Below are 56,034 nucleotides of genomic sequence, written 5' to 3'. Positions count from 1 at the left end.
GAGTTGTCCGTCATCCGGCCACACCATGACGAACCGCCCACAAGGCCGCCTGGGTGCGGTCCGCCAGGTCGAGTTTCATCAGGATGTTCGAGACATGCGTCTTGACCGTCTTCTCGGACAGCACCAGGGCACGGGCTATCTCCCGGTTCGACCGGCCGTCCGCGATCAGAGTCAGCACCTCCCGTTCCCGCTCGGTGAGCGAGCCGCCCCTCCCCTGGCCCGAGTGCGTCTCCTCCTGGGCCAGCAGCGCGTCGGCGACCTCGGGCTGGAGCAGGATGTGTCCGGCGTGGACGGAGCGGATGGCACCGGCGAGGGCGTCCGGGTCGATGTCCTTGTAGACGTAACCGGCGGCGCCCGCGCGCAGGGCCGGGACCACCGTGCGCTGCTCGGTGAAGCTCGTGACGATCAGCACGCGCGCGGGGTTGTCCAGTTCGCGGAGCTTGCGCAGGGCCTCGACGCCGTCCATGCCGGGCATCTTGACGTCCATGAGGACGATGTCGGGTTTCAGTTCCTGTGCGCGGCCGACTCCCTCGGCGCCGTCCGACGCCTCGCCCACGACCTCGATGTCGTCCTGCACTTCGAGGAACGTACGCAGGCCCCGACGGACCACCTGGTGGTCGTCGACGAGCAGCACCCTGATTGCGTCAGCCACCGGGGACCTCCATCTCGATCGTGGTGCCCTTTCCGGGCGCCGATTCCACGTCCAGCCGGCCGCCGACCCCACTCGCCCGGTCCCGCATGGAGACCAGGCCGAGATGGCGTCCGGCGCTGCGCACCGCCGTCGGGTCGAAGCCCCTGCCGTCGTCGGTGACGCACAGGGCGGCTCCCGGACCGCGCTTCGTCAGGGTCACCTCCACCAGGGCCGCCCCGGAGTGCCGCAGGGCGTTGTGCAGGGCTTCCTGGGCGACCCGCAGCAGCGCCTCCTCCTGGGCCGCCGGCAGGGCGCGCACTCCACGGCTGTCGAAGGTCACGCGCGCGGAGTGCGCGCGGTCGAGGACCCGGACGTGGGAGCGGAGCGTGGCGATCAGGCCGTCCTCGTCCAGGCCCGTGGGGCGCAGCTCCACGACCGCCGCGCGCAGTTCGTCGGCCGCCTCCGCCGCGAGCGCCGCCACCTGGTGCAGCTCGCCCTTGGCGCGGGCGGGGTCGCGGTCCACCAGGGTGGCGGCGGCCTGGGCCGTCAGGCGCAGGGAGAACAGTTTCTGGCTGACCGCGTCGTGGAGTTCGTGGGCGAGACGGGAGCGTTCCTCGGCGATGGTCAGTTCGCGGCTGCGTTCGTAGAGGCGGGCGTTGGTCAGGGCGATCGCCGCGTGCTGGGCCAGGATGGCGAGGAGGTCCTCGTCGTCTTCCGTGAAGCCGCAGTCGCCGGCCGGCTTCACGCAGTTCTTGTTGGCCAGGAAGAGTGCGCCCAGCACTTCCTCGCCGTCCCGGATCGGCAGGCCCAGGAAGTCGGACATGTCGGGGTGTGCGGAGGGCCAGCCCTCGAAGCGCGGGTCCTTGCGGACGTCGGCCAGCCGCTCGGGACGGGCCGTGTGCAGCATCGCGGCGAGGATGCCGTGCTGGCGCGGGAGCGGGCCGATGGCCTTCCACTGGGCGTCGCTGACGCCGTCCACCACGAACTGGGCGAAGCCGCCGTGGTCGTCGGGGACCCCCAGCGCCGCGTACTGCGCGTCGAGCAGCTCTCTGGCGGAGGTGACGATCGTCTTGAGGACGTCGCGCACCTCCAGGTGCCTGCTCATGGCCAGCAGCGCGGCGCTCACCGCGGCCAGGCCGGACCGTGGTCCTTGACTCATGTCCTCACGGTACCGGCGGGGTGTGACAGCGCGTATCCGACCTGTGGCGGCCCCCGCCTCGGGCGAAGGGACTAGGGCGAAGGGCCCCGCCGTATTGCGGCCCCCGGACGAGGCGGCCGGGACGGTCCCGTTCCTACGTTGGGTGTGCTGCCGATCACCGGCAGCCGAGGACGAGGGGACGCGTGTCATGTCAGTAGCGGTCATCACGGGGGCGTCCAAGGGGCTCGGGCGGGCGCTGGCCTCGGCGCTCGCGCAACGCGGCTGGGATCTCGTACTGGACGCCAGGACCCCGGAGGTCCTGCACGCCACCGCTGAGGCGCTCTCGGCGTACGGAGGGAGGGTGGAGGCCCTGCCCGGGGATGTCACGGACGCCGGTCACCGGGAAGGGCTGGTGGCGGCCGCGTGGAAGCTGGGTGGCCTCGACCTCCTGGTGAGCAACGCGAGCGCGTTGGGCGCCGAACCTCTCGTACGGCTGGAGGCGCTGTCCCTGGAGGGGCTGCGGCGGGCGCTGGAGGTGAATGTGGTGGCCGCGCTGGGTCTGGTCCAGGAGGCGTTGCCGCTGCTCAGGGCGTCCGCGGCCGGAACGGTGATCGCTGTGAGTTCGGACGCGGCGGCCGAGGCGTACGAGACGTGGGGCGGCTACGGGGCGTCCAAGGCGGCGCTGGATCAGCTGGCGGCGGTGCTCGGGGAGGAGGAACCGGGGGTACGCGTCTGGGCGGTCGATCCCGGTGACATGGGGACGGACCTGTACGCGGCGGCCGTACCGGACGACGCCGACCCGCGGCCGGCGCCCGGCAGCGTCGTACCCGCCTTTCTGCGGCTGCTGGACGTGCGGCCGGCGAGTGGCCGGTACTCGGCGCCGTTCCTGCTGGAGGGGCGATGACACTGGCCGTACAGGTGCCGGAGGAGTTGTCGGCGCGGGTGCCGGCCGAGCAGCGGGGGCCGGGGCTGGACCGGGACGCCGTACGGCTGCTGGTGTCGCGGGGGACCGCGGTGTCGCATCACGCGTTCGTCGAGTTGCCCGGGCAGTTGCGGGCGGGGGATCTGCTCGTCGTCAACACGTCGTCGACGCTGGCCGCCGCTGTGGACGGGAGAGTCGGGTACGCGCGCGTGGTGGTGCATTTCTCGACGCTCGGGGACGACGGGCGGTGGGCCGTCGAGCTGCGGGATCCCGACGGAAGGGGCACCACACGCGTGCGTGCGGGCGGGGTCGCGGGGACGAGGGTGCGGTTGCCCGGGGGCGCGGGGCTGGTCCTGGAGGAGCCGCTGACGGTGGGCGGGCCCCGGTTGTGGTGGGCGCGGGTGGAGGGGCGGGTGCCGGCTCTTCTGCGGGAGTACGGGCGGCCCATCCGTTACGCCTATACGGAGCGCGATCAGCCGTTGTCCGTCTATCAGACGGTGTTCGCGCTGCCGTCCCGCGACGGGGCGGGCAGCGCGGAGATGCCGAGTGCCTCTCGGCCCTTCACCGCGCGGCTGGTGGCGGAGCTGGTGAGCCGGGGTGTGCAGTTCGCGCCGGTCATGCTGCACACCGGGGTGGCGTCCGCGGAGGCGCACGAGCCGCCGTATCCGGAGCGGTTCGCGGTGCCGGAGGCCTCGGCGCGGCTGATCAACGCCGTGCGGGCCGGGGGCGGGCGGGTCGTGGCGGTCGGTACGACGGCTGTGCGGGCCGTGGAGTCCGCGGCCGGGCCGGACGGTGTGGTCCGGGCGGCCGGCGGGTGGACCGACCTGGTGGTGACGCCCGCGCGCGGGGTGCGGGTCGTCGACGGGCTGCTGACGGGGCTGCACGAGCCGGAGGCCTCGCATCTGCTGATGCTGGAGGCGGTAGCGGGGCGGGCGGCGATCGACCGGGGGTACGGGGAGGCGCTGCGGGAGCGGTACCTGTGGCACGAGTTCGGGGACGTGCATCTCCTCCTTCCGGGCGGGTCCGAAACAGAGCCTCACACTGAGCATTGCTCTCGCAACTAGCAGTGAGACGGTCGCCCGCCCCCTGTGACCCCGCACATAGGGTCCACATCACTTACTAGGGGTGATAGGAGACAAACGTCCACGGGGTGAGCGGGAAAGACGCTCCGGTCTGTCCTATTTTGCCCCACCCGGGTCCACTACCCCCCGTAGTACGTCACACCTTTGCCACACCATTTTGCGGCCGCTAAGAATGGCTGTCGTCGCTCAGCGCCGCGGGTTCCGCCCGCGGCGTTTGTGCAGGAAGCACCCCCGTCCCGCCGGGACGCCGAGCGACCTCCGCGCTATTCGAAGAGGTCCTACCCCCATGCCCAAGAACACCACCGCTCCTGGCCGTAGTCGTATGTCGGCCAGGACCCGCAGGCTCGCGATCGCCGGTGCCGCCACGCTCAGCGCCGCCGTCCTCGCGTTCACCCTCGCGCCGAGCGGCGACGCGCAGACCTCCTCCGAGGCCTTCTCCGCCGCTCCTGTGGTGTTCGACCAGACGCAGCTCAAGGACGTGAAGGCGAGCATCACCGACCAGCTGGCCGGTGCGACCGTGAAGGCCGACGCCCTCGCGGCGAAGAAGAAGGCCGCCGACGCCGCAGCGAAGAAGGCCGCAGCGGAGAAGGCGGCAGCGAAGAAGGCGGCGATGAAGGCCGCGAAGAAGAAGGCCGCGGCGAAGGCGGCTGCGGTGAAGGCGCGCAAGGCGAGGGAGGCCGCGAGCCGGTCCGCCAAGCGTGCCGCGCTCAGGAAGGCCGCCGCCAAGTCGTACCCGAACAACCTCGACGGCTGGATCCGCGAGTCCCTCGCCATCATGGGGAAGAAGGGCATCCCGGGCTCGTACAACGGCCTGTACCGCAACATCATGCGGGAGTCCTCGGGCAACCCGTACGCGATCAACAACTGGGACATCAACGCCATCAACGGCATCCCGTCGAAGGGCCTGCTCCAGGTCATCCCGCCGACCTTCGACGCGTACCACGTCTCCGGTACGTCGACGAACATCTACAACCCGGTCGCCAACATCACGGCCGCCGCCAACTACGCGGCCGACAAGTACGGCTCGATCGACAACGTCGACAGCGCGTACTGAGGCCTGCGCGGACCTCTGACTCGTACAAGGCGAAAGGGCGGCACCCCCACCGGGGTGCCGCCCTTCACCGTCGTACGGCCGTGGTCACTTACGCATGACCTCGGGCTCGTGGCGCCGCAGGAAGCGGGCCACGAAGAAGCCGCAGATCACGCCGAGGGCGATCAGGGCGGCCATGTCGATGCCCCAGGCGGTGGCGGTGTGGTCCCAGAGCGGGTCCGTGCTGCCGGGGTCGTCGACATTCGGGCTGATCTTGTTGAAGTCCAGCGTGGCGCCGGCGGCGGCGACCGCCCAGCGGGACGGCATCAGATACGAGAACTCGTTGACGCCGATGTTGCCGTGCAGGATGAACAGGCAGCCGGTGAACACGACCTGGATGATCGCGAACATGACGAGCAGCGGCATGGTCTTCTCCGAGGTCTTCACCAGGGAGGAGATGACCAGGCCGAACATCATCGACGCGAAGCCGAGCGCCATGATCGGGATGGAGAGTTCGAGCAGCACGAGCTTGCCGAAGATCAGGCCCTCGTCAGGGATCGTGCGGTTGGCGAAGCCGATCGCGCCGACCATGAGCCCCTGCAGCACCGTGATGAAGCCGAGGACGATCACCTTGGACATCAGATACGCGGAGCGCGACAGGCCGGTCGCGCGCTCCCGTTCGTAGATGACCCGTTCCTTGATCAGCTCGCGCACGGAGTTGGCCGCGCCGGCGAAGCAGGCGCCGACCGCGAGGATGAGGAGAACGGTGGTGGCCGTGCCGTTCGGGATGTTGAGACCGCTTCTGCCGATCTTGCCCGGCAGCAGGGTCTTGTCCGGGTCGATGAGCAGGCTCACCGCGCCGAGCACCGCGGGCAGGATCACCGTGAGCGCCAGGAAGCCCTTGTCGGAGACGATGACGGCCGTGTAGCGCCGGATCAGGGTCATCAGCTGTGAGCCCCAGCCCTGCGGCTTCGGCGGGCGCATGGCCTGTGCGGGTGGCATGTCTACGGACTGCGGGGCGACGGCGTCGATGTCCGCGGCGTACATCTGGTAGTGCTGCGAGCCCTTCCAGCGCCCGGCCCAGTCGTAGTCGCGGTAGTTCTCGAAGGCGGAGAAGACATCGGCCCAGGTGTCGTAGCCGAAGAAGTTCAGGGCCTCCTCGGGCGGGCCGAAGTACGCCACCGCGCCGCCCGGCGCCATCACCAGGAGCTTGTCGCACAGCGCCAGTTCGGCCACGGAGTGCGTGACGACCAGGACCGTACGCCCGTCGTCGGCGAGGCCGCGCAGCAGCTGCATGACGTCACGGTCCATGCCCGGGTCGAGGCCGGAGGTCGGCTCGTCCAGGAAGATCAGCGACGGTTTGGTGAGGAGCTCCAGGGCCACCGACACGCGCTTGCGCTGGCCGCCGGAGAGGGAGGTGACCTTCTTCTCCTTGTGGATGTCGAGCTTCAGCTCGCGCAGCACCTCGTCAATGCGGTGCTCGCGCTCCTGAGTCGTGGTGTCGGCGGGGAAGCGCAGTTTGGCCGCGTACTTGAGGGCCTTCTTGACGGTCAGTTCCTTGTGCAGGATGTCGTCCTGCGGGACCAGACCGATGCGCTGGCGCAGCTCGGCGAACTGCTTGTACAGGTTGCGGTTGTCGTAGAGGACGTCGCCCTGGTTGGCCGGCCGGTAGCCCGTGAGCGCCTTCAGGAGCGTCGACTTGCCGGAGCCCGACGGGCCGATGACCGCGATCAGCGACTTCTCCGGGACGCCGAAGGAGACGTCCTTGAGGATCTGCTTGCCGCCGTCCACCGTGACCGTCAGATGGCGGGCCGAGAAGGAGATCTCGCCGGTGTCGACGAACTCCTCCAGACGGTCGCCGACCAGGCGGTACGTGGAGTGGCCGACGCCGACGATGTCGCCCTGGCCGAGCAGCGCCGTGCCGCCCTTGGTCATCGGCATGCCGTTGACGTACGTGCCGTTGTGCGAGCCCAGGTCGCGGATCTCGAAGCGGCCGTCGGGCGTCGCGTGGAACTCGGCGTGGTGGCGGGAGACCTGGAGGTCGGAGACGACCAGTTCGTTCTCCAGGGCGCGGCCGATGCGCATCACCCGGCCGAGGAGCAGCTGGTGGAAGGTGGTCGGGCTGCGGTCGCCGTACACCGGCGCCGCCCCTGCCCCCGCCCCCGCGCCGGGGCCGTGCTGCTGCGGGATCGCGGCGGCGTGCTGCTGTGGTTCTGGCTGCGGCCAGCTCTGTTCCGGCGTCTGCTGCTGGGGCTGCTGAGCCCAGCCGGGGCCGGCGCCCTGGGCCGCGAACGGCTGCTGCGCCTGGGCCACTTGCGGTGTCGCGGCCGAGGCGACGCCGCTGGAGAGGCTCAGACGCGGGCCGTCGGTCGCGTTGCCGAGATGGACGGCCGAGCCCGGACCCACCTCCATCTGGTGGATGCGCTGCCCCTGCACAAAGGTGCCGTTGGTGCTGCCGTGGTCCTCAATGACCCAACTCCGGCCGCCCCAGCTGATCGTGGCGTGCCGCCAGGAAACCCTGGCGTCATCGAGCACGATGTCACCCTGCGGATCGCGTCCGAGGGTGTAAGGCCTGGACGATTCGAGCGTCCAGGTCCGTCCGTTCAATTCGAGTACGAGTTCCGGCACTCCATGCCCCACTGAGTTGTCCCCCGAAATTTGCCCCAACACGGGGAGTCTAGGGATGTCGAACATCGTGGGGAACTATTCCAGGCTCAGTCCCCTGACCGAAAGTCGGGTCTTGCGGAAGGGGCGTGGAAGCGGACAGCGACGCGCCGTTGACGGGGTGGAGACAGGCCCGGAGAGTGGTAATCCCACGCGAGGGGGGACACGTGCGGTGGACGCCGCCGCGCGGATCGGGGGGCCGACGATGAACATCGGGACATCCGAGCAGGGGCACAGGCTGCCCTGGGGAGAAGTGGCGCTCTCCGCGATCGTCGCCGTGAGCTGGGCGTTGATCGGGATGACGGGAACGGCGGCGCTCGGACTGCATCTGCTGGAGGCGGACTCCACGGCCTCGCTGGGGCCGATGACCGCGGCGGTCGTGGCACTTGGGGCGGGTGGTTCGGTCACACCGTCCGGCGACGTGTCGGCCTTCGGCCTGCAAGGGGCGGAGGCGGCGACCGCCATCGAGATCGCGCCACTGGGCGTCGGCCTCGCGGGTGCGGTGCTTTTGTCCTGGTTCTTCTTACGGTCCCTGCGCAGGGCGGGAGCGGTGGTGTCTCCGTCCGAGCTCCTCGCGCGCGCGGGCACGACAGTCGCCTTTTTCGTGGCGATCCTGGGCGGACTCGCCTGGGCGGGACACGACGTCATCACGATCGACGGCGGCGGCCTGGGCCTCGATGATCTGCCGGGTACGGGCGGCGGAAGCGGGGGGCTCGAGATCCCCGGGGTCGGCGACATCGGCGGTCTGCTGCCCGACCGGGTCGGCGACCTGATCGACGCGAAGGCGGCCGTCGGCTTCACCGTCGACACCCTCCCCACTCTGCTCGGCGGCCTGGTCTGGGCGGCCGCGGTCCTGGCGATCGCCCTCCTGGCGTCCCGTCGCACTCCCGTGCCGCGCGGCTGGGAAACGGTCCACCGCGTCGTACGTCCGGCGGTGTCCGCCCTCGTCACCGTGGCGCTGGTGGCGGTGGCGGCGGGGCTCGCGGCGGCGTCGTACGCGGCGATCGGCGACGCCCACCCCCGGCGCATCGCGGGCGCGGCCCTGCTCGGCGCCCCCAACGGGGTCTGGCTGGGTATCCCGATCGGCCTGTTCGTCCCGTTCGACGGCAGCGCGTCCGGAGTGCTGGTGAACTTCCTGCCGGACCCCCTGGACCGGCTCCTCAGCTCGCCGGACGACCAGTCGGTCAGCCTCGACAGACTGGCCGAACTGGACAGCCGGGTGTGGCTACTGGGGGTCGCGGCGGCCTTGCTGATGCTGCTCGCGGGCATCCTCGCGGCGGCACGGACGCCGCTGGCACGCGGTGTCGGCCCCGACGCCATCGACAGGCGAGTGCCTCCCGCCGTACGGGATCCGGGTGCCCTGCGTTTCGCCGGCCGCTGCGCGCTGCGGCTGGGCGCGGTGACCGCGGTGGCGTTGCCGCTGCTCGCCTGGCTGGCGGAGGTGTCCGTGGACGCGTCGATCTCGGTGCTGGGCTTCGACGCGTTCGGCGCCGGAATCGAACTGCACGGGCAACTGATCGCGGCCCTGCTGCTGGGCGCGCTGTGGGGCGCGGGCGCGGGAGCCGTGGGTGCGCTGCTGGCGTACGCGAGCGGGGCGGCGGGGTGGCGGGCGGTGCCGTTGGCACTGGGTGACGCGTGGGGCCGGGCGGCGGGACCGGGTGGGGCGGAGGCGGCAGTGGGAGCTGGCGGGGTGTCGGGGGCGGTGGCCTTGGAAGCGCGGTTCGGCGGTCGCCCGGAGCAGGCCGGCGGCCCCGGTGCGCACCCCGGCCCGTACGCGCCCGGCTCGCCCTACCGGCCGCCGAACCGCGACACCAATCCGTACCTACGACGCCCCGAGGAGCTTGCGGAACCCGAGGACGCGCGGCCGGCCGAGACGTGGCGGCCCTACGGGGGCGGGCAGGGGGCCGGGGCAGGGGGCGGAGCCGGGCCGCCGCCTGGGAGCGGCTGGGGCCCGGACAGCGGGCGTCCGTACGAGGGCGGGTGGACGCCCGATGCTCCGCGGACGGGGGCGTGGTCGCCCGACCGGAGCAGTGCGCCCGAGCGGGCCGGTTCCGACGGGGGGAACGGTCCGGGAGAGCATCGGGGGCCGGGCGCGGACAGCGGCTCGGGTGCTGGCCCTGATTCAGGGGAAGGCGGCGGTTCGGGTGAGGAAGAGCTGCCGCCCGAGAGCATGTACGGCCTGCCCACCATGGCCAGGCCGATCTCGCCGCCCCCACGACGGCCCGGATGGCGCGGCGGCGGCTCCTCGGGATCCGTGCCGGAGAAGCGGACTCCTCCCCCACCGCCGCCTCCGCCACCGCCGCCGCCCGGCACGCCCAAGGGGCGGCGCTGACCTACTCGTAAGGTCGTCGCCACCTCCGCGCAACGTACTGTTCCCTGTCCGTCAGGCGGACCGCGTGCGCGGTAGGCACTGGGTGCCGGATACGGTGGAAACACCATGAACGCTTCGCAGACTGCTGACGTCCCCACCCTTCTCGTCAAAATCTTCGGCAAGGACAGGCCGGGCATCACCGCCGGTCTGTTCGAGACACTGGCCACCTACTCCGTGGACGTGGTCGACATCGAGCAGGTCGTCACGCGTGGCCGCATGGTGCTGTGCGCGCTCGTGACCCACCCCTCTGCCGGGCTCGAAGGCGATCTGCGGGCCACCGTCCACAGCTGGGCGGAGTCCATGAAGATGCAGGCGGAGATCATCTCCGGGCTCGGTGACAACCGGCCGCGCGGGCTCGGGCGCTCGGTCGTCACCGTGCTCGGGCATCCGCTGACCGCCGAGTCGACCGCCGCGATCGCCGCGCGGATCACCAGGACCGGCGGCAACATCGACCGCATCTTCCGGCTCGCCAAGTACCCCGTGACGGCGGTCGAGTTCGCCGTCTCCGGTGTCGCGACCGAACTGCTGCGCACCGCTCTGGTCACCGACGCGGCGGCACTCGGTGTCGACATCGCGGTCGTCGCGGCAGGGCTGCATCGGCGGGCACAGCGGCTGGTCGTCATGGATGTGGACTCGACGCTCATCCAGGACGAGGTGATCGAGCTTTTCGCCGCGCACGCGGGCTGCGAGGACGAGGTCGCCAAGGTGACCGCCGCCGCGATGCGCGGGGAGCTGGACTTCGAGCAGTCGCTGCACGCGCGGGTGGCCCTGCTCAAGGGGCTCGACGCGTCGGTGGTGGACAAGGTGCGCAGCGAGGTCCGGCTCACGCCGGGGGCGCGCACGCTGATCCGTACGCTGAAGCGGCTCGGCTTCGAGGTCGGTGTCGTCTCGGGTGGGTTCACTCAGGTCACGGACGATCTGAAGGAGCGGCTCGGGCTGGACTTCGCCCAGGCCAACACGTTGGAGATCATCGACGGGAAGCTGACGGGCAAGGTCGTCGGCGAGATCGTGGACCGGGCGGGCAAGGCTCGGCTGCTGCGGCGGTTCGCGGCGGAGGCCGGGGTGCCGCTGGATCAGACGGTGGCGATCGGTGACGGGGCGAACGATCTGGACATGCTGAACGCGGCGGGACTCGGTGTCGCCTTCAACGCCAAGCCCGTCGTGCGGGAGGCCGCGCACACCGCGGTGAACTTCCCCTTCCTGGACACCGTGCTGTACCTGCTGGGGGTCACCCGGGAAGAGGTCGAGGCGGCAGACACCCACGAGTAGCCCGCTGGGAGTTTCGGCGTTCCGCGGGGCCCAGCCGTTCTTCGATGGGGGCCTGGCTCGCGCCGACTGCGGGTCGCAGGCCCCCACGCTTCACTCTGTCGGTGCCCAGAAGTCGACCAGTGTCGCCGTCCCCGGCTCCAGGCCCTTCCAGGAGCCGGTGAAGGACAGGGTCGCGAAGGCCGCTGCCGGGAAGCCTCGGCTGGTCAGCTTGGTGCGGGTGTCGTTCTCGGAATCTTCGGCCAGGATCTCTGCGAGGGCCTGCACCCCTGGGTTGTGGCCGACCAGGACCACGTTCTGGATGTCGTCCGGCGTTTCGTTGAGCAGGGCGATGAGCTCGCCCGGTGAGGCCTCGTAGATCCGCTCCTCATAGACCGTCTTCGGCCGTTGCGGGAGTTCATGGACCGCGAGTTTCCAGGTCTCGCGGGTCCGGGTGGCGGTGGAGCAGAGGGCCAGGCCGAAGGGGATGCCGGTGTCGGCCAGCTTGCGCCCGGCGACAGCGGCGTCCTTGCGGCCCCGGTCAGCGAGCGGCCGCTCGTGATCGGTCACCTGGGGCCAGTCTGCCTTCGCGTGCCGGAAGAGGACGATCCTGCGGGGTTCTACGACGCTCATGACACCCAGCTTCGCATGAAACAGGCCACGGGGCGCAGGGAGTTGACGGGCGGCTCCGCAGGTGGGAATGGGGTGTTCACGACGCTCAACGCGTCACCAGCTCCCGCGCCCGCTCAAGGAGGTGGGCGATCATCGGGTCGCCGGTCGCGGCCTGCGCGTCGGTCGGGTTCAGGATCAGTGCGAGGAGCGCGACGAACGCGACCGTCGGCAGCGCCAGGGCCCACCACGGCAGCCGTATGTCGACGGCACGCTTGGTCGCCGGAAGGGGCCGGGAGTGCGTGTGGGCCGACATGGTGCCTCCGTGGGTCTACGAGCTGTCCGTGGCCCGCCTCTCGCGGCCACACCTCGAAGTTACGGAACCCGCGGCCCTCAACCCATCCGGTGATCCACCCACTTGACCCTGAGACCCGCCCCCTAGGGGTTGGTGGGGGTACCCCCACCAAGGGCCGTCACGGTGAGGCGATCGTCGCGATGACGGCGATGATCACGAAGATGGCGAGGAACGAGCCGAAGACGATCAGCATCTTCTTCTGGCCGTTCTGGGGATTCGGGTCGAGCACTGGCATGCGGCCAGTCTCGCACCTGTACCCCCGGCGCGTACCTCCGGGGTGCTCGCACCCGGGAGGGTGAGGTCAGCGGGCCGCAGCCTCCGTTCGCGTGCCGGCTCAGGGCGTCCGCTTCTGGTGGCTGACCCACACCGAGCGGACTTCCTTCCAGCAGCGGCCGGTGAGTCGTACGGTCTCTGCGGGCCCGGCCTCGACGGGGGTGCCGTCGCTGTCGAGGTCCCACCAGCGGTCGCATTCGATGTGCAGACGCACGCGGTCGACGGCCACGTAGGGGTTGTGGCAGTAGGCGGTCACCTCGGAGCCGGTGACGCGGGTGTAGCAGCCGGCACCGAAGGGCTCGGGCCGTTCCGGCTGTCCTGCCTCCACGCGCGCGTGGGGCACGGCCTCGTCCGGAACAGTGGCTATGAGCGCGACGGCGACGAGCAGCGGGGCGAAGCTGCGGGACAAGCGCACAAGGGGGACCTCCTCGGCTGTGCTGGGGAGGAAACGCGAGGTGATCGCGTAATCCAGCGTGCCCAGTCACCCCTCTCCCCCGCCCGATCGGATAAGCCGAACGGGTGACGCCGCAGAGACGCGCCGAGGGCCCGCGCCGGAAAGGAACGCGGGCCCTCGAATGTCAGCCGTGCCTATGCGGCGGCAGTGCTCACGCGCCGATCGCGTGCAGCCCGCCGTCGACGTGGATGATCTCGCCGGTGGTCTTCGGGAACCAGTCGCTCAGCAGTGCCACGATGGCGCGGCCGGTCGGCTCCGGGTCCTTGAGGTCCCACTCCAGGGGCGAGCGGGCGTCCCACACCGAGGCCAGGTCGCCGAAGCCCGGGATGGACTTGGCGGCCATGGAGGCGAGGGGGCCGGCGGAGATGAGGTTGCAGCGGATGTTCTGCTTGCCCAGGTCGCGGGCGACGTAACGGCTGGTGGCCTCCAGGGCGGCCTTGGCCGGGCCCATCCAGTCGTACTGCGGCCAGGCGAACTTCGCGTCGAAGGTGAGGCCGACGACCGAGCCGCCGTTCTGCATCAGCGGCAGGCAGGCCATGGTGAGCGACTTCAGGGAGTACGCCGAGACATGCATGGCGGTGGCCACGGACTCGAACGGGGTGTTGAGGAAGTTGCCGCCCAGGGCGTCCTGCGGGGCGAAGCCGATGGAGTGGACGACGCCGTCGAGGCCGCCGAGCTCCTCGCCGACGATGTCGGCCAGGCGGCCCAGGTGCTCGTCGTTGGTGACGTCGAGCTCGATGACCTTGGTGGGCTTGGGCAGCTTCTTGGCGATGCGCTCGGTCAGCGTCGGCCGCGGGAACGCGGTCAGGATGATCTCGGCGCCCTGTTCCTGGGCCAGCTTCGCGGCGTGGAACGCGATGGAGGACTCCATCAGCACACCGGTGATCAGGACACGCTTGCCCTCGAGAATTCCGCTCATGGTGATCAGTGACCCATTCCCAGTCCGCCGTCAACGGGAATGACGGCTCCAGTGATGTACGAGGCGTCGTCCGAGGCGAGGAACCGCACCGTTGCGGCGATCTCCTCCGGCTGCGCGTACCGGCCGAGCGGCACCTGCGAGACGATGCCCGCGCGCTGCTCGTCGGTGAGGATCTTGGTCATGTCGGTGTCGACGAAGCCGGGCGCGACCACGTTGAAGGTGATGTTGCGCGAGCCCAGCTCACGGGCGAGGGAGCGGGCGAACCCGACCAGGCCGGCCTTGGAGGCGGCGTAGTTGGCCTGCCCCGCCGAGCCGAGCAGCCCGACGACCGACGAGATCAGTACGACGCGGCCCTTCCTGGCGCGCAGCATGGCGCGGTTGGCGCGCTTGACGACGCGGAAGGTGCCCGTGAGGTTGGTGTCGAGGACGGACGCGAAGTCCTCCTCGGACATCCGCATCAGCAGCTGGTCCTTGGTGACGCCGGCGTTGGCGATGAGGACCTCGACCGGGCCGTGCTCGGCCTCGATCTCCTTGTAGGCCTGCTCCACCTGTTCGGAGTCGGTGATGTCGCACTTGACGGCCAGGCAGCCCAGATCTGTCAGGGTGGCCGGCGGCTCGCCGGAACGGTATGTGATGGCGACCTTGTCGCCGGCCTCGGCGAACGCGCGGGCGATGGCGAGGCCGATGCCCCTGTTGCCTCCGGTGACGAGAACCGAGCGGCTCAACGGATCACCCTTTCGTTAGCGGTTCAACACCTGTCCGAACAGCAGGGTTGACAGGCTGCTTCTCCGAAAACCTATCGGTCCGCCCACACCGGCGGACATTCGGGCACCGACAGTGGCTCACCCCTTGTCCTGTCGGGTCCCTACAGTCGGCGCACTGCCCGCGACCGTGCTCAGCGCTGTCCGGATCCAGGCGAATCCGTTGGAAGCCGTGATGTCAGACCTGCATGATTCACTGCGAGACAGACGCATCACCCTGCGCATCACACTCACCGTGACAAGGAGAGGCCGCTCATGGCCCATGAGGTCGATCAGTCATTCCTGGCACTGCCCCTACGTGCCCTGGCCGACGCCGCCCTCGCACGCGCGCGTGCGCTCGGGGCCGAGCACGCGGACTTCCGGTTCGAGCGGGTGCGCAGCGCGTCCTGGCGGCTGCGGGACGCCAAGCCGTCCGGATCGTCGGACACCACGGACCTGGGGTACGCGGTGCGGGTGGTGCACGGCGGTACGTGGGGATTCGCGTCGGGTGTGGATCTGAGCATGGACGCCGCCGCGAAGGTCGCCTCGCAGGCCGTGGCCATGGCCAAGCTGTCCGCGCAGGTGATCAAGGCGGCGGGTTCCGACGAGCGGGTGGAGCTGGCCGGTGAGCCGGTGCACGCCGACCGGACGTGGGTCTCGTCGTACGAGATCGACCCGTTCACCGTGCCCGACGAGGAGAAAGCGGGTCTGCTGGCCGAGTGGAGCGCCCGGCTGCTCGCGGCGAACGGGGTCAACCACGTCGACGCCTCGCTGCTCACGGTGCACGAGAACAAGTTCTACGCGGACACGGCGGGCACCGTCACCACCCAGCAGCGGGTGCGGCTGCACCCGCAGTTCACGGCCGTCTCCGTTGACGAGTCGAGCGGCGAGTTCGACTCGATGCGGACCATCGCGCCGCCCGTCGGGCGCGGCTGGGAGTACCTCACGGGCAGGGGATGGGACTGGGATTCCGAGCTCGAACAGATCCCTGAGCTGCTGGCCGAGAAGATGCGGGCGCCGAGTGTCGAGGCGGGGCTGTACGACCTGGTCGTCGACCCGTCCAACCTGTGGCTGACCATCCACGAGTCCATCGGCCACGCCACCGAGCTGGACCGGGCCCTCGGCTACGAGGCGGCGTACGCGGGCACGTCGTTCGCGACCTTCGACCAGCTCGGCAAGCTCAGGTACGGCTCGGAGCTGATGAACGTCACCGGCGACCGGACCGCCGAACACGGCCTGGCGACCATCGGGTACGACGACGAGGGCGTCGCCGGTCAGTCGTGGGACCTGGTGAAGGACGGCACCCTCGTGGGGTACCAGCTGGACCGGCGGATCGCGAAGCTGACCGGGTTCGAGCGGTCCAACGGGTGCGCGTACGCCGACTCTCCTGGGCATGTGCCCGTGCAGCGCATGGCCAACGTGTCGTTGCAGCCGGATCCGGGCGGGCTGGCGACCGAGGACCTCATCGGCGGGGTCGACCGCGGGATCTACGTGGTCGGGGACCGGTCGTGGTCCATCGACATGCAGCGCTACAACTTCCAGTTCACCGGGCAGCGGTTCTTCAGGATCGAGAACGGCCGGATCACCGGGCAGCTGAGGGACGTGGCCTACCAGGCGACGACCACCGACTTCTGGGGCTCCATGGCGGCCGTCGGCGGGCCGCAGACGTACGTCCTGGGCGGTGCCTTCAATTGCGGCAAGGCCCAGCCGGGACAGGTCGCGGCCGTGTCCCACGGGTGCCCGTCGGCCCTCTTCAAGGGCGTCAACATTCTGAACACCACGCAGGAGGCCGGTCGATGAGCGCCCGTATGAACAAGCCGCACGAAATCGTCGAGCGGGCCCTCGAGCTGTCCCGGGCCGACGGGTGCGTCGTCATCGCCGACGAGGAGTCGACGGCCAACCTGCGCTGGGCGGGCAACGCCCTCACCACCAACGGGGTCACGCGCGGGCGCACGCTCACCGTCGTCGCCACCGTCGCCGGCAAGCAGGGCACGGCCTCCGGGGTCGTCTCCCGCGCGGCCGTCACCGCCGACGAGCTGGAACCGCTCGTGCGGGCCGCCGAGGCCGCCGCGCGTGGCGCCGGGCCCGCGGAGGACGCCCAGGCGCTGGTCGCGGGAGTACCGGAGTCCCCCGACTTCAAGGACGCGCCCGCCGAGACCTCGTCCGCGGTGTTCGCCGACTTCGCCCCGGCGCTCGGCGAGGCGTTCGCACGCGCGCGTGCGGGCGGCCGGGAGCTGTACGGCTTCGCCAACCACGAGCTGGTGTCGAGCTACATGGGTACGTCGACGGGGCTGCGTCTGCGCCATGACCAGCCCAACGGGACGCTGGAGCTGAACGCCAAGTCCCCGGACCGTACGCGGTCGGCGTGGGCCGGGCGGTCGACGCGGGACTTCAAGGACGTCGACCCGGCCACCCTCGACGCCGAACTCGCCGTACGGCTCGGCTGGGCCCAGCGGCGGATCGAGCTGCCGGCCGGGCGGTACGAGACGCTGCTGCCGCCGACCGCGGTCGCCGACCTGCTGATCTACCAGATGTGGTCGGCGTCGGCGCGGGACGCCGCCGAGGGGCGCACGGTGTTCTCCAAGCCGGGCGGCGGGACGCGTATCGGCGAGAAGCTCTCCGAGCTGCCGCTGACGCTGCGCAGCGACCCGAACGAGCCCGGTCTCGAGGCCTCGCCCTTCCTGCTCGCCCACTCCTCGGGCGACGATCAGTCGGTGTTCGACAACGGGCTGCCTCTGAGCGCCACGGAGTGGATCCGCGAAGGCGAGCTGAACCGGCTGATCACCTCCCGGCACACCGCCGGGCTGACAGGCCTGCCCGTGTCCCCGGCGATCGGGAACATCGTGCTGGACGGGGGCGAGGACAGGTCCCTGGAGGAGATGGTCGCGAACACCGAGCGCGGGCTGTTGCTGACCTGCCTCTGGTACATCCGCGAGGTCGACCCGGCCACCCTGCTGCTGACCGGCCTGACCCGCGACGGGGTGTACCTCGTGGAGAACGGCGAGGTCAGCGGGGAGGTCAACAACTTCCGGTTCAACGAGTCGCCGGTGAGTCTGCTCGGGCGGGCCGTCGAGGCGGGGCGTACGGAGAAGACGCTGCCTCGGGAGTGGAGCGACTGGTTCACCCGGGCCGCGATGCCCGCGCTGCGGGTGCCCGACTTCAATATGAGCTCTGTCAGTCAGGGCGTATAACCTCGTTGCCGGTAGTCCCCGGCTGCCGTAGAACTGCAAGAAGACCCACTCAAGGAGATACGAGAACCGTGACGGACATCGTCGACGAGCTGAAGTGGCGTGGGCTGTTCGCCCAGTCCACTGACGAGGACGCATTGCGCAAGGCGCTCGCGGACGGTCCCGTCACGTTCTATTGCGGTTTCGACCCGACGGCGGCCAGTCTGCACGTCGGTCACCTGGTCCAGGTGCTCACCATGCGCCGCCTCCAGCAGGCGGGCCTGCGTCCGCTGGCCCTGGTCGGCGGGGCGACCGGCCAGATCGGCGACCCGCGTCCCACCGCGGAGCGCACGCTGAACGACCCGCAGACGGTCGCGAACTGGGTGAACCGGCTCCGCGCGCAGATCGAGCCGTTCCTGTCCTTCGAGGGCGAGAACGCCGCGGTGATGGTGAACAACCTGGACTGGACGGCCGGCATGTCGGCCATCGAGTTCCTCCGGGACATCGGCAAGCACTTCCGCGTCAACAAGATGCTGACGAAGGACTCGGTCGCCCGGCGTCTGGAGTCCGACCAGGGCATCAGCTACACGGAGTTCAGCTACCAGCTCCTCCAGGGCATGGACTTCCTGGAGCTGTACCGGAGGTACGGCTGCACTCTCCAGCAGGGCGGCAGCGACCAGTGGGGCAACCTCACCGCCGGTCTCGACCTGATCCACCGCCTGGAGCCGGACGCCTCCGCGCACGCGCTGGCGACGCCGCTGATGACGAAGGCGGACGGCACCAAGTTCGGGAAGACCGAGGGCGGCGCCATCTGGCTCGACCCGGAGATGACGACGCCGTACGCGTTCTACCAGTTCTGGCTGAACGTGGACGACCGGGACATCTCGGCGTACATGCGCATCCTCTCCTTCCAGTCGCCGGAGGAGCTGGAGGCGATGGAGGCGCAGACCGCGGAGCGTCCGCAGGCGCGGGCCGCACAGCGCGCGCTCGCCGAGGAGCTGACGACGCTGGTGCACGGCGCCGAGCAGACGGCCGCCGTGATCGCCGCGTCCAAGGCCCTCTTCGGCCAGGGCGAGCTGGGCGAGCTGGACGAGCAGACGCTGAGCGCGGCGCTCTCCGAGGTGCCGCACATCCAGGTCGCCGAGGCGGGGCTGGTCGTCGACCTGTTCACCGAGGTCGGGCTGGTGGCCAGTAAGTCGGCCGCGCGGCGCACGGTGAAGGAGGGCGGCGCCTACGTGAACAACGCGAAGGTCACCGCCGAGGACGCCGTTCCCGCGAAGGAGGACCTGCTGCACGGGCGGTGGCTGGTCCTGCGCCGGGGCAAGAAGAACCTGGCGGCGGTGGAGGTCACCGGCTGATCAGCCGTACGCGTCACGCGCGTGCACATGTGAGGGGGGCGGCCCTTGTTCGTCGGGCCGCCCCCCTCACATGTGCCAATACCGCCGCTACGCCCGGCGTCTCTTGCCGCGCATCGACGAGTACGCCATGTCGCCCAGGAACACGATCACGACGGCTGCCGCGAGCTGGAGCGCGTGGCGGCCCCAGTCGATGCCGCTCGTCGCCTCGATGCCGAGGCCTCGCGCGATCGCGTTGCCGATGACGGCTCCGAGGATGCCGAAGATGGTCGTCAGCCAGAGCGGACTGTGCTGCTTGCCCGGGATGATCGCCTTGGCCAGCAGGCCCAGCACGAACCCGACGATGATCGCCCACAACCAGCCCATTGCTGCCTCCTCGTACGGCTCTGGTGAGCATTGCGCCCAGTGTCCGCCCGTTCGCGCTACGGCGCATGTCGGGGGCCTCGGTACGCGGTACGGCGCAGGCCGCTCACCTCGCGGGAAGGCGCCCCGGTCTCGTAGGCGGCGCAGGCGCGGCGTAACGTGGAAAGCGTCCGGACCTGGTTCCCCGATCTGGTTCCGTGCGGGTACGGGCCGGGGCGTGTCCGATTCGGGTGGATGGTGGAATGTGATGCGGAAGCAGAGCAACGGTGGCGGCGCCCAGGTCTTTCGGATCACCGGAGCCCGGCAGGGGCTCGCGGACGATGTCCGCGCCAGACAGCGCCGGTACGTCATCTCCATGTCCGTGCGCACGGTGGCGGTGATCCTCGCGGCGGTGCTCTGGAACGTCGAACGGCACGTCGCGTTCGTGGCACTTGTCCTCGGCATGGTCCTCCCCTACATCTCCGTGGTGATCGCCAACGCGGGCCGGGAAAACGCGCCGGGCCTCCCCTCGACGTTCGTGAGGGCTCCCATGCGGCCGATGATCGCGCAGCCGCCACCGCAAGAGGACTTCGCGGAGCCCGCGGCGGAAGACGCGAAAGGCGATCAGGGAGCCGATGTACGGGGCGATTCGCACGAGCGTGCCTGACCAGAAGTCAGTGCGAAAGACGTCGCCAAGCTCAAGAAAAGCTCAGATCAATCATGGAGTTCCAGTGCCGGGCGGACGGGTACCCGTGACATACTTCGTACGCGCTCCGCATCCCCCGTCGGAGCGACAGACCGACGCCGGGCAGCTCCCCCCGTGGCTGCTCGGCGTCGCCTTTTTGAGCGCGGTTTCCGCCGGGTTAAGGTCGGAAAATGATCGGCTCTGACCCTGACTCCCCCATCTGTTCCGCCAAGGCATGCCGGGCGGACGCCGTGTGGGTGCTCGCCTGGAACAACCCGAAGCTGCACACTCCCGAGCGGCGCAAGACGTGGCTGGCGTGCGAGGAGCATCGCGAGCACTTGTCCCAGTTCCTGGGGGTGCGCGGATTCCTGAAGGACGTCGTGAGCCTGGAGACGTGGGAGTCCGCGGACAGCTGAGGCCGCTTCAGCCCCCGATCGCAGACATCGGCCTGTCCGGCTGGATGAACGAGGGGTCGTCCAGGCCCGCGCCCGCCTTCTTGCCCCACATCGCCTCGCGCCAGATGCGGGCTATCTCCTCGTCCGGGGCGTCGGAGCGCAGGGCCGTGCGGAGGTCGGTCTCCTCGCGGGCGAAGAGGCAGTTGCGGATCTGGCCGTCGGCCGTCAGGCGGGTTCGGTCGCAGGCCGCGCAGAACGGGCGGGTGACGGAGGCGATGACGCCGACGCGCTGCGGTCCGCCGTCCACCAGCCAGCGTTCGGCGGGGGCCGAGCCGCGTTCGCCGGTGCCCTCGGGGGTGAGGTCGAATCGGGTGCGGAGGGAGGCGAGGATGTCGCCGGCTGTGACCATGCCATCGCGCTTCCAGCCGTGCTGGGCGTCCAGCGGCATCTGCTCGATGAAGCGCAGCTCGTAGTCGTGCTCGACCGCCCAGGCCAGGAGGTCCGGGGCCTCGTCCTCGTTGAGCCCCGGCATCAGAACCGAGTTGACCTTCACCGGGGTCAGGCCCGCGTCCCGGGCCGCTTCCAGGCCCGCGATGACGTCCTTGTGGCGGTCGCGGCGGGTGAGCGTCTTGAAGACGTCCGGGCGGAGGGTGTCCAGGGAGACGTTGACGCGGTCCAGGCCCGCCGCCTTCAGCGCCGTCGCCGTACGGCCCAGTCCGATGCCGTTCGTCGTCAGGGACATCTGGGGGCGGGGGGCCAGGGCCGCGACCCGCTCCACTATGCCGACCAGGCCCGGGCGCAGCAGCGGTTCGCCGCCCGTGAAGCGGACCTCATCGATACCGAGGGAGGTGACCGCGATGTCGATCAGGCGGACGATCTCGTCGTCCGTGAGCAGGTCGGGCTTGGCCAGCCACTGCAGGCCCTCCTCGGGCATGCAGTACGTGCACCGCAGGTTGCAGCGGTCGGTCAGGGAGACGCGCAGGTCGGTGGCCACTCGGCCGAAGGTGTCGATGAGCACGTGGGCCCCCTCCCTCGTAGTGGATCGCGTGTCGGGTCTGGTGCGGTCAGAGTTTCTCCTGCACCTGCGAGCCTACGTGACTCCACTGACAACAAGGCAGGCCCGATGGCACAGGATGCGGCGCGGGGCCGCCGTAGCTTGCTACGGCGGCCCCGCGCCACGACCCTTCGCGGTGGAAACGGCTTCTAGTGCGCTCCGGTTCCCGTGAGGGACCGCACCTCCAGCTCCGCGTACTTGCCGGTGTCGGGCTCCTCCTTGGAGAGCATGGTGCCGAGCCAGCCCATGAAGAACCCGAACGGGATGGAGATGATGCCGGGGTTCTTCAGCGGGAACCAGTGGAAGTCGACGCCGGGGAACATCGCCTTCGGGTCACCGGAGACCACCGGCGAGAACAGCACCAGGCCGACGGCCACGATCAGGCCGCCGTAGATCGACCACAGGGCGCCCTGGGTGGTGAACCTCTTCCAGAACAGGCTGTAGAGGATCGTGGGCAGGTTGGCGGACGCGGCGACCGCGAACGCCAGTGCGACCAGGCCGGCCACGTTGAGGTCGCGGGCGAGGGCGCCGAGCGCGATGGAGACGATGCCGATGAAGAGGGTGGACCAGCGGGCCGCCTTCATCTCCTCCTTCTCGGTGGCCTTCCCCTTGCGGATGACGTTGGCGTAGATGTCGTGCGCGAAGGACGACGACGAGGCCAGCGTCAGGCCGGCGACCACGGCGAGGATCGTCGCGAAGGCGACCGCCGAGATCGTTGCGAGCAGCACCGCGCCCCAGGCGGAGTCGACGCCGCCGATGTGCAGGGCGAGCAGTGGCGCCGCCGTGTTGCCCGACGGGTTGGAGTCGGTGATCTCCTTCGGGTCGATCAGTGCGGCGGCGCCGAAGCCGAGCGCGATCGTCATCAGGTAGAAGCCGCCGATGATGCCGATGGCCCAGTTCACGGACTTGCGGGCGGCCTTGGCCGTGGGCACCGTGTAGAAGCGGATCAGGATGTGCGGCAGACCCGCGGTGCCGAGGACCAGGGCAAGGCCCAGGGAGAGGAAGTCCAGCTTGGTGGTGCCGGTGGCGCCGTACTGGAGGCCGGGCTCCAGGAAGGCGTCGCCCTTGCCGCTGCGTTCGGCGGCGGTGCCGAGCAGATCGGAGATGTTGAAGTTGAACTTCAGCAGCACCAGGAACGTAATGAGGATCGTGCCGCTGATGAGCAGCACGGCCTTGACCATCTGGACCCAGGTGGTGCCCTTCATGCCGCCGATGGAGACGTACACGATCATCAGGACGCCGACGAGGGCGACGATGGCGATCTTGCCCGCGTCCGAGGTGATGCCGAGGAGGAGCGAGACGAGAACGCCCGCGCCGGCCATCTGGGCCAGCAGGTAGAAGATCGAGACGACGATCGTCGACGTACCGGCCGCCGTGCGGACCGGGCGCTGACGCATGCGGTACGCGAGGACGTCACCCATGGTGTAGCGGCCGGAGTTGCGCAGCGGTTCGGCCACCAGGAGCAGGGCGACCAGCCAGGCGACGAGGAAGCCGATGGAGTACAGGAAGCCGTCGTACCCGAAGAGGGCGATCGCGCCCGCGATGCCGAGGAACGACGCGGCGGACATGTAGTCGCCGGAGACCGCGAGGCCGTTCTGGAAAGCGGTGAACTGGCGTCCGCCGGCGTAGAAGTCGGCGGCGCTCTTGGTCTGGCGGCCCGCCCAGACGGTGATGACGAGGGTCGCGACGACGAACACCGCGAACAGGGAGATGATCAGTGGCCGGTGTTCGCCGGCCTCGCCCGCGGCGAGAACACTCTGCTGTACGGGGCTCATGCGCCGCCCTCCATCCGGGACTTGATCGCCTCACCCTTGGGGTCGAGGTTGGCGGCGGCGTGCCGCGAGTACCACCAGGCGATGAGGAACGTGGTGACGAACTGGGCGATGCCGAGGACGAAGGCGACGTTGATGTGGCCGACGAGCTTGGTGCCCATGAAGCCGCCCGCGTAGTTCGACAGCAGGACGTACAGCAGGTACCAGGTGATGAAGCCGAGGGTCAGCGGGAAGGCGAAGGAGCGGTGGGCGCGGCGCAGTTCGCCGAACTCAGCGCTCTGCTGCACCTCGATGAACTCCTCCGTGGAGGGGAAGTGGCGTTCTGCCTTCGAGGGGGGCGGTGCGTCGACAGCCACGGAGTCTCCTCGCGTTGCGGGTGCGGTCACGACAGTGGACGGCGGTGGGTGGTCCTTCGGGGACGGGGTGGGGCTCGGTACGGACATGGCTCTTCTCTGACCTCGCGGTGATCTGGATCACGGTGGCCGGCTCGCGATGGTAGGGCCCCCACGCGTGATCCGACAGAGGGCTCGATGGCGCTCGTGTCCTCTGTCCAAGGTCACGGCGCCATGCGAGGACCGGTTCAACTCGCCCTGCTTCTTTCCGAACTGGTCTCCGGAAGTCGTTGCTGGCCAGCGGCGACGCGGGATAGCTTCGCCCTGTAGTACCCGTCATGTACCTGCAGAATCGTGGTGCGGGCCATGCGCCCGCGCCCGCCTTTTCGCGCGTACGTATTTGTTGTCCGTCCCTGCTACGCGCTTGCCCGGCGACCATCCTTGTCCGGGCGGGCTGCGCTTCCGGATGATGTGGAGAACCCATGGCCCATCTGCGCTCCCGACGTCGGCTCGCTCTCGCGGTGCCGGTCGTGCTGTCTCTGACCGCCTCCCTCGGCTTCCTGCCTGTGGCCGCGTCGGCCGCCGAGCCGACCGTCTCCGCGGCCCCGGCGGCGGACGATCCGAACCTCGCGTATGTCGTCAACACCAAGAGCACCGACCGTCACACGATCGGGGCCGTGACGAAGGCGATCTCCAAGGCCGGCGGCACCGTCGTGATCACGTACGGCAAGCTCGGTGTGATCGTCGTCCACTCGGCGAATCCCTCCTTCGGGGCGCAGATCCGCGCGGCGCACGGGGTGAGGTCCGCAGGGGCCACCCGGACCACACCGCTGGTCGCCGCCGGGACGACCGACGAGGGCGCCGCGGACTATCTGACGGCCGCGGAGGCTGCCAAGGTCGAGGCCGCGTCGGTGAAGACCCCCGACAGCGAGCCCCTCGAAGCCGACCAGTGGGACCTGCGGTCGATCGGCGCCGACAAGGCAGCGAAGATCAACCCGGGCAGCCGCAACGTCACCGTCGCCGTGATCGACACCGGCGTCGACGACACCCACCCCGACCTCGCCCCGAACTTCTCCGCGGCCCAGTCGGCGAACTGCGTCGGCGGCGTCGCGGACACCAGCCCCGGAGCGTGGCGCCCGTACAAGGCCGAGGACTACCACGGCACGCATGTGGCCGGTGAGATAGCCGCCGCCCGCAACGGCATCGGCGTGGCGGGCGTCGCGCCCGGTGTGATGGTCTCCGGCATCAAGGTGAGCGACCCGAACAACGGGCTCTTCTACCCGGAGAGCGTCGTCTGCGCCTTCGTGTTCGCCGCCGACCACGGCGTCGAGATCACGAACAACAGTTACTACGTTGATCCGTGGCTGTACAACTGCATGGACGACCCCGACCAGCGGGCCATTGTTGACGCGGTCAACAGGGCCCAGCTGTACGCACAGAGGAAGGGCACACTCAACCTGGCGTCGGCGGGCAACTCCAGCCACGACCTGGCCTCCGACGCGATCGTCGACGACACCAGCCCCGACGACTCGCCGCCGGTCCCGCGCACGATCGACCCGCACGAGTGCTTCGACGTACCGACCATGCTCCCGGGCGTCGTCACGGTGAGCGCCACGGGCGTCGACAACGTCAAGTCGTACTACTCCACCTACGGCGACGGCGTCATCGACATCGCGGCCCCCGGCGGCGACCGCAAGTACCAGATACCGGACACGCCGTCGAAGAACGGCCGCATCCTGTCGACCATGCCGAACGGTGAGTACGGCTTCCTTCAGGGCACCTCGATGGCCTCGCCGCACGCCGCGGGCGTCGCCGCGCTGCTGAAGTCGAAGCACCCGTGGGCGACCCCGGCCCAGCTGCAGGCACTGCTCAAGGTCCAGGCGAACAACCCCGGCTGTCCCGTGTCGTACGACCAGGACGGTGACGGCACGCAGGACGCGGTGTGCGAGGGCGGCAAACGGGTCAACGGATTCTTCGGGTTCGGGATCGTCGACGCGCTGCGCGCGGTCAAGTGATCCGCACGTTCTCCGAACTTTTCGCACGGTCCGCACGTCCCACGAACGAACGAACTGGAGAGCCTGTATGACAGCGCCTCGCTCACGCTCCCGTCGCGCCATGGCGATACCCGTCGGCATGGTCATGGCGTCGGCGTTCGCCTTCCTGCCGAACATCCAGGCCGTCGCGGCCGACGCCGAGGTCACCACCGGTGCCGCCGCCGTCGCGGCCGACGCGCCCTCGCTGAGCTATGTCGTCAACGTGTTCCCGGGGTTCGGCCCCTCCGCGTACGTGAAGAAGGCCATCACCAAGGCCGGCGGCACGATCGTCATGTCGTACGACCGGATCGGGGTGGTCGTCGTCCACTCCGCGAACCCCGACTTCGCCAAGATCATCCGCAAGGTGCCCGGCGTGCAGTCGGCCGGCAACACACGCAACGCGCCGCTGCCCGCGCAGTCGACCACCGACGAGGGCGCCCCGAAGGTGCTCTCCGCGGCGGAGATGGCGAGCGCCACCGCCGACGCCACCGCGGCCCAGGACCCGCTGGAGCCGTTGCAGTGGGACCTGCCCGCCATCAAGGCGGACAAGGCGCACGAGAAGACGCTCGGCAGCCGCAAGGTCACCGTCGCCGTGATCGACACCGGCGTCGACGACACCCACCCCGACATCGCGCCGAACTTCGACCGCGCCGCCTCCGTCAACTGCGTGACGGGCAAGCCCGACACGACCGACGGGGCCTGGCGGCCGACCACGGGCGAGAGCCCGCACGGCACGCACGTGGCCGGTGAGATCGCCGCCGCCAAGAACGGTGTCGGTGTCACGGGCGTCGCGCCGGGCGTGAAGGTGTCCGGCATCAAGGTGTCGACCACGGCCGGGTTCTTCTACACGGAGGCCGTCGTCTGCGGCTTCGTGTGGGCGGCCGAGCACGGCGTCGACGTCACGAACAACAGCTACTACACCGACCCGTGGTACTTCAACTGCAAGAGCGACCCGGACCAGAAGGCCCTGGTCGACGCCATCACCCGGGCCTCGCGGTACGCGGAGCACAAGGGTGTCGTCAACGTCGCCGCGGCCGGCAACGAGAACTACGACCTCGCGGCCGACGAGATCACCGACCCGGTCTCCCCCAACGACGCGACGCCCTCGGACCGGGTCGTCGACCCGTCCAAGTGCTACGACATCCCGACCCAGCTCCCGGGCGTGGTGACGGTCTCCTCGACCGGCGCCAAGGGCATCAAGTCGTCCTTCTCCAACCACGGCCTGGGCGTCATCGACATCGCCGCCCCCGGCGGCGACTCGACCCGGCTCCAGACCCCGGCCCCGCCGGCCACCAGCGGTCTCATCCTCGGCCCGCTGCCCGGCGGCACCTGGGGCTACATGGCCGGTACGTCGATGGCGACCCCGCATGTCGCGGGCGTGGCCGCCCTGATCAAGTCGACGCACCCGCACGCCCCGGCCGCCCTGGTGAAGGCGCTCCTGTACGCCGAGGCGGACGCCACGCCGTGCGGGGACCCCTACGACATCGACGGCGACGGCAAGGTCGACGCGGTGTGCGAGGGCCCGAAGAACTACAACGGCTTCTACGGCCACGGCATCGCGGACGCCCTGGACGCGGTGACGAATTGACGCCCTCTCCTGCCCGAGGGCAGGAGATTCCGGTCCGCACCGCTACGCGGTACCACCTCGGGTTCCTGCTTCACTGGCCCTTGCCGGTCTCCGGGGAGCTCGGTCTTACAGGGGGCCTCCACAGGCGTCACTTCCCGCCCGTCCGGCGGTAGATCCGACAACTTCGTCGTCGGATGAGGCGATCTCAGCCATGCCGCTGCGGCCCTCCGGGCCGCAATGGACAGGGGTGCCCTTCACCTCCACCCGGAAGGATGGAGCACTGAGCAAGTGTTCGGTAGCTCCTCCTTAGGTAGGGATCTTCTTTCGGTGGGCCGGGCAGTTCACGCTGCCCGGCCCATCGTGTTGATCCAGTACATATGTTGATACCCAGTGCGGGAAAAGCGGCATTGGGGTGGACTTGATACGACCGACTGACGGGGCGTCCGGCGAGGACGGCACCGCGAGAACACCTGACGGCCGACGCCCCGCCACCGCACGGGCCGTCGCCGCGCTCGTGCTGGTGGCCCTGGCCGCGCTGATACCGCTGCTCGGACCGTCCGTCACGCTGGACGGCACCGGGGAGGCCGCCGCGCCCGGCGTGGACGGGATCGGTCTGCTGCGGGCCCTGCTGTTCGGCGCGCTGTGCGTTCCGGTGGGCGAGCTGTTCGTGCGCCGGCTGGCCGACAGGCTGCCCGGCGCGCGGCCGGAGCGGGCGCGCTCCTGGGGGCCGTACGCGGCCGGTGTCGGTTTCGTCGCCGCGTTGGGGCTCGCCTCGGTGGTGGCGACCGGCAACCTCGTACCGCACAGCCTGGCCGCGATCGATGTCGGCGGCCTGTACGCGTCCCGTGACGGCAAGCTCGCCCTGCTGGAGGTCAACGGGTTCGCCGCGGCGGGCCTGTGCGCTCTCTCGGCCCGCCCGGCCACGCAGATCTGGCCGTTGGCCGCGGTGGCCGTCGCGGAGGCGCTGCGGGCCCATCCGGCGCCGGAGCTCGATCCGCTGACCGGCTCGGCGCTGACCTTCGTCCATCTCACGTGCGCGGCGCTGTGGGTGGGCGGACTGCTGTACGTACTGCGGACGTTGTCCCTCTGGGGGGCGGCCCGTGACGCGGGCGTGGCGTTGTTGGGTCTCTACGCGCGCGTGGCGGCCGTTCTGCTCGCCCTGATCACCGCGACCGGCATCTGGAGCACCCTGCGCCGGATGCCGCCGGACACGGTCCTGGACCAGCTGGCGTCGACGGCGTACGGCCGCACGCTGCTCGCCAAGGTGATCCTGGTGGCCGCCGTCGCCGTACTCGCCCTGTGGGCGCGGCTGCGGCTGCGCCGGGCGGCCGACCCGCTGACGGCCTGCTCCCCCGCGCGCGCGGAGGTCGTCGCGCTGGGGCTGGTGGTCGCGGTGTCAGGTCTGCTCACGGTGTTGCCGATGCCGATCCGCTGGACCTGACGGACCGACGAACGGCGACTCGCACGGCGGCTCTGGCCGCGCCTTCGGCCGGCGACCACTGTGCGGCGAGGTACGTAAGCAGGTTCCGCCGGGCACGCGCGCGTGGGGCGCGGCTCCCGTCAATGTACGTCCTCAAGTTGTACGGCCTGAAGAGGCGACCCGCGCGCTCACGCCAACTGTCCGACGTCTTGATGTCGTTGACGATCGCGACGTACTCATGAGTGGCGACCTTGACCGGGTTGAACGTGTGGAACGGCCAGCCGGTCAGTGTGGTGCAGGGCTGCGGTCCACCACGGGACGGGGACGCGGAGCGGGGTCAGGTGGTGGGTGCGCGACGGACTGTCAGTCGCGGCCCGTATTCTCTGGGACCATGCTCGAAGACCTGACGCCCACGCCGTCCCCCGCCCCGTGGCCGACCGCATATCCCCAGGGATACGCGGTCGTTGACGTCGAGACGACCGGTCTGTCCCGGGATGACCGGATAATCTCCGCCGCCGTCTACCGGCTCGACGCGCGCGGCGAGGTCGAGGACCACTGGTACACAACGGTCAATCCGGAACGGGATCCTGGGCCGGTGTGGATCCACGGGCTGACGAGCGACGCCCTCGAGGGCGCGCCCCTCTTCGCCGACATCGCCGAGGAGTTCGCGTCCCGGCTCGCCGACCGTGTCCTCGTCGCGCACAACGCCGTCTTCGACTGGTCGATGATCGCCCGGGAGTACGCGCGCGCGGAGCGCGAGGCGCCGGTGCGGCAGCGGCTGTGCACCATCGCCCTGTCCAAGGAACTGGGGCTGCCGCTGCCCAACCACAAGCTGGAGACACTCGCCGCGCACTACGGGGTCGTCCAGCAGCGGGCCCACCACGCGCTGGACGACGCGCGCGTGCTCGCCGAGGCGTTCCGGCCCAGCCTGCACGCGGCGGCCCGGGGAGGCGTACGGCTGCCGCTGCTGGAGTGCCGGCCGCTGACGGAGTGGTCGGGGTCCGTGGCGACGAGCGGCTCGGCGCGCCCGCAGATCGGGCGGCAGGCGTCCGGGGGCTACGGGGGCTATCAGCCGACCAGTTGGCGGGCGTCACGCAAGCGGCCCGCGTGCCCGTACCCCAACCCGGGGCGGTACGAGGACGGCAAGCCGCTCATGCAGGGCATGCGGGTGGCGTTCTCGGGGGACACCTCGGTCGAGCGCGATCTGCTGGAGGACCGGGCCGTCGAGGCGGGCCTGCATGTGGCGACGAGCCTGTCCCGGCTGACCAGCCTGCTCGTCACCAACGACCCCGACTCCATGACCTCGAAGGTCGTCAAGGCCCGCCAGTTCGACACGCCGGTCGTCGACGAGGCGGCCTTCGGGCAGCTGCTGCGGGACGTGGCACCCGCGGCGCGGGGATGACCGTACGGACGGGTGATTGCCGTACGACTCGCCCGGCGCCGTCTCGCTCGCACGGCACCGACGGCCCACCCTGTGGCGCATGGCGACCTGTGAAGTATGCGGCAACAGTTACGGCATGACCTTCGAGGTGCACGCGCAGGGTGCGGTGCACGTCTTCGACTGTTTCTCCTGCGCGATCCACCGCATGGCACCCATCTGCGAGCACTGCCGGGTCCAGATCATCGGGCAGGGCGTGGAGGCCGAGGGCCACTGGTACTGCGGGGCGCACTGCGCCCGCGCGGAGGGAAAGGTGGGGATCATCGACAGGGTCTGAGCTTGCGCTATGTCCCCGCCCCCCCGGCCCGTGAGCGTTCTTGGATGCTCTCGGGCCGTTCGACGGCCTGGCCGGGAAGTGGGGTCACAGGCTGTGGGCGACGGGGTGCAGCGGTTCGTACAGCGGGAGTTCGGCGCCGCTGGGGAGTCGGATCGCCGTGAGTCTGCCCCAGCGCTGTCCGCTGACCGGGCGGGTGATCTCGACGCCCTTGGCGCGGAACTCGGCGAGCTGGGAGTCGAGGTCGTCGCACATCAAGTAGAACTCGTGCTGGGGCGGGCCATCGGTCGGGTGCACGGCGACTTCGGCCGGGGGCAGCTTGAAGACGAGCCAGCCGCCGCCCGCGTCGACGCCGGGAAAGTCGAGGACGTCCCGGATGAAGGCACGGTCCGCCTCGGCGTCCTGGCTGTAGAGGATGACATGCGCACCGCTGATCATGGCTGGCTCCTGCCCATCGACGTGCCGGCGGTCGTGTGCCCGGCATCCTGGCATGGATCCCTCATCGAAGTGTCGGAGCGCTTCACTTGATCACTCGAGTTGCAGTGGCACCTCGGCTGACGGGCCGGCCCCCGGTCCCACCCCCCTGAAAGCACCCCACGGGCGAGTTGTACCGTCAGTGGGGTGTACCGCTTCCTCTTGTCCCGGCAGTGGGTGATCCTCACGCTGGTCGCCCTCCTCCTCATCCCCACGATGATCAGGCTGGGCATCTGGCAGATGCACCGCTACGAAGAGCGCACCGCCCGCAACCAGCTCGTCGCCGACGCGCTGTCCGCCGAGCCGGTGCCCGTGGAGAAGCTGACCTCGCCCGGACACACCGTCACCACCGGCGAGCGATACCACACCGTCAGCGCGAAGGGCCGCTTCGACACCGACCGCGAGGTCGTCGTCCGCCGCCGCACCAACTCCGACGACGAGGTCGGCTACCACGTCCTGACCCCCTTCGTCCTGGACGACGGCAAGGTCCTGCTGGTCAACCGGGGCTGGATCCCCGCGGACGGTCCGAGCCAGACCGCGTTCCCCGCGATCCCGGCGCCCCCCAAGGGCGAGATCACCGTCTCCGGGCGGCTGATGCCCGCCGAGACGACCGCGGCGAGCGGCATCAAGGACCTCAAGGGGCTGCCGGACCGGCAGGTCATGCTGATCAACAGCGAGCAGGAGGCCCGGCGGCTCGGGGCCGAGGTGCTCGGCGGCTACATCGTGCTGACGACGCCCGCACCGAAGGGCGACGCCCCGGAGCCGCTGGGCAAGCCCGGCAACGAGAACGCCGCCCTGAACTACGCCTACGCCATCCAGTGGTGGCTGTTCTCCGCCGGCGTTCCCCTGGGCTGGGTGATCCTCGTGCGCCGGGAACGCCGGGACCGGGCGGAGGCCGAGGCGGCGGCGCGTGAAGCGCGGGACACGGCCGACGCCGAGCCCGCCGCCGTGTGACCCACCCCCGTTCGGCGTGACCGGCCGTGTGACCCAACCGGAGATCTCGGCGTGTGACAGGACGGCTTCGCCCGAATGCCGAGGCCCCACACCGGGAACCCGCCCTAAGTGCACCCCCACCAGAATCACCGCATCCCCCGTATCGAGGACTACGCCCTCGTCGGCGACCACCAGACCGCCGCGCTCGTCGGCATGGACGGCAGCGTCGACTGGCTCTGTCTGCCCCGCTTCGACTCGGCCGCCTGTTTCGCGGCCCTGCTCGGCGACGAGAGCAACGGGCACTGGCGGATCGCCCCCGAAGGCGCCGACCGCTGCGTCCGGCGCGCCTACCGGCCCGGCACCCTCGTCCTCGACACCGAGTGGGAGACCGAGGACGGCGCGGTACGTGTCACCGACCTGATGCCGCAGCGCGACCGCGCCCCCGATCTCGTACGGATCGTCGAAGGCGTACGCGGCGAGGTCACCGTCCGCAGCACCCTGCGGCTGCGCTTCGACTACGGGGCGATCGTGCCCTGGATGCGCCGGGCGAACGGACACCGGGTGGCCGTCGCTGGGCCGGACGCCGTGTGGCTGCGCACCGACGACGGAGTGCGCACCTGGGGCCGGGACTTCAGCACGTACTCGGAGGTCACCGTCGCCGAGGGCGAGCGGGTCGCGTTCGTGTTGACCTGGCATCCCTCGCAGGAACCGCACCCGCCGTTCGTCGACCCGTACGAGGCGCTGGAGACGGCCGTCTCGGACTGGAAGGACTGGTCGGCGCGCTGTACGTACGACGGACCGCACCGGGACGCCGTCGTGCGGTCGCTGATCACCCTCAAGGCGCTGACGTACGCGCCGACCGGCGGCATCGTGGCCGCCCCCACCACCTCGCTCCCCGAGGAACTGGGCGGCGTACGCAACTGGGACTACCGGTACTGCTGGCTGCGCGACTCCACACTCACCCTGAACGCGCTGCTGTCGGCGGGATATCACGAGGAGGCCGAGTCCTGGCGTGACTGGCTGCTGCGGGCGGTGGCCGGCGATCCGGCGGACCTCCAGATCATGTACGGGCTCGCCGGTGAGCGCCGGCTGCCCGAGTTCGAGCTGGACTGGCTGCCCGGATTCGGCGGCTCGACCCCGGTGCGGATCGGCAACGCGGCCGTACGGCAGCTCCAGCTCGACGTGTACGGCGAGGTGATCGACTCGCTGGCGCTGGCCCGGCGTTCGGGGCTGCCGTCGAAGCCGCACATGTGGCGGGTGCAGTGCGCGCTCATGGAGTTCCTGAAGACGGCGTGGCGCCTGCCCGACGAGGGGCTGTGGGAGGTGCGCGGCCCCCGCCGGCACTTCGTGCACTCGAAGGTGATGGCCTGGGTGGCCGCCGACCGCGCGGTGCGTCAGCTCGAGCTCAACCCGAAGCTGAACGGCGGCGACCTGGAGGGCTGGCGGGCCATGCGCGACGAGGTGCACCAGGAGGTGTGCGAACGCGGCTACGACCCGCAGCGCAACACGTTCACGCAGTTCTACGGCTCCCGCGAACTCGACGCCGCCGTGCTGCTCCTGCCCCGCGTCGGCTTCCTGCCGCCGGACGACCCGAGGATCGTCGGCACCATCGACGCGATCAGGGACGAGCTGGGGCACGGTGGATTCGTCCGCCGCTACAGCACGGACGGTCCCGTGGTCGACGGACTGCCAGGTGACGAAGGGGTGTTCCTGGCCTGCTCGTTCTGGCTGGCGGACGCCCTGCACATGATCGGGCGTACGGACGAGGCCCGCGCCCTGTTCGAGCGTCTGGTCGGCCTCACCAACGACGTGGGGCTGCTGGCGGAGGAGTACGACCCGGTCGGCGACCGTCAGCTCGGCAACTTCCCCCAGGCGTTCAGCCACATCGGCCTCGTCAACACCGCCCTCGCCCTGTACGGCGAGGACCAGGCAGGATAGGGACCATGGATCTTGGACTGAAGGACCGGGTGTACGTCGTCACCGGAGCCACCCGCGGCCTGGGCAACGCCGCCGCGCGCGAGCTCGTCGCCGACGGCGCGAAGGTGGTCATCACGGGGCGGGACGAGAAGACGGTCACGGAGGCGGCGGCAGCCCTCGGCCCGGGGGCGGTGGGTGTGGCCGCGGACAACTCCGATCCGGAGGTCGCGCAGCGGCTCGTCGCGGCGGCCCGCGAACACTTCGGGCGCTTCGACGGCATCCTCGTCAGCGTGGGCGGGCCGGCGCCCGGGTTCGTCGCGGACAACACGGACGAGCAGTGGCTGGCCGCGTTCGAATCGGTGTTCCTGGGGGCGGTACGGCTGGCCCGTACGGCGGTGGCGGAGCTGCAGGCGGGCGGGGTCGTCGGATTCGTGCTCTCCGGCTCGGTGCACGAGCCGATTCCGGGGCTGACGATCTCCAACGGCCTGCGGCCGGGGCTCGCCGGGTTCGCCAAGTCCCTCGCGGACGAGGTGGGGCCGCGCGGGATCCGGGTGGTGGGGTTGTTGCCGGCGCGCATCGACACGGATCGCGTGCGCGAGCTGGACGGGTTGTCGGCCGACCCGGCGGCGACCCGGGTCGCCAATGAGTCGCGGATTCCGTTGCGGCGGTATGGGCGGCCGGAGGAGTTCGGGCGTACGGCGGCGTTTCTGCTGTCGCCCGCTGCGAGCTATCTGACGGGGGTCATGGTGCCTGTCGACGGGGGGATGAGGCATGGGTTCTGAGCAGCGTTTTTGACTGCGGGTCCGTGGGGGCTTGTTGACCTGGCCCCCTGATTGCTAGTTGACCCTTTCCGCGCTGTGCTTGACCGCCCTCAGATCCACCTCTGCCGGGAGGGACTTGAGGCCTGCCGAGTCGCGGGCGTTCGTCAACGCCTCCGCCGTCAGGCGGCGTACCGCTTCCTCCGGGGCCGCGTGGGGCTGGAGGAGGAGTTGGACTCGGGCCTCCGGGGACGTGCGGCGGCCCGTCAGTGTCACGTGGGCTCGTTCCACGCCCTCCAGACGGGCCGCCTCTCCCGCGACGGCGTTCTCCATGGCCCGGCCGCGCAGCAGGGCTCCCTCGCCGTCGCCCGTGTCGACCAGGACCTCGGTGAGGCGGCGTCGGCGGAGTACCGCGGCCAGCCACCACAGGGACAGCAGGACCAGGGCGGCCAGGACCGCGAGGACGGTCGGCCACCACCAGCCGGCGTCCCGGTAGTGGGTGCGTTCGGCGTCGCTCAGCAGTACGTCGTGGCGGTCGTCGTGGATCCACCACGTCGGCCATCGGCCACCGAGGCCCACGGCCAGTACCGAGCCGCCGACGACGATCAGGGCCAGGCCGATGAGACCGAGCAGTACGCGGTTGACGATGCGCTGCATCCGTCCTCACCCCTTCCGGCCGGGCCGGACGACACGCACCGACAGGGCGGGCGGCCTGGACAGCCCGAGGCTCCTGATCGCGCCGGCGAGCACATCGTCCAGGTCTGCCCGTACGTCGTCGAGTTCGCGGAAGTGGGAGACGGCGCGAACGTCAGCCCTGCCGCGGGTCATGCGGACCCGGACCGACTGGACGCCGGACACCTCGACGGCCCAGTCGCGCAGCACCATCGCGGCGGCGGCCCGGTGCAGGCCCGGCCGGACGTCGGTGTGGGGGCGCCGCATCGGCAGGACCCCGCGCAGACCGGGCGTCACGGCGAGGACAAGCAGCCAGGCGCCGAGGGCCACGGTGACGCCGGCGCCGACCAGGACCCAGGTGTCGTCGAGGGGACGCTCCGCCAGTTGCCGGGCCAGCGATTTCCGCCAGTTCATGGCCTCGCGGTGGGCTCGTACCGCGGTGATGTCGTAGAGGAAGGCGCCCGCGACGACAAGCAGCATCAGCGCGAGGAGGCCCGCGGGGACCCGGCGCGCCGACCAGAAGCGGCCGTTCTTCTCCTGCCCGTCACTGAGGGTGGGCAGGGCGTCGTAGGCGGCGGTGGACGAGGACTGCCCCGCTCCGGTGGTGGTGTCGGCCGTGGCGTAGTCCGGTTTCTCCAGTACGGGCAGCCGCCGGGTGTTCTCGTACCCGTCCGAGCCCTCTGAGCCCTGGGGCTCGCTCATCGCGTCCTCCCCTGTGCCTTGCCTGGTGCCGCACCGTGCGGCGGTGCCAGGTGCAGCCGCTCGATCTCGACGGCGACCTCCGGCACGTCCATTCCCGCCAGGGCGTGTACCCGCGAAGCGACCCGATGACGCACCGTCGCGCACTGGCCCCCGATATCGGACGGGTACGGGAGTTCGAGGCTCACGCGGACGCGGGCCCGATCGTGGTGGACGACGACCGTGGCGTGTGGCGGTACCGCGTCCGGGGGCAGTTCGGCCAGCGCCTCGCGGGCCGCCTGGGAGGCGATCTTCACGAGGACCCGGTCGGCGATCCGGGTGGCGCCGCGTTCACCCGGCGGCACGGTCGTCGTGGCCCTGCCAGGCGTACGGATCTGCTCCGGCGGCCCCTCACCGGGCTGCTCCTCGGTCACGGGACGTCACCGCCGTCGGTTGTCGCGGGTGCGGAAGAAGTCGCCCGGATCCAGGTCGCCCTCCAGGAACCGGCCGATCACGAAGCCGAGGGCGCCCAGGGCGGCCACCAGTAGAAACGCACCGAAGCCACCGAAGTACCCGGCGAATCCCAGCGCCATTCCGGCGATCATGCCGATGACGGCGATGCTCATGCTGCCCTGCCTTCCCGGTACCTTGCCGATACCCCGTATCTCCTATTGCAGGCGGGGCTCGGGTTCCTCTTCCTCTTCGTCGGGCAGCTTGACGTCCGTCACCGCGATGTTGACCTCGACGACCTCCAGGCCGGTCATGCGTTCCACGGCCGCGACGACGTTCTCGCGGACGGCGCGGGCGACCTCGCCGATCGAGACGCCGTACTCGATGACGATCTCCAGGTCGAGGGCCGTCTGCACCTCACCGACCTCGGCCTTCACCCCACGGGTGGCGGATTTCGAGGCGCCGCCGGGCACCCGGTCGCGGACCGCGCCGAAGGTCCGCGAGAAACCGCTGCCCATGGTGTGCACGCCGAGGACGTCACGGGCGGCGAGCCCGGCGATCTTCTCGACGACTCCGTCCGCGATCGTGGTGCGCCCCCGGTCGGCCGGGTCACCGCCGCCGCGCCTGGTGACGTTCGGCTTACGGAGCTGGGTGGACCGCGGGTCCTCGCCCTCGCTCCCGGGCTGCACCGGCTGGCTCTGCCGGGTCATGTCGCTCATCGCCGCACATCCCTTCCGGTCGTCCCCCACGACCCACAGTAGGCGGGGTCGGCCGGACGCGCGCCGGGGAAGTGGCAGGCAGGCGACGCGCCGGCCGCGCCACTCGTCGGAGGTGCGCTCCCGGCCACGCGGACACGTGTGCGAGGCCGCTGCCGGTGGGCAACGGCCCCGCACAGGTGAGGAGGGAGCCGGTCAGTCGCCGATGCCCGCCAGATCGCGCAGTCGGCGGGCCTGGGCCGCGCGCTCGGCGGTGCGCTGTTCGTCGTACGTCCGGCCCTGGACGCCGCGCAGCAGCGCCTTCGTCTCGACGAGGGCGTCACGGGGCGCCGCGAGCAGCGCGGCCGACAGTTCGCGTACGGCGTCGTCGAGTCGCTCGGCCGGTACGGCGATGTTGGCGAGACCCGTGTTCACGGCCTCCTCGGCCTGGACGAAGCGGCCGGTGGCGCAGATCTCCAGCGCGCGGGCGTAGCCGACCAGCCCGACGAGCGGATGGGTGCCCGTCAGGTCGGGGACGAGGCCCAGGCTGGTCTCGCGCATGGCGAACTGCACGTCGTCGGCGACGACGCGGAGGTCACAGGCCAGGGCGAGCTGGAAGCCCGCGCCGACGGCATGCCCCTGGACGGCGGCGATGGACACGACATCGCTGCGCCGCCACCAGGTGAAGCCCTCCTGGTACGCGGCGATGGTCGCGTCCAGCGTGGCGTCGTCACTGCGCGCGAGCTCGATGAACGACGGCTCGCCGTCGAACCCCTCGGGCGTGAACGCCTGCCGGTCGAGCCCGGCCGAGAACGACTGGCCCTCGGCGCGCAGCACGACGACACGCACGGTGCCCGGCAGCAGCCGGCCCGCCTCGGCCAGCGCCCGCCACAGAGCGGGGCTCTGCGCGTTGCGCTTGGCCGGGTTGGTCAGCGTCACCGTGGCGACCGCGTCGTCGACGGTGAGCCGTACGCCGTCCTTGTCGAGTACGGAAACTTCGGGACCTTGGCCAACAACGTCATGGTCGAGCGAAGCCATGGGGCGCCTCCGATGAGTGCGGTCGGATCAGGTGCGTGCCCCATGCGGGACGCACCTAAGTGACTGCACAGTAACCACCCAGCCGGTCAGTTGACCGACCGGGTGGTCACCATCGAAGCCGACGAGTCGCCGGGAGTCAGGCCGAAGCGGCCTTCTTGCCCCTGGTCGCCCCGCCCCGTCCACGGAGCGTGACGCCCGACTCGCTGAGCATCCGGTGTACGAAGCCATACGAGCGACCGGTTTCTTCGGCCAGCGCTCGAATGCTCGCACCGGAGTCGTACTTCTTCTTCAGGTCTGCCGCGAGCTTGTCGCGCGCGGCGCCGGTTACCCGGCTGCCCTTCTTCAGAGTCTCGGCCACCCGTGCCTCCTCGTGGGAAGTGCGCTCTGGTCCTCTCATGATCACCCCTCAAGCGCCTCATGGCCACCCATTCGGCAAGGTCCGTAAGACAAGGTTTTGACGACAGGAGCTCATCCCCACAAGCGGAATGTGTAACTCCGTAGTCGGCTGTCCGTACGGCCGAACGAGTTGTTCTGCGAAATGCCTGGTCAGGAACGCGCGACGGCCGGGCCCTGATCGATGAAGGGCCCGGCCGTGAAATGGATGTAGGACACACCTCGGTATGAGGAGATCTCACACAGATGATGGATCACGGATCGGCCGAATGATCCATAGCGAGTGGATCAGCGATTCGATCACGTGACCGCGACCGTCAGGCGAGGGCCACCAGGTCCGCGTAGTCGGCTCCCCACAGGTCCTCGACACCGTCCGGCAGCAGGATGATCCGCTCCGGCTGGAGCGCCTCGACGGCGCCCTCGTCGTGGGTGACGAGGACGACGGCGCCCTTGTATGTGCGCAGCGCGCCGAGGATCTCCTCGCGGCTGGCCGGGTCGAGGTTGTTCGTCGGCTCGTCGAGGAGCAGCACGTTCGCGGAGGAGACCACGAGGGTCGCGAGCGCGAGGCGGGTCTTCTCGCCACCGGAGAGGACGCCGGCGGGCTTGTCGACGTCGTCGCCGGAGAACAGGAACGAACCGAGCGTCTTACGGACCTCGACGAGGTCGAGGTCAGGGTTGGCGGAGCGCATGTTCTCGAGGACCGTGCGCTCGGGGTCGAGGGTCTCGTGCTCCTGCGCGTAGTAGCCGAGCTTGAGCCCGTGGCCCTCGATGACCTCGCCGGTGTCGGGCTTCTCGGCGCCGCCGAGAAGGCGCAGGAGGGTCGTCTTGCCCGCTCCGTTCAGACCGAGGATGACGACGCGCGAGCCCTTGTCGATGGCCAGGTCGACATCGGTGAAGATCTCCAGCGATCCGTACGACTTCGACAGTCCCTCGGCCATCAGCGGGGTCTTGCCGCAGGCCGCGGGCTCCGGGAAGCGCAGCTTGGCGACCTTGTCGGAGACCCGGACCGCGTCGAGCCCGGCGAGCAGCCGGTCCGCGCGCTTGGCCATGTTCTGCGCGGCGACCGTCTTGGTGGCCTTGGCGCGCATCTTGTCGGCCTGCGCGTTCAGCGCGGCGGCCTTCTTCTCCGCGTTCTGGCGCTCGCGCTTGCGGCGCTTCTCGTCGGCCTCGCGCTGCTGCTGGTAGAGCTTCCAGCCCATGTTGTAGACGTCGATCTGGGCGCGGTTGGCGTCCAGGTAGAACACCTTGTTGACGACCGTCTCGACCAGGTCGACATCGTGGGAGATCACGATGAAGCCGCCGCGGTAGGACTTCAGGTAGTCGCGCAGCCAGACGATGGAGTCCGCGTCGAGGTGGTTGGTCGGCTCGTCGAGCAGCAGGGTGTCCGCGTCCGAGAACAGGATGCGGGCCAGCTCGATACGGCGGCGCTGACCACCGGAGAGCGTGTGCAGGGGCTGGCCGAGCACCCGGTCGGGCAGGTTGAGCGCGGCGGCGATGGTGGCGGCCTCGGCCTCCGCGGAGTAGCCGCCCTTGGTGAGGAACTCCGTCTCCTGGCGCTCGTACTGCCGCATGGCCTTCTCGCGGGTGGCGCCCGATCCGTTGGCGATGCGCTGCTCGTTCTCGCGCATCTTGCGGATCAGGGAGTCCAGGCCGCGCGCGGAGAGGATGCGGTCGCTCGCCAGCACGTCGAGGTCACCGGTGCGGGGGTCCTGGGGGAGGTAGCCGACCTCGCCGGAGCGGGCGACCTGGCCTGCGGCGGGGACGCCCTCGCCCGCGAGGACCTTGGTGAGGGTCGTCTTGCCGGCGCCGTTACGGCCGACCAGGCCGATGCGGTCGCCCTTGGTGATACGGAAGGTGGCGGACTCGATGAGGACACGGGCGCCGGCGCGCAGCTCGATACCGGAGGCGGAGATCACGGACAAGACTCCAGGGCGGGGAGGTTGGCGGGGTGGGCGGCTGAGGACGTTCCCGCCGTCTAATGCGCGAGGAGAATGGCCATGGGCCAAGTCTAACGGGGTCGTGCAAGCACTTTTCCTGCGTGCAGGTGTTCGAGAGAGGGCTCCCCGGTCGGACCGTCCTCCGGCGCCGCAGCTCAGAGGGGGCTTTGTCAGTGGTCGGTGCCAGACTGGGCGCAGGCCATTTCTTTTTGCGGTCTGCCGGTCTCCCGGCAGCGGGCCCCGAGGGAGTGATGGGTATGGCAGGCACCGGCGGCGGGCGTCCCAGCATCTGTCCGACGCTGCTGTACGCGGACGCGAAAGCGGCGATCCGGCAGCTCACGGAGGCGTTCGGCTTCACCGAGGTGTCGGTGTACGAGGGGGAGGACGGCCTGGTGCTGCACGCCGAGCTGGTGCAGGGCAACGGCGCGGTGATGCTCGGCTCGAAAGGCCGGGGCGGCGTCTTCGACACGGCGATGAAGGACGCGGGCCCGTGCGGGGTGTACGTCGTCGTGGACGACGTCGACGCACACCACCAGCAGGCGCTGGAGCACGGCGCGGACATCCTGATGCCCCCGACGGACCAGGACTACGGTTCGCGCGACTACATGGCACGCGACGCCGAGGGCAACATCTGGAGCTTCGGCACATACTCGCCCGAGATACAGGTCTGACCCCCCGGCTGACCTGGCCTTCTCCGGCCGCCCGGCCAGTCCGGCCGGGCCTAGTTGCCTCCGGTGTGGACCTGGAAGGCGGCCCGGCGTACGGCCTTGGCCAGGGCCGGGTCGGGGTGGGCGGCGGCGAGGGCGACCAGGACCTGGACGGTGCGGGGGTGACCGACCGCGCGCACCTCGTCGAGGAGCGCGGGGATGGTGGGCTGCACCGCGGACTCCAGATGGCGCACGAGCAGCGGCGCCTCGCCGTGGTCGGCGACGGCCGCGGCGGTGTCCACCCACATCCAGGTGGCCTCCTCGCGGGTGAGCACCTCGTGGGCGTCCTCCGGGTCGATCCCGTCGTGCTCGGCCAGCCACAGCAGGGCGTAGGGGCGCAGCGGGGTCTTCTCCACCACGGCGCGCACATCGGGCTCGGCGGGGCCGCCGACCACGCGGAGCGCCTCGAAGGCGAGCCCCCGCAGCAGGGCGTCCTCGCCCCGGGCGGCGTCGAGGAGTTCGGCGACGGCGCTGCCGACGGGGCGGGCGGCGAGCCAGGCCCGGTACTCGGCGCGGGCCGCGTTGGGACGCAGCTGGGAGCAGCCGCGCAGCATGTCCTCGGCGTTCTGCTCGATGTTGCCGGCCGGGCTCTGCGCGGCGACGCAGATCTGCTCCAGCTTGACCCACACCGCCCAGCTGCCGAGCGGGGTGAGCGTGGCGTGGCCGTCGCCGTAGGTGAGGGCGCCGACGGAGGCCAGGGCGTGCAGGGCCCAGTCGAGGAGGGGGGCGAGCGGGGTGTCGGCGACGGCGGTGGCCTCCGGCTGCTGCGGCAGCGGCTCGGGCTGGGGGCCGTAGGGGATCTCGCAGCGTTCGGTGCGCAGTTCCGTGACCCGCTGTTCCAGCAGGTCCAGGAGCTGCTCCATGGGGACGGGCCCCGCGGACAGCTGGAGGAAGGAGAGCACCTGGGGCATCGCGGAGACGACTTCCGCGACGGCGGCGGGCTCGTGGTCCGCGGCCTCGGGGTGGGCGATGGACCAGGCGTCGAAGAGGGCGACCCAGCCGCGAAGTACGGCGCTGTCGTCGCGGTTCCAGGCGCGCAGGCGCCAGCCGGGGCGCGCGATGTCGCCGTGCACCTCGACCAGGCCGGCGAGCCGGGCGGTGTCCCAGTCGTGGCGGACCTGATCCGGGGTCAGCCCCAGTTCGGCGGCCGCGCGTTCGGCGGTGGCGTCGGACAGGGCGCCCCTGCCGTCGGAGGACCCGCCGTCATGGCCGGGCCTGAGTGAGGGGTCTGCCCAGCGGGCGACACGGGCCGCGCCGGCCAGACCGGAGCGGGCCATTCTGGCCAGTTCCGCCGGGGCGGGTGTGCCCTCGGGCGGACGGGGGGCGGGGCGGCGCGAGCGCCGCTGGTTCATCGCTCGTGGGGCGGCGGCCAGGGGTCGCGGGCGGACGAGTCGAAGCCTGGAGTCGCGCGGGATACGGGACGTCACGGGTGCAGTCTTCCGGTTGACGGTCCGAAAACCCAAACGGAATGTCACGGCGGGCCACAGGGCTGGCCAAGGGAGGGGTGTCAGGCGGGGGCCCAGGGGGGTGTTCAAGCCAGTGGTCCAGCCTTAAACGGAACGAGGTTCGTCAAGGGGCGACGCATGGGATATGGGGTGCGGACCTGGCGTTTCGCCGGACGGACAGTCGGCGGGTCGCCACAACCGGTGGGCCGCCTACATGAGCGGGGTCAGGAAGCGCCGCAGGGTTTCCTCGTACGCCGAAGGGTCCGCGTTCCACATCGCGCCGTGCGGGGCGTCCGGGACCTGGTGCAGGGTGATCAGGTCGGGGCGGCGGGCCGCGAGGCGACGCGAGGGGGTCCATGGGGCGATCGTGTCGGCGGGGCCGTGGAAGATCAGAGCCGGGACGGTGAGCCGGGCGGGGTCGGCGGCCTCCTGAGCGGTGCCGCCGTGCAGCCCGGCGCGGCCCTGGGCGGCGCGTACCGCCAGCGGCAGCAGCGCGCCCGGGGTGCGGCGGGCCGTGGCGAGGGCGCGCAGGGTGGTCTGCCAGTCGAGCACCGGCGAGTCCAGGACCAGCCCGGAGACCCGCTCGCGCAGCGCGGAGCGGGCGGCGGCCCGCAGGGCCATGGTGGCGCCGGTGGACCAGCCGTACAGGACGACGTGCTCGGCGCCCTGGCGCAGGGCGTAGCGGATCGCCGCGTCGAGGTCGCGCCACTCGGTCTCGCCGAGGTGGCCCAGGCCGTCCTGGGGCCGGGGGGCGCCGGGGTCGCCCCGGTAGGCGAGGTCGAGGACCGGGAACTGCTGGCGGTGCAGGAACGGCAGGACGTTCAGGGGGTGCTCGCGGGTGGCACCGAGGCCGTGCACGGTGATCACCCAGGTGCTGCGGGCGCCGGGCACGAACCACGCGGGCAGGGCGCCGAGTTCGCCGGGGATCTCGATGTCGAGGTGTTCGAGTCCGAGAGCGGTGCCGGGGTCGCCGCTGTGCACGTTCGGGGTGAGCCAGACCTTGTCGCGGGGTTCCAGCGTGCCGTGGGCGACCCGTTCGAGGCGGCGTACGACGGTGTCGGCGGAGTGGGTGGCGTGGCCCAGGACGGGACCGACGACCGCGTGGATGCCGTCGCCCGCGAGGCCGTAGACGCCGGGGCGCTGGGAGGCCAGGGTGCGGGTGAGGGCGACCCGGCCGGCGGCGGTGGCGTGCACGGTGAGCCGGGGTTCGGTGGGCAGGGGCCTGCCCGGGGGCGCCTTGAGCGCGGCGTCGCTGGCGTAACGGCCGGCGGCGACACTGGCGGCGCCGGCTGCCAGGGCTGCGGTGACGGCAGCGGCCGTCGCGGTGACTGGGCGCACGGACCCAGTCTCCTTGCGGAGCGCTCCGACGGCCAGCGGGAGGACGGGGCGAAAGTGGTGAAGGTGGTGAACGTGGTGAAGGCAGCGCAGAAGGCGGGCTCCTCCCCCGCTGCGCCCGCTGTCTCCGCTGTCCCCGGCTATCCCCGCTGCCCGTACCCCTTGAGCCGCTCCGCCGCCTCGCTCACCTGTTCCTCCGACAGCAGCGTGGGGGACAGACCGGGCACGGAGGACGCCGTCAGCCAGACGCGGCACATCCACTCCAGCTGGGCGGTGCGGTTGTACGCCTGGTCGAGGGTGGCGCCGAGGGCGAGCGTGCCGTGGTTCTGGAGGAGGCAGGCGGTGCGGCCGGTCAGGGCGCGGAGCGTGTTCTCGGCCAACTCCGCCGTGCCGTACGTCGCATACGGGGCGACGCGGACCGGGCCGCCGAGGTCGCCCGCCATGTAGTGGATCAGCGGCAGCTCTCGTACGAGCGTCGAGACGGCGGTCGCGTGGACGGCGTGGGTGTGGACGATGGCGCGGGCGTCGGTGGCGCGGTAGACGGCGAGATGCATGGGCAGTTCGCTCGTCGGGGTAAGGGTGCCGAAAAGCCGGCGGCCGGTCAGGTCGACGCCGACGACGTCCTCGGGGGCGAGCCGGTCGTAGGGCACGCCGGAGGGGGTGATCAGGACGGTGTCCCCGTCCCCGACGCGCACGGAGACGTTGCCGGAGGTGCCGACGACCAGACCGTCGGCCACCGTGCGGCGGGCCGTCGCGACGAGCGCGGCCCAGGCGCGCGCCGTCCCCTCGGGCACCGCGTCCCCCTGCGCCGCACCCGCTCCCCGCAGGTCGTCCCGCTCGTCCCGCCCGTCGCGTCGCTGCTCAGCCATGCCCTGATCCTGCCAGGCACGGTCGGTGACCGGGCGAGGGCACTGTAGGCGGCAACTCCGGTGGCCGTAAGGGCGCGTACGCGTGCACATCGGCGTATAGGCGCGCTTTGATCGGGGACCGCCGGAGATATGACGATCTTCCAGTAGCCTCCTGGAGATTTGCCTCGCGCGCGGCCATTCCGCGCAGCCATTCCGGGGGGAAACATTGGCCAGTGATCGCACCCTGTTCGCACGCGTCCACCGCAAACCGTCACGCCGCCGCTTACGGGCCTTCGCGGCCACCGCGGCGGCGATCACCCTCGGGGGAAGCCTCCTGACGGGGGCTCCGGTCTCGGCGGCGGGGGAACCTCGCGGGAACGACGTCTCGGCGCACCAGAAGGACGTCGACTGGCAGTCCGCGAAAGCGAACGGCGCCACTTTCGTCTACGTCAAGGCGACCGAGTCCCACACCTACCGCAGTCCCTACTTCGGCCGGCAGTACGACGGTTCGCGAGCCGCGGGCCTGATCCGCGGCGCCTACCACTTCGCCCTGCCGGACAGGTCGTCCGGCGTCACCCAGGCCCGGTTCTTCGTGCGCAACGGCGGGGCCTGGCGCGCGGACGGCTGGACGCTGCCGCCCGCGCTCGACATCGAGTACAACCCGTACGGCAGGCAGAAGTGCTACGGCCTCAGCAAGGCGGGGATGGCCACCTGGATCACGGCGTTCAGCGACGAGGTCAGCCGGCTCACCGGCCGCCGTCCGGTGATCTACACGACCGCCCACTGGTGGAACACCTGCACGAACAGCAGCAGCGCCTTCACCTCGAAGCACTCCCTGTGGCTGGCCCGTTACGACGCGGCGGACGCGGGGGCGCTGCCCGCAGGGGGCTGGCAGTCCTGGACCTTCTGGCAGTACGACAACAGCGGCTCACTGCCGGGTGACCAGAATCTCTTCAACGGGTCGTTTGCCCAGCTCAGGCGGTTGGCGAAGGGGTGACGAGCGCGGGCGTCGCTCGCTCTGCGGCTCCGTTGGAGCGGCGCCCCGTTTTCGGTCATCCGCCATCCCCCGTCAGTTCATCTTCCGTTCATTCAGATTGCCTACGGTCCAACAGCCAATACCGTACGGAAGAAATCTGGGTAAATGGAAAGCTTCTCGCTGATCCTCGCGATCGTGGTCGTCACCGCGCTTGCGTTCGATTTCACGAACGGTTTCCACGACACCGCCAACGCGATGGCCACCACCATCTCGACCGGTGCGCTCAAGCCCAAGGTCGCGGTCGCCATGTCGGCCGTGCTCAACCTCGTGGGCGCCTTCCTTTCCGTCGAGGTCGCCAACACGATCTCCAAGGGCCTCGTGGACGAGAGCGGCATCCGTCCCGAGGTCATTTTCGCGGCGCTGGTCGGAGCGATCCTCTGGAACCTGCTGACCTGGCTGGTCGGGCTTCCGTCCAGTTCCTCGCACGCCCTGATGGGCGGTCTGATCGGTGCGACCATCGCCTCGGCCGGAACGGGTGCCGTCCACGGCGACGTGCTGGTGACGAAGGTGCTGATCCCGGCGATCGCCGCCCCGCTGGTCGCGGGCATCGCGGCCATGCTGGCGACCCGGCTCTCGTACACACTCGGCGCCGGGCGGGCCGAGGGCAAGGCGGCGGAGAAGGGCTTCAGGGCCGGTCAGATCGCCTCCGCCGGCCTGGTCTCGCTGGCCCACGGCACCAACGACGCGCAGAAGACGATGGGCATCATCACCCTCGCCCTGGTCGCCGGCGGCGCCGTCTCCCCCGACTCCGATCCCCCGGTGTGGGTCATCCTCTCCGCGGGCCTGGCCATCGCGCTCGGCACGTACCTCGGCGGCTGGCGCATCATCCGTACGATGGGCAAGGGCCTGACCGACCTTCAGCCCCAGCAGGGCTTCGCCGCCCAGACCAGCGCGGCGACGGTCATCCTGGCCTCCTCCCACCTCGGTTTCTCCCTCTCCACCACGCACTCGGTGTCGGGGTCGGTGATGGGCGCGGGCCTCGGCCGCAAGGGCGGCGTGGTCCGCTGGTCGACGGCGACGCGGATGTTCGTGGCGTGGGGGCTGACCCTGCCCGCCGCGGCGCTCGTCGGTGCCCTCGCGGAGTACGTCACCGGCTTCGGCGACTGGGGTACGGCTGTGGTGGCCGTCTTCCTCATCGCTTCGAGCGCGGCGATCTGGGTCGTGTCGCGCCGCGAGGTGATCGACCACACGAACGTCAACGGCGTCGAGGGCGAGACGGAGCCCGCGGGCGTCGTCACGACGGCCATCGCCGCCGTGACCCCGCCGCCGGCCGGCACGGTCGCCGACGGCCTGACGGCCACCATCCCCGCCCCGGCCGAGGTCACGGCGAAGCCGTCGGCCACGGCCCTCTGAGTCCGGCTCCCGGTCCGAGCGAGAAGCAGAAGGAAGCAACATGAAGATCGACTGGGCAGCCCTCGGCTCCGTCTTCGGCGTCAGTCTCGTCATCACGGTGGCCATGGTGGGCGTGTTCACCCTGGGCATCGTCGGACTCTCGCGCCGCGAACGCGCCCTCGCGCAGGGCGAGTCGGCGGGGGCGGCGGTCACCGGCGCGTACGCGTGCTTCGCCGTCTGCGCGGCTGTGGTGGCGTACGGGATCCATCTGATCGTGGCCTGAGGCCCGAAGGACCCCGTCCACGTCCTTGGCGCCCGTTCCGCCCGTGGCCACCTTGTCGGTGGCCGTGGGCGGGGCGGGCGTTCGGCCGTCCGCGGGCGGGCGTTCATCGCCCTGATCCGGGTGCGGTGTGGGGCTCAGCACAGTCTTCCTGTCCAGGTCAACGGCAAGTTGACGGGTGTTCCGGGCCCGTGGTGGACTGCCGGGGCCATGTACGGCAGCAGAAGAGGAAGCCGGTGTGAATCCGGCGCGGTCCCGCCACTGTCACCGGGGTAGGTAACCCCGGGAGCCAGGAACTCTTGCCGCCGGTCTCGTCGAACCAGGGCGTGGACACCCTGAGTGAGGACATATCGCCATGCTCGGCTGCCGTTCGAGGTACAGCACCAGATCGCTGCCCGATCCCACGGCCGGCTGAGCCGATGCGTGCCGATCGCGTCTTCGCGTACGGCGCCACCGCCGGACTCCTCGGTGACCTGATCCTGGGCGACCCTCGCCGCGGGCATCCGGTCGCCGCGTTCGGGCGGGCCGCCGGCGCCGTCGAACAACTGCTGTGGCGGGATCACCGGGGATGGGGCGCCCTGCACACCGCCGTGTGCGCGGGAGGCGCCGTCTCCCTTGCCGCAGCGGCCGGTTGCCTCGTACGTCCGTCCCGTACCGCTTCCGTCGCGCTCACCGCCGCCGCCACCTGGGCCGTCGTCGGCGGTACCTCCCTCGGCCGGGAGGCGCGGGCCGTCGGCCGGTCGCTGGAGACCGGCGACCTCGAGGGAGCGCGGAAGCGGCTGCCGCATCTCTGCGGCCGGGATCCCCAGGCGCTCGACTCCGACGGCATCGCCCGAGCCGTCGTCGAGTCCGTCGCCGAGAACACCTCCGACGCCGTCGTGGGCGCGCTCGTCTGGGGCGCCCTGGGTGGCGTACCCGGACTGGTCGGGTTCCGGGCCGTCAACACCCTGGACGCCATGGTCGGGCACAAGTCCGCCCGCTACCGGCGGTACGGGTGGGCCTCCGCCCGGCTGGACGATGTGGCCGGGTGGCCGGGAGCACGGCTCACCGCCGTACTGGCCACCCTCACCGGTGGCGATCCCCGCGGCGCCCTACGGGCCTGGCGGAGCGACGCCGGCAAGCATCCGAGCCCCAACGCCGGGCCCGTGGAGGCTTCTTTCGCGGGCGCCCTGGGCGTGCGGCTCGGCGGGACCCTGTCCTACGGCGGACGGGTCGAGCACCGGCCGGTGCTGAACCAGGAGGGGCGTTCCGTGGAGGTGCACGACATCGAGCGGGCCGTACGGCTGTCCCGTCGCGTCGGTCTGCTCGCACTCGGCGTCAGCGTCGCCGCGCGGGCCCTGATGAAGGGGCGTACCTGATGACGCATTCCATGAGTGGTGGGGCCCTCGGTGGCGGTCTGCTCGTCGCCGGGACGACCTCCGACGCCGGCAAGAGCGTCGTCACCGCGGGGATCTGCCGGTGGCTGGTGCGGCAGGGGGTCAAGGTCGCGCCGTTCAAGGCGCAGAACATGTCCCTCAACTCCTTCGTCACCCGTGAGGGTGCCGAGATCGGGCGGGCGCAGGCCATGCAGGCGCAGGCGTGCCGCGTGGAACCCACCGCGCTGATGAATCCCGTCCTGCTGAAGCCGGGGGGCGACCAGAGCAGTCAGGTCGTGCTCATGGGCAAGCCCGTGGGGGAGATGAGCGCCCGTGGGTATCACGGCGGGCGACAGCAGCGACTTCTCGGGACCGTGCTGGAGTGCCTCGCCGAACTGCGGGGCACGTATGACGCGGTGATCTGTGAGGGGGCCGGGAGCCCGGCTGAGATCAACCTCAGGCGGACCGACATCGTCAACATGGGAATCGCGCGCAACGCCCGGCTCCCGGTGCTCGTCGTCGGCGACATCGACCGCGGCGGGGTCTTCGCCTCCTTCTTCGGAACGGTCGCCCTGCTGTCTCCCGAGGACCAGGCGCTCGTCGCCGGGTTCCTCGTGAACAAGTTCCGGGGAGACGTGTCCCTGCTGGAACCGGGGCTCGACATGCTCCTCGGGCTCACCGGACGGCCGACGTACGGTGTGCTGCCCTTCCGGCACGGCCTCGGTATCGACGAGGAGGACGGGCTGCGCGTCTCGCTGCGCGGGACGGTCCGCGAGTCCACCGTGTCCCCGCCCGTCGGGGAGGACGTGCTGCGGGTCGCCGTGTGCGCGGTCCCCCTGATGTCCAACTTCACCGACGTCGACGCACTCGCCGCCGAACCCGGTGTCGTCGTGCGGTTCGTGGACCGGCCCGAGGAACTGGCCGACGCCGATCTCGTCGTCGTGCCGGGGACGCGTGGGACGGTGAAGGCGCTGGCGTGGCTGCGGGAGCGCGGCCTCGCCGACGCCCTCACCCGCCGGGCCGCCGAGGGACGGCCCGTGCTCGGCATCTGCGGCGGCTTCCAGATCCTCGGCGAGCACATCGAGGACGAGGTCGAGAGCCGACAGGGCCATGTCGAGGGGCTCGGGGTCCTTCCCGTACGGGTGCGGTTCGCCCGCGAGAAGACCCTCACCCGACCCGTCGGCAGCGCCCTCGGCGAACACGTCGAGGGGTACGAGATCCATCACGGGGTCGCCGAAGTCACCGGCGGGGAGACCTTCCTGGACGGCTGCCGGGTCGGCAGCGTCTGGGGTACGCACTGGCACGGCTCCCTCGAATCCGACGGGTTCCGGCGGGCGTTCCTGCGCGAGGTGGCCGCCGCCGCGGGCCGCCGCTTCGTACCGGCCGCCGACACCTCTTTCGCCGCGCTGCGCGAGGAACAGCTCGACCTGCTCGGCGATCTCATCGAACAGCACGCGGACACGGACGCGCTCTGGCGGCTCATCGAGTCGGGCGCGCCACAAGGACTGCCTTTCATTCCACCGGGAGCGCCCGCATGAGCACAGTGTTGTTGTTGTCGACCGCCGACACGGACCTGCTGGCGGCCCGGGCCGCCACCGGCGCCTCGTACCGGATCGGCAATCCGACCCGGGTGGACGTCGCGGAGGAGCTGCCCGCGCTCGTCGAGGGCGCGGACATCGCCGTCGTACGGCTGCTGGGCGGCAAGCGCGCCTGGGAGGACGGGCTCGCGTACCTGAAGACGTCCGGTGTGCCCACCGTGCTGCTCGGCGGGGAGACCGTGCCCGACGCCGAGCTGATGGCCGAGTCGTCGGTGCCGGCCGGTGTGGTCGCGGAGGCGCTGCGGTATCTCGTCGAGGGCGGGCCCGCCAACCTCGTGGAGATGGCGCGGTTCCTGTCCGACACCGTGCTGCTGACCGGTGAGGGGTTCGTCGAGCCGCAGAAGATGCCCGAGTACGGCACGCACGGCTCGTACGCGCGGGAGAACGGCCGTCCGACCATCGGAGTGCTCTTCTACCGGGCCCACGAGCTCAGCGGCAACACCGGGTTCGTCGACACGCTGTGCGAGGCGATCGAGGCGCGGGGCGCCAACGCCCTTCCCGTGTACTGCGGTTCACTGCGCGGCGCCGACGCGGGCCTGTACGAGCTGCTCGCCGGCGCGGACGCCCTGGTCGCCACGGTCCTCGCCGCCGGCGGTACGCACGCCTCGGAGGCGTCGGCCGGCGGTGACGAGGAGGCCTGGGACATCGGGGCGCTCGCCGACCTCAATGTGCCTGTGCTGCAAGGGCTTTGCCTCACCTCGTCCAGGGCCACGTGGGACGGTTCCGACGCCGCCCTCTCCCCCATGGACGCGGCGATGCAGGTCGCGATCCCCGAGTTCGACGGCCGGCTGATCACCGTGCCGTTCTCCTTCAAGGAGGACGGCCCCGGCGGCGTACCCGTGTACGTCGCGGACCCCGAGCGGGCCGCGCGCGTCGCCGGGATCGCCGTACGGCACGCCCGGTTGAAGTACAAGCCGAACGCCGAGAAACGGCTCGCGCTCGTCTTCACCGCCTACCCGACCAAGCACTCGCGCGTCGGCAACGCGGTGGGCCTCGACACGCCCGCGTCGGCGGTACGGGTGCTGGACGCACTGCGCGCCGCCGGGTACTCGCTCACCGAATACCCCGACAACGGCGACGAGTTGATCCACCGGCTCATCGCGGCCGGCGGCCACGACGTGGAGTGGCTGACCGAGGACCAGCTCGCCGCCGCGCCCGCGCGCGTGCCGCTGGCCGACTACCAGGCGTGGTTCGACACGCTGGACAGCGAGCTGCGGGACGGCATGCTGGAGGCGTGGGGCGAGCCTCCGGGCTCCCTGTACGTCGACGGTGACGACATCGTCCTGGCCTCCCTCCAGTTCGGGAACGTCGTCGTGATGATCCAGCCGCCGCGCGGCTTCGGCGAGAACCCGATCGCGATCTACCACGACCCCGACATGCCGCCCTCCCACCACTACATGGCGGCCTACCGCTGGCTCGAGAATTCCTTCGGCGCCGACGCGGTCGTCCACATGGGCAAGCACGGCACCATGGAATGGCTGCCCGGCAAGGGACTCGGGCTCAGCAAGGGGTGCGGGCCGGACGCCGTGCTCGGCGAACTCCCCCTCGTCTACCCCTTCATCGTCAACGACCCCGGCGAGGGCACCCAGGCCAAGCGACGCGGGCACGCCACGATCGTCGACCACCTCGTACCGCCGATGGCGCGCGCGGACACGTACGGCGACCTGGCGAAGCTGGAGCAGCTCCTCGACGAGTACGCGCTCGTCTCCGACCTGGACCCGACGAAGGCGCCGGCGGTGCGCGCGCAGATCTGGACGCTGGTCAAGGCGGCCGAGCTGCATCACGACCTGCATGTGGACGACCAGCCGGACGACGACGCGTTCGACGAGTTCGTCATGCACATCGACGGCTATCTGTGCGAGATCAAGGACGTGCAGATCCGCGACGGACTGCACATCCTCGGCGGCGGCCCGGAGGCCGAGCCACGCGTGAACCTCGTCCTGGCGGTGCTGCGGGCCTCGCAGGTGTGGGGCGGCACGGCGAACGCGCTGCCGGGGCTGCGGGCCTGCCTGGCCCAGCACTACGGGCTGGTCGAGAAGGAGCTGCTGGCCGAGCCGGGGGCTCCGGTGAAGCTGCCGATCGAGCTGACGGATCTCGTCGAGGGGCCGTCGCGTTCGGCCGCCGACGCGATCGATCTGCTGGAGCAGCTGTGCCGACGGCTCGCGGAGGGCATGGAGGAACGGGCATGGGACGCCACGACGGTTCCCGCCCTCGTACGGGACGTACTGGGTCTCGAACTGCCGGACGCCGTCGCGGTGTTGGAGTTCGCCTGCCGTGAGGTGGTGCCCCGGCTGGCCCGGACGACCGACGAGATCGACCACATCCTCAAGGCACTTGACGGCGGTTACGTCCCGGCGGGACCTTCGGGTTCGCCCACGCGCGGACTCGTCAACGTCCTGCCGACCGGCCGCAACTTCTACTCTGTCGACCCCAAGGCCATTCCGTCCAGGCTGAGTTGGGAGGTCGGACAGGCGCTCGCCGACTCGCTCGTGCAGCGGTACCTGACCGACAACGGCGAGTACCCGACGTCCGTCGGCCTGACGGTCTGGGGTACGTCGGCCATGCGGACCCAGGGCGACGACATCGCCGAGATCCTGGCGCTGCTCGGCTGCCGTCCGGTGTGGGACGACGCGTCGCGCCGCGTGACCGGCTTCGAGGTGGTGCCGGTGGAGGAACTGGGGCGGCCTCGTATCGATGTCACGGTGCGTATCTCCGGCTTCTTCCGGGACGCGTTCCCGCACGTGGTCGGGCTGATCGACGACGCGGTGCGGGCGGTCGCGGAACTGGACGAGCCGGCCGAGTCCAACTTCGTACGGGCTCATGTGGAGGCGGATGCCGCGGAGCATGGTGATCGGCGGCGGGCGACGGCGCGGATCTTCGGGTCGAAGCCGGGGGCTTACGGGGCCGGCCTGCTGCCGTTGATCGACGCGCGCAACTGGCGGTCGGATGCGGATCTGGCTGAGGTGTACGCGGTGTGGGGCGGTTACGCGTACGGGCGCGGGCTGGATGGGCGCGCGGCCCGGGGGGACATGGAGACGGCGTTCCGGCGGATCGCGGTGGCGGCGAAAAATGTCGACACGCGAGAACATGATCTTGTCGACGCCGACGACTATTTCCAGTACCACGGCGGCATGGTCGCTATGGTGCGCCACCTGACGGGGGCGAGCCCCGAGGCGTACGTCGGGGACTCCGCGACTCCCGACCAGGTGAAGACCCGGACATTGGGCGAGGAAACGCACCGGGTGTTCCGGGCTCGGGTGATCAACCCTCGCTGGATGAGCGCCATGAGGAGGCACGGCTACAAGGGTGCTTTCGAGATGGCGGCGACCGTCGACTACCTCTTCGGGTACGACGCCACGGCCGGAGTCGTGGACGACTGGATGTACGAGAAATTGTCGGCGGAGTACGTCTTCTCGCCGGAGAACCAGGACTTCATGCGGAAGTCCAACCCCTGGGCGCTGCGCGGCATCACCGAGCGACTGCTGGAGGCTGCCGACCGTGGGTTGTGGGCCGAGCCCGACGCCGACACGATCGAGCGGCTCCGGGCGACCTACCTGGAGCTCGAAGGCGACCTGGAAGGTGACGACAAGTGAGTACCCCGTTTCCGTTCACGGCCGTCGTCGGCCAGGACGATCTGCGGCTCGCGCTGCTGCTGAACGCCGTCTCGCCGGCAGTGGGTGGTGTATTGGTTCGTGGCGAAAAGGGCACCGCCAAGTCCACCGCCGTGCGCGCCCTTTCGGTGCTGCTGCCCGGGGTCGACGTCGTCGCCGGTTGCCGGTTCTCGTGTGATCCCGGGGCGCCCGATCCGGCATGTCCCGATGGGCCGCACGAGGCCGGGGCCTCCGCGTCCCGGGCCGCCCGGATGGTCGAGCTGCCCGTCGGTGCCTCCGAGGACCGGCTCGTCGGGGCCCTCGACATCGAGCGGGCGCTCGCGGAGGGCGTGAAGGCGTTCGAGCCCGGGCTGCTCGCCGACGCGCATCGCGGGATCCTGTACGTCGACGAGGTCAATCTTCTCCACGACCACTTGGTGGACTTGCTGCTGGACGCGGCCGCCATGGGTGCCTCCTACGTCGAACGTGAGGGCGTCTCCGTACGGCATGCGGCGAAGTTCCTGCTGGTCGGGACCATGAATCCCGAGGAAGGTGAACTGCGGCCGCAGTTGCTCGACCGGTTCGGGCTGACCGTCGAGGTCGCCGCCTCGCGGGAGCCCGACCAGCGGGTGGAGGTCGTCCGGCGGCGGCTGGCGTACGACGACGATCCCGCCGGGTTCGCCGCCCGGTGGGCCGATGAAGAGTCCGCCGTACGGGCCCGGATCGTCGCCGCGCGGGAGTTGTTGCCGTCGGTGCGGCTGGGCGACGGGGCGCTCAGGCAGATCGCCGCGACCTGTGCCGCCTTCGAGGTGGACGGGATGCGCGCCGACATCGTGATGGCACGCACCGCCGTCGCACTGGCCGCCTGGGCGGGGCGTACCGACGTGCTCGCCGAGGATGTCCGGCAGGCCGCGTTGCTCGCTCTGCCGCATCGGCGGCGGCGGAATCCCTTTGACGCGCCCGGACTTGACGAGAACAAGCTCGACGAGACGTTGGAGGAGTTCGGCGGACAGGGTTCGGGTGGGGGTGAGGGTCAGGGTGACGACGAGGATCCTGATCCTGACCGTGATCCCGATCCTGGGTCGGACGGGCCCGGGGGTGGCGGTGGCCAGGCGCCGGAGTCCGACGGGCCGCAGGGGGACGACGCCGGTGCGCAGCCCGAGGCCGGGGAGGGCGGGGTGCCGCAGCAGTCGGGGGGCGGTTCCGGTGAGCAGCAGCCCGTGCGGGCCGGCGAGCCCTTTCGTACCAAGGTGCTGAGTGTGCCCGGTGTCGGTGAGGGGGCGGCCGGGCGGCGGTCGCGGGCGCGTACCGAGCGGGGGCGGACGACGGGGTCCCGGCGGCCTCAAGGGGCGCTCACCAAGCTGCACTTGGCGGCCACCGTGCAGGCCGCCGCGCCGCATCAGCGGGCGCGGGGTCGGGTCGGGCGTGGGCTGGTCGTGCGGCGGGACGATCTTCGGCAGGCCACCCGGGAGGGGCGTGAGGGGAATCTGGTCCTGTTCGTCGTCGACGCCTCGGGGTCGATGGCGGCCCGGCAGCGGATGAGTGCCGTCAAGGGGGCGGTGCTGTCGTTGTTGCTCGACGCGTATCAGCGGCGGGACAAGGTGGGGCTCGTGACGTTTCGCGGGGCGGGGGCCGAGGTCGCGTTGCCGCCGACTTCCTCGGTCGACGCGGCCGCTGCCCGGCTGGAGTCGTTGCCCACGGGTGGGCGGACGCCGCTCGGCGCCGGGCTGCTCAAGGCGCATGACGTGCTGCGGGTCGAGCGGCTCAGGGATCCCGCGCGGCGGGCGCTCGTCGTGGTCGTGACGGACGGGCGGGCCACCGGAGGGCCCGAGCCGGTCGCGTTCGGGGCGCGGGCGGCTCGGTTGTTCGCGGCCGAGGGGATCGCCTCGGTCGTCGTCGACTGCGAGTCGGGCGTGGTGCGGCTCGGGCTGGCCGCTCAGCTCGCCGGTGACCTGGGGGGTACCGCTGTGACACTGGATGAGCTGCGGGCCGATTCGATCGCCGGGCTGGTCAGGGACGTACAGGGTGACAGGCAGAGCAACAGGAGGGTCGCGTAATGCCACAGGGACAGCCGAGTGTCGTGCCGGAGGACGGGCTGACGACCAGGCAGCGGCGTAATCGGCCGCTGGTCGTGGTGCATACCGGGGTCGGGAAGGGCAAGTCGACCGCCGCTTTCGGGCTTGCTCTGCGGGCTTGGAATCAGGGGTGGCCCATCGGGGTGTTCCAGTTCGTCAAGTCGGCGAAGTGGAAGGTGGGGGAAGAGAACTCGCTTCGGGTGCTGGGGGCCAGCGGGTCG

52 protein-coding genes, 1 pseudogene and 1 riboswitch are annotated in these 56,034 nt (G+C 70.7%); of the genes and pseudogenes, 27 read left to right on the top strand and 26 right to left on the bottom strand.

The window, feature by feature from the left end; translation table 11 throughout:
• Positions 1 to 10: 10 nt before the first annotated feature.
• Positions 11 to 652 (bottom strand): response regulator, encoded by a 642-nt coding sequence (locus ADL01_RS24555; protein ID WP_053744186.1) that lies wholly within the window; start codon positions 650 to 652, stop codon positions 11 to 13.
• Positions 645 to 1,790, bottom strand: coding sequence for a GAF domain-containing sensor histidine kinase (locus ADL01_RS24550; RefSeq protein ID WP_053744185.1), 1,146 nt, complete (start codon positions 1,788 to 1,790; stop codon positions 645 to 647). Before ADL01_RS24550 ends, ADL01_RS24555 begins: the two co-directional genes overlap by 8 nt.
• 187 nt (positions 1,791 to 1,977) lie before the next feature.
• Between ADL01_RS24550 and ADL01_RS24545 the strand changes: the two genes are divergently transcribed.
• The 3 genes from ADL01_RS24545 to ADL01_RS24535 all read left to right on the top strand — a co-directional run bounded on the left by ADL01_RS24545 (position 1,978) and on the right by ADL01_RS24535 (position 4,827).
• On the top strand, positions 1,978 to 2,673 hold the full coding sequence (locus ADL01_RS24545) for an SDR family NAD(P)-dependent oxidoreductase (RefSeq protein ID WP_053744184.1): 696 nt from the start codon (positions 1,978 to 1,980) through the stop codon (positions 2,671 to 2,673).
• Positions 2,670 to 3,755 (top strand): S-adenosylmethionine:tRNA ribosyltransferase-isomerase, encoded by a 1,086-nt coding sequence (locus ADL01_RS24540; RefSeq protein WP_053744183.1) that lies wholly within the window; start codon positions 2,670 to 2,672, stop codon positions 3,753 to 3,755. Before ADL01_RS24545 ends, ADL01_RS24540 begins: the two co-directional genes overlap by 4 nt.
• A 304-nt stretch (positions 3,756 to 4,059) precedes the next feature.
• Positions 4,060 to 4,827, top strand: a complete 768-nt coding sequence (locus ADL01_RS24535; RefSeq protein ID WP_053744182.1) for a transglycosylase SLT domain-containing protein — start codon at positions 4,060 to 4,062, stop codon at positions 4,825 to 4,827.
• Between the two features lie 84 nt (positions 4,828 to 4,911).
• Here the strand turns inward: ADL01_RS24535 and ADL01_RS24530 are convergent, their stop codons facing one another.
• Complete coding sequence (locus ADL01_RS24530) at positions 4,912 to 7,431, bottom strand: FHA domain-containing protein (protein WP_053744181.1); 2,520 nt, start codon at positions 7,429 to 7,431, stop codon at positions 4,912 to 4,914.
• Positions 7,432 to 7,672: 241 nt separating this feature from the next.
• Between ADL01_RS24530 and ADL01_RS24525 the strand changes: the two genes are divergently transcribed.
• Both ADL01_RS24525 and serB read left to right on the top strand, forming a co-directional pair.
• Positions 7,673 to 9,799, top strand: a complete 2,127-nt coding sequence (locus ADL01_RS24525; protein ID WP_053744202.1) for a streptophobe family protein — start codon at positions 7,673 to 7,675, stop codon at positions 9,797 to 9,799.
• A 105-nt stretch (positions 9,800 to 9,904) separates the two neighbouring features.
• A complete protein-coding gene (serB, locus tag ADL01_RS24520) occupies positions 9,905 to 11,107 on the top strand; it encodes a phosphoserine phosphatase SerB (RefSeq protein WP_053744180.1) in 1,203 nt (400 codons plus the stop codon).
• A gap of 90 nt (positions 11,108 to 11,197) precedes the next feature.
• On the opposite strand, the gene ADL01_RS24515 is transcribed toward serB, so the two are convergent.
• From ADL01_RS24515 to fabG, 6 genes are all read right to left on the bottom strand, one after another.
• Positions 11,198 to 11,716 (bottom strand): SixA phosphatase family protein, encoded by a 519-nt coding sequence (locus tag ADL01_RS24515; RefSeq protein WP_053744179.1) that lies wholly within the window; start codon positions 11,714 to 11,716, stop codon positions 11,198 to 11,200.
• A gap of 85 nt (positions 11,717 to 11,801) precedes the next feature.
• Positions 11,802 to 12,008, bottom strand: a complete 207-nt coding sequence (locus tag ADL01_RS24510; protein WP_053744178.1) for a hypothetical protein — start codon at positions 12,006 to 12,008, stop codon at positions 11,802 to 11,804.
• 157 nt (positions 12,009 to 12,165) lie between these two features.
• Complete coding sequence (locus ADL01_RS47295; protein WP_107055787.1) at positions 12,166 to 12,282, bottom strand: SGM_5486 family transporter-associated protein; 117 nt, start codon at positions 12,280 to 12,282, stop codon at positions 12,166 to 12,168.
• Between the two features lie 99 nt (positions 12,283 to 12,381).
• Positions 12,382 to 12,735: a hypothetical protein gene (locus tag ADL01_RS24505; protein ID WP_053744177.1), complete on the bottom strand. Its 354-nt coding sequence runs from the start codon at positions 12,733 to 12,735 to the stop codon at positions 12,382 to 12,384.
• A 190-nt stretch (positions 12,736 to 12,925) separates the two neighbouring features.
• Positions 12,926 to 13,693 carry an enoyl-ACP reductase FabI gene (fabI, locus tag ADL01_RS24500; protein ID WP_053744176.1) on the bottom strand — a complete coding sequence of 256 codons (768 nt, stop codon included), beginning with the start codon at positions 13,691 to 13,693 and terminating at the stop codon, positions 12,926 to 12,928.
• A gap of 5 nt (positions 13,694 to 13,698) precedes the next feature.
• Positions 13,699 to 14,418 (bottom strand): 3-oxoacyl-[acyl-carrier-protein] reductase, encoded by a 720-nt coding sequence (gene fabG, locus ADL01_RS24495; RefSeq protein WP_053744175.1) that lies wholly within the window; start codon positions 14,416 to 14,418, stop codon positions 13,699 to 13,701.
• A 291-nt stretch (positions 14,419 to 14,709) separates the two neighbouring features.
• On the opposite strand from fabG, the gene ADL01_RS24490 reads away from it, so the two are divergent.
• The 3 genes from ADL01_RS24490 (at position 14,710) to tyrS (ending at position 18,958) form a co-directional block, all read left to right on the top strand.
• The gene (locus ADL01_RS24490) at positions 14,710 to 16,233 is read left to right on the top strand and encodes a TldD/PmbA family protein (RefSeq protein WP_053744174.1); all 1,524 of its coding nucleotides are present in this window, start codon (positions 14,710 to 14,712) and stop codon (positions 16,231 to 16,233) included.
• Positions 16,230 to 17,624: a metallopeptidase TldD-related protein gene (locus tag ADL01_RS24485; RefSeq protein ID WP_053744173.1), complete on the top strand. Its 1,395-nt coding sequence runs from the start codon at positions 16,230 to 16,232 to the stop codon at positions 17,622 to 17,624. The genes ADL01_RS24490 and ADL01_RS24485 overlap by 4 nt, the downstream gene beginning before the upstream one ends.
• 68 nt (positions 17,625 to 17,692) lie before the next feature.
• Positions 17,693 to 18,958, top strand: a complete 1,266-nt coding sequence (gene tyrS / locus ADL01_RS24480; RefSeq protein WP_053744172.1) for a tyrosine--tRNA ligase — start codon at positions 17,693 to 17,695, stop codon at positions 18,956 to 18,958.
• An 87-nt stretch (positions 18,959 to 19,045) separates the two neighbouring features.
• On the opposite strand, the gene ADL01_RS24475 is transcribed toward tyrS, so the two are convergent.
• A complete protein-coding gene (locus tag ADL01_RS24475; protein ID WP_053744171.1) occupies positions 19,046 to 19,321 on the bottom strand; it encodes a GlsB/YeaQ/YmgE family stress response membrane protein in 276 nt (91 codons plus the stop codon).
• Between the two features lie 244 nt (positions 19,322 to 19,565).
• Between ADL01_RS24475 and ADL01_RS24470 the strand changes: the two genes are divergently transcribed.
• Positions 19,566 to 19,964: a DUF3099 domain-containing protein gene (locus ADL01_RS24470; protein ID WP_053744170.1), complete on the top strand. Its 399-nt coding sequence runs from the start codon at positions 19,566 to 19,568 to the stop codon at positions 19,962 to 19,964.
• A 209-nt stretch (positions 19,965 to 20,173) separates the two neighbouring features.
• Complete coding sequence (locus ADL01_RS24465) at positions 20,174 to 20,398, top strand: hypothetical protein (protein WP_053744169.1); 225 nt, start codon at positions 20,174 to 20,176, stop codon at positions 20,396 to 20,398.
• A gap of 7 nt (positions 20,399 to 20,405) precedes the next feature.
• Here the strand turns inward: ADL01_RS24465 and moaA are convergent, their stop codons facing one another.
• The 3 genes from moaA to ADL01_RS24450 all read right to left on the bottom strand — a co-directional run bounded on the left by moaA (position 20,406) and on the right by ADL01_RS24450 (position 23,559).
• Positions 20,406 to 21,395: a GTP 3',8-cyclase MoaA gene (gene moaA, locus ADL01_RS24460; protein ID WP_053744168.1), complete on the bottom strand. Its 990-nt coding sequence runs from the start codon at positions 21,393 to 21,395 to the stop codon at positions 20,406 to 20,408.
• A 185-nt stretch (positions 21,396 to 21,580) separates the two neighbouring features.
• Positions 21,581 to 23,206 carry a cation acetate symporter gene (locus ADL01_RS24455; RefSeq protein ID WP_053744167.1) on the bottom strand — a complete coding sequence of 542 codons (1,626 nt, stop codon included), beginning with the start codon at positions 23,204 to 23,206 and terminating at the stop codon, positions 21,581 to 21,583.
• Positions 23,203 to 23,559 (bottom strand): DUF485 domain-containing protein, encoded by a 357-nt coding sequence (locus tag ADL01_RS24450; protein ID WP_053744166.1) that lies wholly within the window; start codon positions 23,557 to 23,559, stop codon positions 23,203 to 23,205. The genes ADL01_RS24455 and ADL01_RS24450 overlap by 4 nt, the downstream gene beginning before the upstream one ends.
• 458 nt (positions 23,560 to 24,017) lie before the next feature.
• Between ADL01_RS24450 and ADL01_RS24445 the strand changes: the two genes are divergently transcribed.
• The 3 genes from ADL01_RS24445 to ADL01_RS24435 all read left to right on the top strand — a co-directional run bounded on the left by ADL01_RS24445 (position 24,018) and on the right by ADL01_RS24435 (position 28,576).
• Positions 24,018 to 25,550, top strand: coding sequence for a S8 family peptidase (locus tag ADL01_RS24445; protein ID WP_053744165.1), 1,533 nt, complete (start codon positions 24,018 to 24,020; stop codon positions 25,548 to 25,550).
• A gap of 67 nt (positions 25,551 to 25,617) precedes the next feature.
• Complete coding sequence (locus ADL01_RS24440; protein WP_199834919.1) at positions 25,618 to 27,156, top strand: S8 family peptidase; 1,539 nt, start codon at positions 25,618 to 25,620, stop codon at positions 27,154 to 27,156.
• A 391-nt stretch (positions 27,157 to 27,547) separates the two neighbouring features.
• On the top strand, positions 27,548 to 28,576 hold the full coding sequence (locus ADL01_RS24435) for a CopD family protein (protein WP_053744164.1): 1,029 nt from the start codon (positions 27,548 to 27,550) through the stop codon (positions 28,574 to 28,576).
• Here ADL01_RS24435 and ADL01_RS46530 read toward each other — a convergent pair.
• Positions 28,542 to 28,826 (bottom strand): annotated as a pseudogene (locus tag ADL01_RS46530) (hypothetical protein); the annotation flags it as partial. The gene ADL01_RS24435 and the pseudogene ADL01_RS46530 overlap by 35 nt on opposite strands.
• 120 nt (positions 28,827 to 28,946) lie before the next feature.
• Between ADL01_RS46530 and ADL01_RS24430 the strand changes: the two are divergent.
• Both ADL01_RS24430 and ADL01_RS24425 read left to right on the top strand, forming a co-directional pair.
• On the top strand, positions 28,947 to 29,957 hold the full coding sequence (locus ADL01_RS24430) for a DEDDh family exonuclease (protein WP_053744163.1): 1,011 nt from the start codon (positions 28,947 to 28,949) through the stop codon (positions 29,955 to 29,957).
• A gap of 79 nt (positions 29,958 to 30,036) precedes the next feature.
• A complete protein-coding gene (locus tag ADL01_RS24425; protein WP_053744200.1) occupies positions 30,037 to 30,270 on the top strand; it encodes a hypothetical protein in 234 nt (77 codons plus the stop codon).
• An 84-nt stretch (positions 30,271 to 30,354) separates the two neighbouring features.
• Here ADL01_RS24425 and ADL01_RS24420 read toward each other — a convergent pair whose 3' ends face one another.
• Positions 30,355 to 30,705, bottom strand: coding sequence for a VOC family protein (locus ADL01_RS24420; protein WP_053744162.1), 351 nt, complete (start codon positions 30,703 to 30,705; stop codon positions 30,355 to 30,357).
• A 183-nt stretch (positions 30,706 to 30,888) separates the two neighbouring features.
• Between ADL01_RS24420 and ADL01_RS24415 the strand changes: the two genes are divergently transcribed.
• The 3 genes from ADL01_RS24415 to ADL01_RS24405 all read left to right on the top strand — a co-directional run bounded on the left by ADL01_RS24415 (position 30,889) and on the right by ADL01_RS24405 (position 34,373).
• Positions 30,889 to 31,695: an SURF1 family protein gene (locus ADL01_RS24415; RefSeq protein WP_053744161.1), complete on the top strand. Its 807-nt coding sequence runs from the start codon at positions 30,889 to 30,891 to the stop codon at positions 31,693 to 31,695.
• Between the two features lie 108 nt (positions 31,696 to 31,803).
• Complete coding sequence (locus tag ADL01_RS24410; RefSeq protein WP_199834918.1) at positions 31,804 to 33,612, top strand: glycoside hydrolase family 15 protein; 1,809 nt, start codon at positions 31,804 to 31,806, stop codon at positions 33,610 to 33,612.
• 5 nt (positions 33,613 to 33,617) lie between these two features.
• The gene (locus ADL01_RS24405; protein WP_053744160.1) at positions 33,618 to 34,373 is read left to right on the top strand and encodes an SDR family oxidoreductase; all 756 of its coding nucleotides are present in this window, start codon (positions 33,618 to 33,620) and stop codon (positions 34,371 to 34,373) included.
• A 54-nt stretch (positions 34,374 to 34,427) separates the two neighbouring features.
• Here ADL01_RS24405 and amaP read toward each other — a convergent pair whose 3' ends face one another.
• From amaP to ADL01_RS24365, 8 genes are all read right to left on the bottom strand, one after another.
• The gene (gene amaP / locus ADL01_RS24400; RefSeq protein ID WP_053744159.1) at positions 34,428 to 35,006 is read right to left on the bottom strand and encodes an alkaline shock response membrane anchor protein AmaP; all 579 of its coding nucleotides are present in this window, start codon (positions 35,004 to 35,006) and stop codon (positions 34,428 to 34,430) included.
• Positions 35,007 to 35,012: 6 nt separating this feature from the next.
• Positions 35,013 to 35,723 (bottom strand): DUF6286 domain-containing protein, encoded by a 711-nt coding sequence (locus ADL01_RS24395; RefSeq protein WP_053744158.1) that lies wholly within the window; start codon positions 35,721 to 35,723, stop codon positions 35,013 to 35,015.
• Positions 35,720 to 36,133: an Asp23/Gls24 family envelope stress response protein gene (locus tag ADL01_RS24390; protein WP_078960732.1), complete on the bottom strand. Its 414-nt coding sequence runs from the start codon at positions 36,131 to 36,133 to the stop codon at positions 35,720 to 35,722. The genes ADL01_RS24395 and ADL01_RS24390 overlap by 4 nt, the downstream gene beginning before the upstream one ends.
• A gap of 6 nt (positions 36,134 to 36,139) precedes the next feature.
• Entirely contained in the window at positions 36,140 to 36,325 is a 186-nt protein-coding gene (locus tag ADL01_RS24385) for a hypothetical protein (protein ID WP_053744157.1), read from the bottom strand.
• A 42-nt stretch (positions 36,326 to 36,367) separates the two neighbouring features.
• On the bottom strand, positions 36,368 to 36,868 hold the full coding sequence (locus ADL01_RS24380; RefSeq protein ID WP_053744156.1) for an Asp23/Gls24 family envelope stress response protein: 501 nt from the start codon (positions 36,866 to 36,868) through the stop codon (positions 36,368 to 36,370).
• 192 nt (positions 36,869 to 37,060) lie between these two features.
• Positions 37,061 to 37,882, bottom strand: coding sequence for an enoyl-CoA hydratase/isomerase family protein (locus ADL01_RS24375; protein ID WP_053744155.1), 822 nt, complete (start codon positions 37,880 to 37,882; stop codon positions 37,061 to 37,063).
• Positions 37,883 to 38,018: 136 nt separating this feature from the next.
• Positions 38,019 to 38,240 (bottom strand): helix-turn-helix domain-containing protein, encoded by a 222-nt coding sequence (locus ADL01_RS24370; RefSeq protein WP_006123601.1) that lies wholly within the window; start codon positions 38,238 to 38,240, stop codon positions 38,019 to 38,021.
• A gap of 352 nt (positions 38,241 to 38,592) precedes the next feature.
• Positions 38,593 to 40,191 carry an ABC-F family ATP-binding cassette domain-containing protein gene (locus tag ADL01_RS24365; RefSeq protein ID WP_053744154.1) on the bottom strand — a complete coding sequence of 533 codons (1,599 nt, stop codon included), beginning with the start codon at positions 40,189 to 40,191 and terminating at the stop codon, positions 38,593 to 38,595.
• 278 nt (positions 40,192 to 40,469) lie between these two features.
• On the opposite strand from ADL01_RS24365, the gene ADL01_RS24360 reads away from it, so the two are divergent.
• Positions 40,470 to 40,883: a VOC family protein gene (locus ADL01_RS24360; protein ID WP_053744153.1), complete on the top strand. Its 414-nt coding sequence runs from the start codon at positions 40,470 to 40,472 to the stop codon at positions 40,881 to 40,883.
• A gap of 50 nt (positions 40,884 to 40,933) precedes the next feature.
• On the opposite strand, the gene ADL01_RS24355 is transcribed toward ADL01_RS24360, so the two are convergent.
• The 3 genes from ADL01_RS24355 to ADL01_RS24345 form a co-directional block, all read right to left on the bottom strand.
• On the bottom strand, positions 40,934 to 42,346 hold the full coding sequence (locus ADL01_RS24355; protein ID WP_078960731.1) for a hypothetical protein: 1,413 nt from the start codon (positions 42,344 to 42,346) through the stop codon (positions 40,934 to 40,936).
• Between the two features lie 228 nt (positions 42,347 to 42,574).
• On the bottom strand, positions 42,575 to 43,702 hold the full coding sequence (locus tag ADL01_RS24350; protein WP_053744151.1) for an alpha/beta hydrolase family protein: 1,128 nt from the start codon (positions 43,700 to 43,702) through the stop codon (positions 42,575 to 42,577).
• Positions 43,703 to 43,839: 137 nt separating this feature from the next.
• Positions 43,840 to 44,568, bottom strand: a complete 729-nt coding sequence (locus ADL01_RS24345; protein ID WP_053744150.1) for a class II aldolase/adducin family protein — start codon at positions 44,566 to 44,568, stop codon at positions 43,840 to 43,842.
• Between the two features lie 205 nt (positions 44,569 to 44,773).
• Between ADL01_RS24345 and ADL01_RS24340 the strand changes: the two genes are divergently transcribed.
• The 8 genes from ADL01_RS24340 to ADL01_RS24305 all read left to right on the top strand — a co-directional run.
• Positions 44,774 to 45,544 carry a lysozyme gene (locus ADL01_RS24340; RefSeq protein WP_234354773.1) on the top strand — a complete coding sequence of 257 codons (771 nt, stop codon included), beginning with the start codon at positions 44,774 to 44,776 and terminating at the stop codon, positions 45,542 to 45,544.
• A gap of 144 nt (positions 45,545 to 45,688) precedes the next feature.
• Positions 45,689 to 46,936 (top strand): inorganic phosphate transporter, encoded by a 1,248-nt coding sequence (locus ADL01_RS24335; RefSeq protein WP_053744149.1) that lies wholly within the window; start codon positions 45,689 to 45,691, stop codon positions 46,934 to 46,936.
• Between the two features lie 40 nt (positions 46,937 to 46,976).
• Positions 46,977 to 47,198: a hypothetical protein gene (locus ADL01_RS24330; protein WP_053744148.1), complete on the top strand. Its 222-nt coding sequence runs from the start codon at positions 46,977 to 46,979 to the stop codon at positions 47,196 to 47,198.
• Positions 47,199 to 47,373: 175 nt separating this feature from the next.
• Positions 47,374 to 47,517: riboswitch (cobalamin riboswitch) on the top strand.
• A 97-nt stretch (positions 47,518 to 47,614) separates the two neighbouring features.
• The gene (locus ADL01_RS24325; RefSeq protein ID WP_053744147.1) at positions 47,615 to 48,553 is read left to right on the top strand and encodes a cobalamin biosynthesis protein; all 939 of its coding nucleotides are present in this window, start codon (positions 47,615 to 47,617) and stop codon (positions 48,551 to 48,553) included.
• Positions 48,553 to 50,088, top strand: a complete 1,536-nt coding sequence (locus tag ADL01_RS24320; RefSeq protein ID WP_234354772.1) for a cobyric acid synthase — start codon at positions 48,553 to 48,555, stop codon at positions 50,086 to 50,088. Before ADL01_RS24325 ends, ADL01_RS24320 begins: the two co-directional genes overlap by 1 nt.
• A complete protein-coding gene (cobN, locus tag ADL01_RS24315; protein ID WP_053744146.1) occupies positions 50,085 to 53,741 on the top strand; it encodes a cobaltochelatase subunit CobN in 3,657 nt (1,218 codons plus the stop codon). The genes ADL01_RS24320 and cobN overlap by 4 nt, the downstream gene beginning before the upstream one ends.
• The gene (locus ADL01_RS24310; RefSeq protein WP_053744145.1) at positions 53,738 to 55,795 is read left to right on the top strand and encodes a putative cobaltochelatase; all 2,058 of its coding nucleotides are present in this window, start codon (positions 53,738 to 53,740) and stop codon (positions 55,793 to 55,795) included. The genes cobN and ADL01_RS24310 overlap by 4 nt, the downstream gene beginning before the upstream one ends.
• Positions 55,795 to 56,034, top strand: a 240-nt coding sequence (locus ADL01_RS24305) for a cob(I)yrinic acid a,c-diamide adenosyltransferase (protein WP_199834917.1), incomplete at its 3' end; no start/stop codon positions are given. The genes ADL01_RS24310 and ADL01_RS24305, both read left to right, overlap by 1 nt.

Source organism: Streptomyces sp. NRRL WC-3618 (assembly GCF_001280005.1).
In the GTDB taxonomy this organism is placed as follows: domain Bacteria; phylum Actinomycetota; class Actinomycetes; order Streptomycetales; family Streptomycetaceae; genus Streptomyces.
The sequence above is the reverse complement of the archived record's forward strand: the minus strand, read 5'-3'. Positions and strand labels throughout refer to the sequence as shown.

What these genes read in the sequence shown, in the direction of transcription:
- ADL01_RS24380 (WP_053744156.1), bottom strand. Translation starts at nt 36,868, where the DNA reads ATGAGCGACATGACCCGGCAGAGCCAGCCGGTGCAGCCCGGGAGCGAG.
- ADL01_RS24485 (WP_053744173.1), top strand. Translation starts at nt 16,230, where the DNA reads ATGAGCGCCCGTATGAACAAGCCGCACGAAATCGTCGAGCGGGCCCTC.
- ADL01_RS24490 (WP_053744174.1), top strand. Translation starts at nt 14,710, where the DNA reads ATGGCCCATGAGGTCGATCAGTCATTCCTGGCACTGCCCCTACGTGCC.
- ADL01_RS24395 (WP_053744158.1), bottom strand. Translation starts at nt 35,723, where the DNA reads ATGAGCGAGCCCCAGGGCTCAGAGGGCTCGGACGGGTACGAGAACACC.
- amaP (WP_053744159.1), bottom strand. Translation starts at nt 35,006, where the DNA reads ATGCAGCGCATCGTCAACCGCGTACTGCTCGGTCTCATCGGCCTGGCC.
- ADL01_RS24440 (WP_199834919.1), top strand. Translation starts at nt 25,618, where the DNA reads ATGACAGCGCCTCGCTCACGCTCCCGTCGCGCCATGGCGATACCCGTC.
- fabI (WP_053744176.1), bottom strand. Translation starts at nt 13,693, where the DNA reads ATGAGCGGAATTCTCGAGGGCAAGCGTGTCCTGATCACCGGTGTGCTG.
- ADL01_RS24335 (WP_053744149.1), top strand. Translation starts at nt 45,689, where the DNA reads ATGGAAAGCTTCTCGCTGATCCTCGCGATCGTGGTCGTCACCGCGCTT.
- ADL01_RS24455 (WP_053744167.1), bottom strand. Translation starts at nt 23,206, where the DNA reads ATGAGCCCCGTACAGCAGAGTGTTCTCGCCGCGGGCGAGGCCGGCGAA.
- ADL01_RS24420 (WP_053744162.1), bottom strand. Translation starts at nt 30,705, where the DNA reads ATGATCAGCGGTGCGCATGTCATCCTCTACAGCCAGGACGCCGAGGCG.
- ADL01_RS24360 (WP_053744153.1), top strand. Translation starts at nt 40,470, where the DNA reads ATGGCAGGCACCGGCGGCGGGCGTCCCAGCATCTGTCCGACGCTGCTG.
- ADL01_RS24465 (WP_053744169.1), top strand. Translation starts at nt 20,174, where the DNA reads ATGATCGGCTCTGACCCTGACTCCCCCATCTGTTCCGCCAAGGCATGC.
- ADL01_RS24510 (WP_053744178.1), bottom strand. Translation starts at nt 12,008, where the DNA reads ATGTCGGCCCACACGCACTCCCGGCCCCTTCCGGCGACCAAGCGTGCC.
- ADL01_RS24550 (WP_053744185.1), bottom strand. Translation starts at nt 1,790, where the DNA reads ATGAGTCAAGGACCACGGTCCGGCCTGGCCGCGGTGAGCGCCGCGCTG.
- ADL01_RS24330 (WP_053744148.1), top strand. Translation starts at nt 46,977, where the DNA reads ATGAAGATCGACTGGGCAGCCCTCGGCTCCGTCTTCGGCGTCAGTCTC.
- ADL01_RS24375 (WP_053744155.1), bottom strand. Translation starts at nt 37,882, where the DNA reads ATGGCTTCGCTCGACCATGACGTTGTTGGCCAAGGTCCCGAAGTTTCC.
- cobN (WP_053744146.1), top strand. Translation starts at nt 50,085, where the DNA reads ATGAGCACAGTGTTGTTGTTGTCGACCGCCGACACGGACCTGCTGGCG.
- ADL01_RS24540 (WP_053744183.1), top strand. Translation starts at nt 2,670, where the DNA reads ATGACACTGGCCGTACAGGTGCCGGAGGAGTTGTCGGCGCGGGTGCCG.
- ADL01_RS24545 (WP_053744184.1), top strand. Translation starts at nt 1,978, where the DNA reads ATGTCAGTAGCGGTCATCACGGGGGCGTCCAAGGGGCTCGGGCGGGCG.
- ADL01_RS24430 (WP_053744163.1), top strand. Translation starts at nt 28,947, where the DNA reads ATGCTCGAAGACCTGACGCCCACGCCGTCCCCCGCCCCGTGGCCGACC.
- ADL01_RS24345 (WP_053744150.1), bottom strand. Translation starts at nt 44,568, where the DNA reads ATGGCTGAGCAGCGACGCGACGGGCGGGACGAGCGGGACGACCTGCGG.
- serB (WP_053744180.1), top strand. Translation starts at nt 9,905, where the DNA reads ATGAACGCTTCGCAGACTGCTGACGTCCCCACCCTTCTCGTCAAAATC.
- ADL01_RS24535 (WP_053744182.1), top strand. Translation starts at nt 4,060, where the DNA reads ATGCCCAAGAACACCACCGCTCCTGGCCGTAGTCGTATGTCGGCCAGG.
- ADL01_RS24515 (WP_053744179.1), bottom strand. Translation starts at nt 11,716, where the DNA reads ATGAGCGTCGTAGAACCCCGCAGGATCGTCCTCTTCCGGCACGCGAAG.
- ADL01_RS24470 (WP_053744170.1), top strand. Translation starts at nt 19,566, where the DNA reads ATGCGGAAGCAGAGCAACGGTGGCGGCGCCCAGGTCTTTCGGATCACC.
- ADL01_RS24320 (WP_234354772.1), top strand. Translation starts at nt 48,553, where the DNA reads ATGACGCATTCCATGAGTGGTGGGGCCCTCGGTGGCGGTCTGCTCGTC.
- ADL01_RS24385 (WP_053744157.1), bottom strand. Translation starts at nt 36,325, where the DNA reads ATGAGCATCGCCGTCATCGGCATGATCGCCGGAATGGCGCTGGGATTC.
- ADL01_RS24525 (WP_053744202.1), top strand. Translation starts at nt 7,673, where the DNA reads ATGAACATCGGGACATCCGAGCAGGGGCACAGGCTGCCCTGGGGAGAA.
- ADL01_RS47295 (WP_107055787.1), bottom strand. Translation starts at nt 12,282, where the DNA reads ATGCCAGTGCTCGACCCGAATCCCCAGAACGGCCAGAAGAAGATGCTG.
- ADL01_RS24475 (WP_053744171.1), bottom strand. Translation starts at nt 19,321, where the DNA reads ATGGGCTGGTTGTGGGCGATCATCGTCGGGTTCGTGCTGGGCCTGCTG.
- ADL01_RS24325 (WP_053744147.1), top strand. Translation starts at nt 47,615, where the DNA reads ATGCGTGCCGATCGCGTCTTCGCGTACGGCGCCACCGCCGGACTCCTC.
- ADL01_RS24425 (WP_053744200.1), top strand. Translation starts at nt 30,037, where the DNA reads ATGGCGACCTGTGAAGTATGCGGCAACAGTTACGGCATGACCTTCGAG.
- ADL01_RS24445 (WP_053744165.1), top strand. Translation starts at nt 24,018, where the DNA reads ATGGCCCATCTGCGCTCCCGACGTCGGCTCGCTCTCGCGGTGCCGGTC.
- ADL01_RS24405 (WP_053744160.1), top strand. Translation starts at nt 33,618, where the DNA reads ATGGATCTTGGACTGAAGGACCGGGTGTACGTCGTCACCGGAGCCACC.